53 protein-coding genes and 1 pseudogene (2 of these 54 cut by a window edge) are annotated in these 55,819 nt (G+C 64.6%); 24 read left to right on the top strand and 30 right to left on the bottom strand.

Annotation, left to right across the window (positions count from 1 at the left end):
* The 5 genes from gshA to tauD form a co-directional block, all read left to right on the top strand.
* Positions 1–369 carry the 3' portion of a glutamate--cysteine ligase gene (gene gshA / locus AC3WK8_RS12260; protein ID WP_022644204.1) on the top strand. It extends 1,215 nt beyond the left edge of the window, so the window shows 369 of its 1,584 coding nt (coding positions 1,216–1,584); the start codon falls outside the window, past its left edge; its stop codon occupies positions 367–369.
* A gap of 230 nt (positions 370–599) precedes the next feature.
* Positions 600–1,577: a taurine ABC transporter substrate-binding protein gene (tauA, locus tag AC3WK8_RS12255; RefSeq protein WP_022644203.1), complete on the top strand. Its 978-nt coding sequence runs from the start codon at positions 600–602 to the stop codon at positions 1,575–1,577.
* 30 nt (positions 1,578–1,607) lie between these two features.
* A complete protein-coding gene (tauB, locus tag AC3WK8_RS12250) occupies positions 1,608–2,399 on the top strand; it encodes a taurine ABC transporter ATP-binding subunit (protein WP_085598131.1) in 792 nt (263 codons plus the stop codon).
* Complete coding sequence (gene tauC, locus AC3WK8_RS12245; protein ID WP_103324761.1) at positions 2,396–3,232, top strand: taurine ABC transporter permease TauC; 837 nt, start codon at positions 2,396–2,398, stop codon at positions 3,230–3,232. Before tauB ends, tauC begins: the two co-directional genes overlap by 4 nt.
* A 139-nt stretch (positions 3,233–3,371) precedes the next feature.
* Positions 3,372–4,211 (top strand): taurine dioxygenase, encoded by an 840-nt coding sequence (tauD, locus tag AC3WK8_RS12240; protein WP_085598129.1) that lies wholly within the window; start codon positions 3,372–3,374, stop codon positions 4,209–4,211.
* Between the two features lie 58 nt (positions 4,212–4,269).
* Here tauD and lpdA read toward each other — a convergent pair whose 3' ends face one another.
* Genes lpdA through AC3WK8_RS12200 form a run of 8 tightly spaced genes read right to left on the bottom strand, consistent with a single transcriptional unit; the run spans position 4,270 to position 12,997 of the window.
* The gene (gene lpdA, locus AC3WK8_RS12235) at positions 4,270–5,724 is read right to left on the bottom strand and encodes a dihydrolipoyl dehydrogenase (protein WP_085598128.1); all 1,455 of its coding nucleotides are present in this window, start codon (positions 5,722–5,724) and stop codon (positions 4,270–4,272) included.
* The gene (locus AC3WK8_RS12230; RefSeq protein WP_177409170.1) at positions 5,721–6,647 is read right to left on the bottom strand and encodes an alpha/beta hydrolase; all 927 of its coding nucleotides are present in this window, start codon (positions 6,645–6,647) and stop codon (positions 5,721–5,723) included. Before AC3WK8_RS12230 ends, lpdA begins: the two co-directional genes overlap by 4 nt.
* Before the next feature lie 37 nt (positions 6,648–6,684).
* Positions 6,685–6,882 carry a rubredoxin gene (locus AC3WK8_RS12225; protein ID WP_022644198.1) on the bottom strand — a complete coding sequence of 66 codons (198 nt, stop codon included), beginning with the start codon at positions 6,880–6,882 and terminating at the stop codon, positions 6,685–6,687.
* Positions 6,883–6,889: 7 nt separating this feature from the next.
* On the bottom strand, positions 6,890–8,854 hold the full coding sequence (locus AC3WK8_RS12220; protein WP_085598127.1) for an alpha/beta fold hydrolase: 1,965 nt from the start codon (positions 8,852–8,854) through the stop codon (positions 6,890–6,892).
* A gap of 18 nt (positions 8,855–8,872) precedes the next feature.
* Positions 8,873–9,193, bottom strand: coding sequence for an acyl carrier protein (locus tag AC3WK8_RS12215; RefSeq protein WP_022644195.1), 321 nt, complete (start codon positions 9,191–9,193; stop codon positions 8,873–8,875).
* Positions 9,194–9,244: 51 nt separating this feature from the next.
* The gene (locus tag AC3WK8_RS12210) at positions 9,245–10,201 is read right to left on the bottom strand and encodes an acyl-CoA desaturase (RefSeq protein WP_085598126.1); all 957 of its coding nucleotides are present in this window, start codon (positions 10,199–10,201) and stop codon (positions 9,245–9,247) included.
* A 31-nt stretch (positions 10,202–10,232) separates the two neighbouring features.
* On the bottom strand, positions 10,233–11,141 hold the full coding sequence (locus AC3WK8_RS12205) for an acyl-CoA desaturase (RefSeq protein ID WP_103324762.1): 909 nt from the start codon (positions 11,139–11,141) through the stop codon (positions 10,233–10,235).
* Positions 11,138–12,997 carry a fatty acyl-AMP ligase gene (locus AC3WK8_RS12200; RefSeq protein WP_103324763.1) on the bottom strand — a complete coding sequence of 620 codons (1,860 nt, stop codon included), beginning with the start codon at positions 12,995–12,997 and terminating at the stop codon, positions 11,138–11,140. Before AC3WK8_RS12200 ends, AC3WK8_RS12205 begins: the two co-directional genes overlap by 4 nt.
* Before the next feature lie 293 nt (positions 12,998–13,290).
* Between AC3WK8_RS12200 and AC3WK8_RS12195 the strand changes: the two genes are divergently transcribed.
* Positions 13,291–14,337, top strand: coding sequence for a GlxA family transcriptional regulator (locus AC3WK8_RS12195; protein WP_235777385.1), 1,047 nt, complete (start codon positions 13,291–13,293; stop codon positions 14,335–14,337).
* A gap of 6 nt (positions 14,338–14,343) precedes the next feature.
* Here the strand turns inward: AC3WK8_RS12195 and AC3WK8_RS12190 are convergent, their stop codons facing one another.
* Positions 14,344–15,936, bottom strand: a complete 1,593-nt coding sequence (locus tag AC3WK8_RS12190; protein WP_085598123.1) for a DHA2 family efflux MFS transporter permease subunit — start codon at positions 15,934–15,936, stop codon at positions 14,344–14,346.
* A gap of 76 nt (positions 15,937–16,012) precedes the next feature.
* Here AC3WK8_RS12190 and AC3WK8_RS12185 point away from each other — a divergent pair, with 76 nt between their 5' ends.
* The gene (locus tag AC3WK8_RS12185) at positions 16,013–17,200 is read left to right on the top strand and encodes an HlyD family secretion protein (RefSeq protein WP_103324764.1); all 1,188 of its coding nucleotides are present in this window, start codon (positions 16,013–16,015) and stop codon (positions 17,198–17,200) included.
* Positions 17,201–17,277: 77 nt separating this feature from the next.
* Here AC3WK8_RS12185 and mgrA read toward each other — a convergent pair whose 3' ends face one another.
* Both mgrA and AC3WK8_RS12175 read right to left on the bottom strand, forming a co-directional pair.
* Positions 17,278–18,315: an L-glyceraldehyde 3-phosphate reductase gene (gene mgrA, locus AC3WK8_RS12180; RefSeq protein WP_053132700.1), complete on the bottom strand. Its 1,038-nt coding sequence runs from the start codon at positions 18,313–18,315 to the stop codon at positions 17,278–17,280.
* Positions 18,316–19,229: 914 nt separating this feature from the next.
* Positions 19,230–19,517, bottom strand: a pseudogene (locus AC3WK8_RS12175) (LysR substrate-binding domain-containing protein); the annotation flags it as partial.
* A 210-nt stretch (positions 19,518–19,727) separates the two neighbouring features.
* On the opposite strand from AC3WK8_RS12175, the gene AC3WK8_RS12170 reads away from it, so the two are divergent.
* A complete protein-coding gene (locus AC3WK8_RS12170) occupies positions 19,728–19,991 on the top strand; it encodes a hypothetical protein (RefSeq protein ID WP_085598121.1) in 264 nt (87 codons plus the stop codon).
* 45 nt (positions 19,992–20,036) lie between these two features.
* On the opposite strand, the gene betT is transcribed toward AC3WK8_RS12170, so the two are convergent.
* Both betT and epsC read right to left on the bottom strand, forming a co-directional pair.
* Entirely contained in the window at positions 20,037–21,998 is a 1,962-nt protein-coding gene (gene betT / locus AC3WK8_RS12165) for a choline transporter BetT (protein WP_177409171.1), read from the bottom strand.
* A gap of 427 nt (positions 21,999–22,425) precedes the next feature.
* The gene (gene epsC / locus AC3WK8_RS12160; RefSeq protein ID WP_022644182.1) at positions 22,426–23,352 is read right to left on the bottom strand and encodes a serine O-acetyltransferase EpsC; all 927 of its coding nucleotides are present in this window, start codon (positions 23,350–23,352) and stop codon (positions 22,426–22,428) included.
* A 190-nt stretch (positions 23,353–23,542) separates the two neighbouring features.
* Between epsC and AC3WK8_RS12155 the strand changes: the two genes are divergently transcribed.
* The 11 genes from AC3WK8_RS12155 (at position 23,543) to AC3WK8_RS12105 (ending at position 34,800) form a co-directional block, all read left to right on the top strand.
* On the top strand, positions 23,543–24,538 hold the full coding sequence (locus AC3WK8_RS12155) for a D-cysteine desulfhydrase (protein WP_103324765.1): 996 nt from the start codon (positions 23,543–23,545) through the stop codon (positions 24,536–24,538).
* 282 nt (positions 24,539–24,820) lie between these two features.
* Positions 24,821–25,618 (top strand): cystine ABC transporter substrate-binding protein, encoded by a 798-nt coding sequence (tcyJ, locus tag AC3WK8_RS12150; protein WP_103324766.1) that lies wholly within the window; start codon positions 24,821–24,823, stop codon positions 25,616–25,618.
* Positions 25,618–26,283 (top strand): cystine ABC transporter permease, encoded by a 666-nt coding sequence (gene tcyL, locus AC3WK8_RS12145; RefSeq protein ID WP_022644179.1) that lies wholly within the window; start codon positions 25,618–25,620, stop codon positions 26,281–26,283. Before tcyJ ends, tcyL begins: the two co-directional genes overlap by 1 nt.
* 4 nt (positions 26,284–26,287) lie before the next feature.
* Positions 26,288–27,037, top strand: a complete 750-nt coding sequence (gene tcyN, locus AC3WK8_RS12140; RefSeq protein WP_053132714.1) for an L-cystine ABC transporter ATP-binding protein TcyN — start codon at positions 26,288–26,290, stop codon at positions 27,035–27,037.
* A gap of 415 nt (positions 27,038–27,452) precedes the next feature.
* Positions 27,453–28,694 (top strand): SfnB family sulfur acquisition oxidoreductase, encoded by a 1,242-nt coding sequence (locus AC3WK8_RS12135; protein WP_103324767.1) that lies wholly within the window; start codon positions 27,453–27,455, stop codon positions 28,692–28,694.
* Positions 28,695–28,733: 39 nt separating this feature from the next.
* A complete protein-coding gene (locus AC3WK8_RS12130; RefSeq protein ID WP_085598116.1) occupies positions 28,734–29,933 on the top strand; it encodes an SfnB family sulfur acquisition oxidoreductase in 1,200 nt (399 codons plus the stop codon).
* Positions 29,933–31,300 carry an LLM class flavin-dependent oxidoreductase gene (locus AC3WK8_RS12125; RefSeq protein ID WP_103324768.1) on the top strand — a complete coding sequence of 456 codons (1,368 nt, stop codon included), beginning with the start codon at positions 29,933–29,935 and terminating at the stop codon, positions 31,298–31,300. The genes AC3WK8_RS12130 and AC3WK8_RS12125 overlap by 1 nt, the downstream gene beginning before the upstream one ends.
* 125 nt (positions 31,301–31,425) lie before the next feature.
* Positions 31,426–32,235, top strand: coding sequence for a MetQ/NlpA family ABC transporter substrate-binding protein (locus tag AC3WK8_RS12120; protein WP_103324769.1), 810 nt, complete (start codon positions 31,426–31,428; stop codon positions 32,233–32,235).
* Between the two features lies 1 nt (position 32,236).
* Positions 32,237–33,361: a methionine ABC transporter ATP-binding protein gene (locus tag AC3WK8_RS12115; protein WP_103324770.1), complete on the top strand. Its 1,125-nt coding sequence runs from the start codon at positions 32,237–32,239 to the stop codon at positions 33,359–33,361.
* A complete protein-coding gene (locus tag AC3WK8_RS12110) occupies positions 33,351–33,995 on the top strand; it encodes a methionine ABC transporter permease (RefSeq protein WP_103324771.1) in 645 nt (214 codons plus the stop codon). Before AC3WK8_RS12115 ends, AC3WK8_RS12110 begins: the two co-directional genes overlap by 11 nt.
* A gap of 178 nt (positions 33,996–34,173) precedes the next feature.
* A complete protein-coding gene (locus tag AC3WK8_RS12105; RefSeq protein WP_022644171.1) occupies positions 34,174–34,800 on the top strand; it encodes a class I SAM-dependent methyltransferase in 627 nt (208 codons plus the stop codon).
* 100 nt (positions 34,801–34,900) lie between these two features.
* Here AC3WK8_RS12105 and AC3WK8_RS12100 read toward each other — a convergent pair whose 3' ends face one another.
* Genes AC3WK8_RS12100 through AC3WK8_RS12090 form a run of 3 tightly spaced genes read right to left on the bottom strand, consistent with a single transcriptional unit; the run spans position 34,901 to position 40,130 of the window.
* On the bottom strand, positions 34,901–37,972 hold the full coding sequence (locus AC3WK8_RS12100; protein ID WP_103324772.1) for an efflux RND transporter permease subunit: 3,072 nt from the start codon (positions 37,970–37,972) through the stop codon (positions 34,901–34,903).
* Positions 37,969–39,039, bottom strand: a complete 1,071-nt coding sequence (locus tag AC3WK8_RS12095) for an efflux RND transporter periplasmic adaptor subunit (protein ID WP_085598110.1) — start codon at positions 39,037–39,039, stop codon at positions 37,969–37,971. Before AC3WK8_RS12095 ends, AC3WK8_RS12100 begins: the two co-directional genes overlap by 4 nt.
* Positions 39,036–40,130, bottom strand: coding sequence for an efflux RND transporter periplasmic adaptor subunit (locus tag AC3WK8_RS12090; RefSeq protein WP_085598109.1), 1,095 nt, complete (start codon positions 40,128–40,130; stop codon positions 39,036–39,038). Before AC3WK8_RS12090 ends, AC3WK8_RS12095 begins: the two co-directional genes overlap by 4 nt.
* A 249-nt stretch (positions 40,131–40,379) precedes the next feature.
* On the opposite strand from AC3WK8_RS12090, the gene AC3WK8_RS12085 reads away from it, so the two are divergent.
* On the top strand, positions 40,380–41,540 hold the full coding sequence (locus AC3WK8_RS12085; protein ID WP_103324773.1) for an AAA family ATPase: 1,161 nt from the start codon (positions 40,380–40,382) through the stop codon (positions 41,538–41,540).
* Between the two features lie 105 nt (positions 41,541–41,645).
* Here AC3WK8_RS12085 and AC3WK8_RS12080 read toward each other — a convergent pair whose 3' ends face one another.
* The 14 genes from AC3WK8_RS12080 to AC3WK8_RS12015 all read right to left on the bottom strand — a co-directional run bounded on the left by AC3WK8_RS12080 (position 41,646) and on the right by AC3WK8_RS12015 (position 52,853).
* Positions 41,646–42,530, bottom strand: coding sequence for a transporter substrate-binding domain-containing protein (locus AC3WK8_RS12080; protein ID WP_103324774.1), 885 nt, complete (start codon positions 42,528–42,530; stop codon positions 41,646–41,648).
* Positions 42,527–43,309: an amino acid ABC transporter ATP-binding protein gene (locus tag AC3WK8_RS12075; RefSeq protein ID WP_085598105.1), complete on the bottom strand. Its 783-nt coding sequence runs from the start codon at positions 43,307–43,309 to the stop codon at positions 42,527–42,529. The genes AC3WK8_RS12080 and AC3WK8_RS12075 overlap by 4 nt, the downstream gene beginning before the upstream one ends.
* Positions 43,306–43,965, bottom strand: a complete 660-nt coding sequence (locus AC3WK8_RS12070; protein WP_103324775.1) for an amino acid ABC transporter permease — start codon at positions 43,963–43,965, stop codon at positions 43,306–43,308. The genes AC3WK8_RS12075 and AC3WK8_RS12070 overlap by 4 nt, the downstream gene beginning before the upstream one ends.
* On the bottom strand, positions 43,946–44,611 hold the full coding sequence (locus AC3WK8_RS12065) for an amino acid ABC transporter permease (protein ID WP_053132750.1): 666 nt from the start codon (positions 44,609–44,611) through the stop codon (positions 43,946–43,948). The genes AC3WK8_RS12070 and AC3WK8_RS12065 overlap by 20 nt, the downstream gene beginning before the upstream one ends.
* A gap of 446 nt (positions 44,612–45,057) precedes the next feature.
* Complete coding sequence (locus AC3WK8_RS12060; RefSeq protein WP_053132753.1) at positions 45,058–45,840, bottom strand: MetQ/NlpA family ABC transporter substrate-binding protein; 783 nt, start codon at positions 45,838–45,840, stop codon at positions 45,058–45,060.
* Between the two features lie 221 nt (positions 45,841–46,061).
* Positions 46,062–46,703, bottom strand: coding sequence for a hypothetical protein (locus AC3WK8_RS12055; protein ID WP_085598104.1), 642 nt, complete (start codon positions 46,701–46,703; stop codon positions 46,062–46,064).
* The gene (locus AC3WK8_RS12050; protein ID WP_143494741.1) at positions 46,703–47,137 is read right to left on the bottom strand and encodes a hypothetical protein; all 435 of its coding nucleotides are present in this window, start codon (positions 47,135–47,137) and stop codon (positions 46,703–46,705) included. The genes AC3WK8_RS12055 and AC3WK8_RS12050 overlap by 1 nt, the downstream gene beginning before the upstream one ends.
* Before the next feature lie 108 nt (positions 47,138–47,245).
* On the bottom strand, positions 47,246–48,184 hold the full coding sequence (locus AC3WK8_RS12045) for a sigma 54-interacting transcriptional regulator (RefSeq protein ID WP_085598103.1): 939 nt from the start codon (positions 48,182–48,184) through the stop codon (positions 47,246–47,248).
* A gap of 58 nt (positions 48,185–48,242) precedes the next feature.
* Entirely contained in the window at positions 48,243–48,824 is a 582-nt protein-coding gene (locus AC3WK8_RS12040; protein ID WP_085598102.1) for an alpha/beta hydrolase, read from the bottom strand.
* 295 nt (positions 48,825–49,119) lie between these two features.
* Positions 49,120–49,521, bottom strand: coding sequence for an ExbD/TolR family protein (locus tag AC3WK8_RS12035; RefSeq protein WP_053132759.1), 402 nt, complete (start codon positions 49,519–49,521; stop codon positions 49,120–49,122).
* Position 49,522: 1 nt separating this feature from the next.
* The gene (locus AC3WK8_RS12030; protein ID WP_053132762.1) at positions 49,523–50,248 is read right to left on the bottom strand and encodes a MotA/TolQ/ExbB proton channel family protein; all 726 of its coding nucleotides are present in this window, start codon (positions 50,246–50,248) and stop codon (positions 49,523–49,525) included.
* Positions 50,249–50,289: 41 nt separating this feature from the next.
* The gene (locus AC3WK8_RS12025; protein ID WP_103324777.1) at positions 50,290–51,105 is read right to left on the bottom strand and encodes an energy transducer TonB; all 816 of its coding nucleotides are present in this window, start codon (positions 51,103–51,105) and stop codon (positions 50,290–50,292) included.
* Between the two features lie 397 nt (positions 51,106–51,502).
* On the bottom strand, positions 51,503–51,826 hold the full coding sequence (locus AC3WK8_RS12020; protein WP_103324778.1) for a hypothetical protein: 324 nt from the start codon (positions 51,824–51,826) through the stop codon (positions 51,503–51,505).
* A 178-nt stretch (positions 51,827–52,004) separates the two neighbouring features.
* A complete protein-coding gene (locus tag AC3WK8_RS12015; protein WP_085598100.1) occupies positions 52,005–52,853 on the bottom strand; it encodes a LysR substrate-binding domain-containing protein in 849 nt (282 codons plus the stop codon).
* A 106-nt stretch (positions 52,854–52,959) separates the two neighbouring features.
* Here AC3WK8_RS12015 and AC3WK8_RS12010 point away from each other — a divergent pair, with 106 nt between their 5' ends.
* The 4 genes from AC3WK8_RS12010 to AC3WK8_RS11995 all read left to right on the top strand — a co-directional run.
* A complete protein-coding gene (locus AC3WK8_RS12010) occupies positions 52,960–53,622 on the top strand; it encodes an ankyrin repeat domain-containing protein (protein ID WP_103324779.1) in 663 nt (220 codons plus the stop codon).
* A 28-nt stretch (positions 53,623–53,650) separates the two neighbouring features.
* Positions 53,651–54,112, top strand: a complete 462-nt coding sequence (locus tag AC3WK8_RS12005) for a nucleoside deaminase (RefSeq protein WP_103324780.1) — start codon at positions 53,651–53,653, stop codon at positions 54,110–54,112.
* A complete protein-coding gene (locus tag AC3WK8_RS12000; RefSeq protein ID WP_103324781.1) occupies positions 54,099–55,304 on the top strand; it encodes a CynX/NimT family MFS transporter in 1,206 nt (401 codons plus the stop codon). Before AC3WK8_RS12005 ends, AC3WK8_RS12000 begins: the two co-directional genes overlap by 14 nt.
* A gap of 295 nt (positions 55,305–55,599) precedes the next feature.
* Positions 55,600–55,819: the start of a hypothetical protein gene (locus AC3WK8_RS11995; RefSeq protein ID WP_022643916.1), read on the top strand. The gene runs 359 nt beyond the window's last position; only the first 220 of its 579 coding nucleotides appear in the window; its start codon is at positions 55,600–55,602; the stop codon falls past the right edge of the window.

Here is a 55,819-nt window from a genome sequence, read left to right as displayed (position 1 = left end):
GCCGAGCTGCTGGAGAACATCGCCCCGCTGGCCGCCCTGCTGGACCAGAGCCACGGTAGCGATGAGCACAGCAAGGCGCTGGACGCCCAGCTGGCCAAGGTCAAGGATTCGTCCCTGACGCCATCGGCCCAGGTCCTGGCGGCCATGACCGAGCACAAGGAGAGCTTCAGCCAGTTCTCCCTGCGCCAGAGCCTGGCCCACGCCGAGCATTTCCGTAGCCAGGCCCTGGCCAAGGAAGAGCAGGCGGCGTTCGAAGACGCGGCGCGCAAGTCCCTGGAACAGCAGGCCGAACTGGAACAGAACGAAGTGGGGGATTTCGACGTCTTCGTCGGTGCCTACCAGGCCAGCATCCTGGCCATCAGCAACTGATAGATACACCGCGCTGCATGCATCGCGAGCAAGCTTCGCTCCTACACGGCACCGTCCTGTAGGAGCGAGCGGCGGCGATCCGGCTTGCCCGCGATGAAGCGCGACGCGCTTCCCCTCTTCAACTCGTTCTCTCTTTCTAAGCTAATTCTAAAACGTTATTTATTTTATAATTCTTAGATCATTTAGGCTCCTCCCACGCCGATCAACGGCCGCCTATGAGGAGCTTCATCGTGAAACTGCATTTCCCCCTTCGCCTCCTGGCGGCCGCCTCCCTGGCCGCAGCGAGCTTCCTTGCCCAGGCGGCCGATTTCACCGTCGCCTACCAGACCACCGTCGATCCGGCCAAGGTCGCCCAAGCCGACGGCAGCTACGAAAAAGCCACCAAAGCCAGCATCGACTGGCGCAAGTTCGACAACGGCGCCGACATCATTGCCGCCATCGCCTCCGGTGACGTGCAGATCGGCTACCTGGGCTCCAGCCCCCTGACCGCAGCCGTCACCCGCAAGGTGCCGGTGGAAACCTTCCTGATCGCCACCCAGATCGGCGCCGCCGAGGCCCTGGTGGCCCGCGACGGCTCCGGGATCAACACCCCCCAGGACCTGGTGGGCAAGAAGATTGCCGTGCCCTTCGTCTCCACCGGCCACTACAGCCTGCTGGCGGCGCTCAAGCACTGGAACATCGACCCGGCCAAGGTCCAGGTACTCAACCTGGCACCGCCGGCGATCATCGCCGCCTGGAAGCGCGGCGACATCGACGCCACCTACGTCTGGGACCCGGCCCTGGGCGTGGCCAAGGAAAACGGCAAGGTGCTGATCACCTCGGGCGAGCTGGCCAAATCCGGCGCGCCGACCTTCGACGCCTGGATCGTGCGCAAGGATTTCGCCCAGAAGCACCCGGAAATCGTCAGCGCTTTCGCCAAGGTGACCCTGGATGCCTACGCCGACTACCGCAAGGACCCGCAGGCCTGGCTGGCCAACCAGGGCAACGTCGACAAGCTGGTGAAGCTTTCCGGAGCCAAGGCCGGCGACATCCCCCTGCTGCTGCAAGGCAACGTCTACCCGCTGGCCGCCGACCAGGTCGCAAGCCTCGGCGCGCCGACCACCAAGGCCATCACCGACACTGCGGTATTCCTCAAGGAACAAGGCAAGGTCGAAGCCGTGCTGCCGGACTACGCCCCCTACGTCAGCGCCCGGTTCATCAGCAACTAAGGCTGCGCGTTCGCAAAGGAGACAGCCGTCATGGCTTTGCTACAACTGGAGCGCATCAGCGCACAGTACCCCGGCGCCGCCGAACCGGTGCTGGCCGATATCTCCCTGACCCTGGGGCCACAGCAACTGCTGGTCGCCCTGGGGCCCTCCGGCAGCGGCAAGACTTCGCTGCTCAACCTGATCGCCGGTTTCGTCGAGCCCAGCGCCGGGCGCATCAGCCTCGATGGCGTACCGGTGCAAGGCCCTGGCGCCGAGCGTGGCGTGGTGTTCCAGGACGATGCCCTGCTGCCCTGGCAGGACGTACTGGCCAACGTCGCCTTCGGCCTGGAGCTGGCTGGCGTGCCGCGTGGGAAGCGCGAAGCCCGGGCCCGGGAAATGCTCGCCCTGGTGGACCTGGCCGGTTTCGACAAGCGGCGCATCTGGCAGCTCTCCGGGGGTCAGAAGCAACGTGTCGGCCTGGCTCGCGCCCTGGCCGCCGATCCACGGCTGCTGCTGATGGACGAGCCTTTCGGCGCCCTGGACGCCTTCACTCGCGAGCAGATGCAGGAACTGTTGCTGCAAGTCTGGCGACGCACCGCCAAGCCGGTGTTCCTCATCACCCACGACATCGAGGAAGCGGTGTTCTTGGCCACCGACCTGATTCTCCTGGCGCCCAACCCGGGCCAGATCGTCGAGCGCCTGCACCTGGACTTCGGCCAGCGATATGCCGCCGGCGAGTCGGCCCGGGCGATCAAGTCCGATCCACGCTTCATCGAAACCCGCGAGCACGTGCTGGCGCGGGTGTTCTCCCAACGCAGCAGCCAGCAGCAGGAGCGCCCATGAGCAGCTACGAAATTCCCGCCACCGCCAGCCACGAGGCCCATTCCAGGCCGTTGCCGGCGCGGCGCAGCCTGAGCACCCGCTGGATCAGCGTGCTGACGCTGGTCGGCCTGCTGGCGCTGTGGTGGGCGGTCACCGCCAGCGGCCTGGTGGAACCGCTGTTCCTGCCCTCGCCTGGGGCCGTGCTGCAAAAGGGCTGGTTGCTGGCCACCAGCGGCTACATGGACGCCACCTTGTGGCAGCACCTGGCCGCGAGCCTGCAACGTATCGGCCTGGGCCTTAGCCTCGCGGTGCTGACGGCGATCCCGGTGGGCATCGCCATCGGCGCCAACCGCGTCGCCCGGGGCGTGCTGGACCCATTGATCGAGTTCTACCGGCCGATCCCGCCTTTGGCCTACCTGCCCCTGATCGTGATCTGGTGTGGCATTGGCGAGCTGTCCAAGGTGCTGCTGATCTACCTGGCGATCTTCGCCCCGATCGCCATCGCCACCGCCACCGGCGTGCGCACCGTCGACCCGGCCAAGCTGCGGGCGGCGCAGTCCCTGGGGGCGACCCGTACCCAGCTGATCCGCCATGTGATCCTGCCCAGCGCCTTGCCGGACATCCTCACCGGAATCCGCATCGGCCTCGGCGTGGGCTGGTCGACCCTGGTGGCCGCCGAACTGATCGCCGCCACCAGCGGCCTTGGGTTCATGGTGCAGTCCGCCGCGCAGTTCCTGGTCACCGATGTAGTAGTGCTGGGGATCCTGGTGATCGCGGTGATCGCCTTCGCCATGGAGATGGGCTTGCGGGCCCTGCAGCGCAAGCTGGTGCCCTGGCATGGCCAGAGCCATTGACTGGCGCCTGCCTTGCGTCGACTGCGTTACTTGCTGCGTCGGCTGTCTGTAGCCCATGCAAGCCAGCAACATTCAGATCGATACAGATAGAACCGAATCCGACCACGCCGACCGTTCGGCGCCGCACACGAGAACCCGCATGAGCCTGACCATCACCCCCTTGAGTTCCGCCCTTGGCGCGCAGATCGACGGCATCGATATCAGCCAGCCCCTGGACGACAAGCAGCGCGACGCCATCGAGCAGGCCCTGCTCGAGCATCAGGTACTGTTCTTTCGCAACCAGCCGGTCACCCCGCAGCAGCAGGCGCGTTTTGCCGCCAACTTCGGTGACCTGCATATCCACCCGATCTACCCCAACGTACCGGAACAGCCGGAAGTACTGATCCTCGACACCGCCGAGACCGATGTGCGCGACAACGCCATCTGGCACACCGATGTCACCTTCCTGCCGACCCCGGCACTGGGCGCGGTGCTCAGCGCCAAGCTGCTGCCCAAGTTCGGCGGCGACACCCTGTGGGCCAGCGGCATCGCTGCCTACGAGGCGCTGTCGGAACCGATGAAGAACCTGCTGCAAGGCCTGACCGCCACCCACGAGTTCATCAAGTCCTTCCCCCTGGAGCGCTTCGGCAATACCCCCGAAGACCTGGCGCGCTGGGAAGAGACCCGGCGCAAGAACCCACCGCTGTCGCACCCGGTGATCCGCACCCACCCGGTGAGCGGGCGCAAGTCGCTGTTCGTCAACGATGGCTTCACCACCCGGATCAACGAACTGTCGGACAGCGAGAGCGAAGCCATTCTCAAGCTGCTGTTCGCCCACGCCACGCGCCCGGAATTCACCATTCGCTGGCGTTGGCAGGAAAACGACGTGGCGTTCTGGGACAACCGCGTGACCCAGCACTACGCCGTGGACGACTATCGTCCACAGCGCCGGGTAATGCAGCGCGCGACCATTCTCGGGGATGCGCCGTTCTTCCGCTGAAACGCGGCGGCGCTGACAGGTCCCGGCCCCGCTGAATCACGGGGCCGGGCACGGCTCGCTAGTTGACGCTGGCGGCCGGTTTCTTCTTGCGGTTGCCGATGTGGATGGCGTGGCCATTCACCGACAACGCCGCCTCATGCAGTGCCTCGGACAGGGTCGGATGGGAGAACACCATCATCCCCAGGTCTTCGGCGCTGGTGCCGAACTCCATGCCGATGGCGCCTTCCTGGACCAGCTCTGCGGCGCCGGGCCCGATCACATGCACGCCCAGCACCCGGTCGGTGCCAGCATCGGCGATCACCTTGACCAGCCCCGCAGTGTCGTTGGCCGCCATGGCCCGGCTGCTGGCGGAGAAGGGGAAGGTGCCGATGTTCAGCTCGACGCCCGCGGCCTTGAGCGCCTGCTCGGTCTGGCCGACCCAGGCGATTTCCGGGTGGGTGTAGATCACCGAGGGAATCAGCTCGTAGTTGAGCGGATGCGAATGCCCGGCAAGGCTTTCGGCGACCATCACGCCCTCTTCCGAAGCCTTGTGCGCCAGCATCGGCCCGCGCACCACGTCACCGATGGCATACACCCCGGGAACGCTGGTCAGGCACTGGCCGTCGACATGGATGAAACCCCGCTCGTCCAGTTGCACGCCGCTGTCGGCGGCCAGCAGGTCGGTGGTCAAGGGACGCCGGCCAACGGCAACGATCAACCGGTCGAAGGTCTGCTGCTTGTCCTCGCCAGCCTCGGTCAGGCTGACCTTGACGCTATCGCCTTGCACCTCGGAAGCGGTCACCCGGGCGCCGAGGCGGATATCCAGGCCCTGCTTGCCGAGGATCTTCTGCGCTTCCTTGGCGATCTGCGCATCCACCGCCGGCAGGAAGCTGTCGAGGGCTTCGAGTACCGTCACCTCGGCTCCCAGGCGGGCCCAGACCGAACCCAGCTCCAGGCCGATGACCCCGGCGCCGATGACCCCGAGGCGCTTGGGCACGCTGGTGAATTCCAGGGCGCCGGTGGAGTCGACGATCACCTCTCCGGTCAGGGGCGCGGCCGGGATGTCGATCGGCTGCGAACCGGGGGCCAGGATGATGTGCTCGGCGCGGATGCGCTGGGTGCTGCCGTCGGCGGCAGTGACCTCCACTTCCTTGTTGGCCAGCAGCTTGCCGTGGCCTTCCAGCACCGCTACGCCATTGGCCTTGAACAGCGAGGCGATGCCGCCGTTGAAGTTGCGTACCACGTTGTCCTTGCGGGCCAGCATCGTCGCCACGTCCATCTGCGGGTTGCTGATGCCGATGCCGTGAATCTCGAAGCCGTGGCGCGCTTCATAGTAGTGATGGGAGCTGTCGAGCAGCGCCTTGGAGGGAATGCAGCCTACGTTAAGGCAGGTACCGCCCAGGGCGGTCTTGCCGTCCTTGCCCTTGTAGCGCTCGATACAGACCGTCTTCAGTCCCAGTTGCGCCGCGCGGATCGCGGCTACATAACCACCGGGGCCCGCGCCGATAACGATCACATCGTAACTTTCACTCATAGGTTGCCGTCCTTTGCACAGACAAAATCGACCACGGCTCCCATGGTCGCCCTGTCCTTGAGAATTTTCAGATGACCAAGCCCGCGGGTCTGCAGGACCTGCCGGTGCCGCAACCCCTGGGCGAAGGATTGCAGGTCGTCTGCCGGAACCTCCTGGTCCTGCTGGTCATGGACCAGCAGCACCGGGATGTCTACCTGTTGGCCGTAACGGCTGACCGCCAGGCTGCCCATGTCTTTCTGATAACGTTGCTCGACCAGGCGTTGCATGCGCTGCCTGACGTCGTCGTTGATCCAGAGGAACGCCGCGAAACGCCGGACGACGTTTTCAATGTCGGCCGGCGCCGCCACCAGCACCGCGCGCTGGAAACCCTTGCCGATGTCGGTGCTCAAAGCGTAGCCCGCTGCGGCGCCACCCAGGGAATGACCGATCACGGTATCGAAGGGGCCCAGCTGCTGCTGGACCTGGTCGAGCATGCTGACGAAGGTCGGCAGCGACGCCTGCCGGCCACCGCTGCCGCCATGGCCGATGCAGTCGAAGGACAAGACTTCGCAGCCTTGCTCCAGCAATAGCGGGATCAAGTACTGCCACTGGGTACTGGCACCACTCCAGCCATGTACCAGTACCACCCGGCGCCGGACCTGCGAAGGCGTCCAGCGGAAGCAGCGCAAGCGCCCGTCCCCGGTTTCCAGGTCCTGCACCGTGGCACTGGGCAGCGTCTGCGGAAAATGCTGGCGCAGCCGCTGTGGCGTGGTGAAGATCTTCAACGCCCGCTGCGCAGCCCGCTGCGGAAGAAGCCGCGACTCAATCCAGAAGCTGCAGCGCAGCGCGCCCAGGACCGTGTTGTAGATGCCCTTGAACAGCACCTTCCTGAAACTGCTGCGCCGGGCCCTGGCCGCCACCGGCGGGTGTTCTTGAGTCGCCATCTTCCTTCCTCATCGACTACAGATTTCAAGCGTCGGGTTACAGCTTCACCATGTTGAAGTCCAGTTTGCCCACGCCGCATTCAGGACAGGTCCAGTCATCGGCGATGTCGTCCCAGGCAGTGCCCGGAGGCACCCCCGAATCCGGATCTCCCAGCCGTTGGTCGTAGATCCAGCCGCAGATCAGGCACATCCACAGGCCGGACTCGGCCACAGCGTTTTCAGCATAGGTCGTCATATCGTTCTCATGCGCTGGCCTGGGCCACTTCGGCCACCTTGATGTTCTGCGCGAGGAACCGCGCCACCTGCTCCAGCACCGCGGCGTCGGAGAGGATCCGCACATGGCCGAGGCCGGATACCGGCTCCAGCTTGGCCCACGGCATCAGCGTGGTGATCTGCTGCGCCTCGCAGAACGGCACGGTCGGGTCCTCCTGGTCGTGCAGCACCAGCATCGGCAGTTGCAGGGCGTTGCCCAGCGCGGGGATGTCCCAGTGCTGGACCGGCACGCCATTGCGCTTCCACAGCTCGCGGTGCATGGCCTGGACGATCTGCGGCTTGAGCTGCAGGTAGCCGTTGGCCCAGCGATCGATCACCACCGGCAGGTTGGCAGGCGAACCCAGGAGGCACATGGCCTTGATCCGATGGGTCTCGGCCAGCTCGGCCAGGGCGCCGGTAGCGGCGATACCGCCCAGGGAATGGGCGACGATGCCCACCACGTCACCCAGGGCGACAATGGCGGCTTTTACCGCGTCCTTGAACTCGGTCATGGTGCTCAGCGAGCCCGGCGAGATGCCGTGGGCCGGCGCATCGAAGGTCGCGACCTTGAAGCCCTGGCGCTGCAGTGCCCGGGTGAAGGAGTACATGCTGCGGCTGTCGGCGCCCCAGCCATGGACCAGCAGGATGGTCTGCTCGCCCGTGCCCCACTGGTAGCCATGGGGAACACCGGGGATGCCCTTGATGTGGAAGCGCTGGGCTCCCAGGGGGCTCATTTCCTTGTCCGGCTGCTTGATGTATTCGCGGGTGTAGCCGAACAGGTCGGTGGCCCGGGCACCGGCGCGATCGGGGGCCAGCGAGCCCAGCACGCTCATGTAGCTGCGCAGGGCCTGCTGCTTCATGGTCAACGGGCCGCTGTAGCCGGTGCGGGTGTCGCCGGCTGCCGGCGACCGATCGAAAGACTCGTAGAAGCCATTGACCGGATCGTACAGGTGGCAATGGCGCGCCACATGCCAGACGTCCTGCACGGTCAGGGGTTTTTCCCGGACCATCCCGGGGAAGGCGGACTTCAGCGCGGCCTGGGCCTCGGGCAGGTTGTAGTGGGGAATGATCGGCGCCACGTGGTGGGCGGTGTGCACCGAGATGTAGTGGGTCAGGAACAGCAGCCACTTCGGATACATGTAGTCGGTGGTCAGCAACAGGCGACTGCTGTTGAAGCTCCAGTGCTCCTTGGTCAGGAACGGAGTCTCGTCACTGATGTGATGCATCATGGTGGTCAGGCTGAACCAGGCGTGGATCGCCAGCCACGGGGCGACGAAATACAGGAACAGCCCGGTGAAACCGGTGAAGTACACCAGGGTCGGCAGGTAGATCACCGCGGCCACGGCCATGAACAGGATCGAACGACGCACTTCGTTGCGCGCCTCGAGCTTGGGGAACATCTCCGGCCGGAACCCCGAGTGCCGCTGGTAGTTCACCGTCCCCAGCCAGAACAGCCAGGTGCGGGTGCTGCTGTAGACCAGCTTGTCCCACCAGGGCATGGCGTCATATTGCACGCGCAGCACCGGGCGCCAGTCGACGTCCATCTCCAGGTTGTTGGTGTTGGCGTGGTGCATGTTGTGCATGTGGCGCCAGCCGTGGAACGGGTACAGCAGGGGCAGCAAGGCGATGTGCCCCAGGATGTGGTTGAAGCTGCGGTTGCGGGAAAACGAGTTGTGGCCGCAATCGTGGGCCACGCAGAACAGGCCCCAGCCCCCCAGGCCGGCAATCAGCCACAGCGGCAGGTAGAAGGCCCAGTGCACATGGGCGACCGCCACCACCGCGCCGATATAGAGCGCATAGCTGACGACGAAGCTGAGCATCCCGCGCCAGACGCGGGGCGTATACAGGTGCTTGGGAATGGCGTCGGTCAGACGCAGGCCCTCGATCTCCTGTGAACGTCGGAGCAGCTCGTTGAATTTGTCCGTTTTTTGCGTGGGCATCTGTACAAAGGCCATGGCCTAGCTCCTGCGAAGTCAAACTTCGGATGTGGTCAGTTCACTGGCCAGGTATTTGGACAGGTCATCGATGCTGGAGTATTCGAACAACAACGCCGGCGACAGGCGTTGTTCCATGAATTTCTCCAGGTCGCCCGCCACCTTCACCGCCACCAGCGAATCCAGGCCATAGGCCTCGAAGGTGCGCGCGGTATCGACCTGCGACGGCTCGATCTTCAGCAGGGTCGCCATGCGCTGCACCAGCCAGTGCTTGATGTTTTCCTCGTTGAGTTCCACCGGAGCCTGTTTCTTCTCCGAAAAACTCAAGGTGCTCAGCAAATTGGAAATGAAGTTGGACATAGGTTTCTTCCTTGATGAGTGGGGTGTTGTACGACCTGGGAATCCCGCTGTTCAGGATGAGGCCTGACGCTTACGGACCTTGTCGATCATTGCCTGGGATGGTGAACGCAGGTCTGAGACCAGTCTCAGCTTGCCCATTAACGCCAGTGTCCAGCCCGACAGGTCGGGCTCCCACCAATGCACGCCATGCCGGTACCAGGCAGGAAATGCGTGGTGATTGTTTTGCAGCCCCTCGCCGAAGGTGAGGAACGCGATGAACCAGTTGTTGGTGCTCTGGTCGTGGGTCACGAACGGCCGGCTGCCATAGCGATGGCAGACCGAGCCCACGCACCAGGCAGCCTGGTTGGCGATGAACAGCCGGGCCAGGCCACCGAAGATCAGGCCGCTCCAGGCGCCCTCCCAGCTCTGGGTGGCCAGGCCGCCGATCGCACCGGGCAGCAGCACGCCCAGGACCACCCAGAGCAGGTAGGTCTGGTTGTAGAAGAACAGCCGCCGGTCACGCAGGATGTCGGGGGCGAAGTAGTTCCAGCTGGAGATGTCCGGGGTCAGCATCCACGGCATGTGCGCATGCCACAGGCCCTTGGCCCGGCCCCAGCGGTCCTCGCCCAGCAGGTTGGGCGAATGCGGGTCGCCCTGCTGGTCGCTGTAGGTGTGGTGGCGCCGATGGGTGGTGACCCAGAACAGGATCGGCCCCTGGGCCGCCATCGAGCCGGCGATCAGCATCAAGCCGCTCATCAACCGCGAGGTCTTGAAGGCCCGGTGCGCCAGGTAACGGTGGTAACCCATGGAAACCCCGAACATCTGCACCGCGTAGAACACCCCGAAGAGGATGAAGTCCAGGGCATGGGCCTGGCCGGTGACCCACAGGCGGATGGCCTCGAAGGTCCCGAACAGCGGCACCAGCATCACGGCCAGGGCGATGCGCGCCTTGGTTTTCGCCGCCTGGGGGCTCAGTTGGGCAACCCCGCCGATCTCGGGAGTAGCCGTGGTTGAAAGTATTTCGTCCATGAATGGCTTCCTGTGAGGTGAGTACCGACTATCAGCTTTCTGAAGGTTCCGCCGCCGCGCTCGGGCCAGGGCGCTTCACGTCCCAGACCAGCCCGCACAGCGCCAGCGTCTCGATGAACAGCCCACCGATATCCAGCTGCCAGGGCTTGAGGCCGGCATGGGCCAGTGCCGGGAAGGCATGGTGGTTGTTGTGCCAGCCGCCCCCGACGGTGGGGATCGCCAGCCAGAACACGTTGCGGCTGGTGTCCCGGGTCTTGTGATCGCGGCCGCCGACCTTGTGGGCGAAGGAGTTGATGCACCAGGTGGCGTGGTCCACCAGGAAGATCCGTACGAAGCCACCCCACAGCAGGCCGCTCAGGGCGCCTTCCCAGCTACGGGTGATCAGCCCGCAGACCAGGGTCGGCAGCAATAGGCCGAGGATGATCCACAGGTAGTAGCGCTGGTTGATCTGCATGACCAGGCGATCGCGCAGCAGGTCGGGGACGAACTGGCTCCAGTTCTGCTTGCGCAGGCTGAACAACCAGCCCAGGTGGGCATGCCACCACCCCTGGAGGCTGCCGGCCAGGCCTTCCTTGAGGGCGCGCGGTGAGTGCGGGTCGCCCTCCTTGTCGGTGAACGCATGGTGCTGGCGATGGGTCGCGGCCCAGAACAGGATCGGCCCCTGGGCCGCCATCGACCCGGCGATCCCGAAGAACGCGGTGACCACCGGGCCGGCCTTGAACGCGTGGTGGGAGAAGAAGCGGTGCATCCCCACCTCCACCCCCAGGGCAGTCAGCAGGTACATGCTGGCCAGGGCGCCGACTTCCAGCCAGCTGATCCCCTGGTGCCAGGCCAGGACCAGGGCGACCACGGTGCCGAGCGCCGGTACGCCGACAGTCAGCCAAGCCAGTTGGCGCTCGCGCTGGCCAGTACGATCGACAGGAGGATTCATCGCGGTCATGACAGGGCATCCGTAGCAGTTTTGAGAGGTTGTGCCGCCGCACGTCCGGTGCCGTACCGCGCCAGGCTGCCGTCGAGCAGGGCCTTGCGGGTGGCCTGGCGCTGGACCTTGCCGCTGGTGGTCAGCGGAATGCCGCCCATGGGCGCCAGGTGAATCCGCGCCGGAGCCACGCCGAACTGGCTGACCAGGGCGCTGGTGAGCACCTGGCGCAGTTGTTCCTGCTGGGCCTCGTCGAGCTTCTCGCTGCGCTTGATCTCGGCCACGATCGCCAATTGCTCTTGCTGGCCGTTATCCAGGCCCACCGCCACGCAGCCATTGCTGCGAATGCGCGGGTCGGCGCTCTCCACCGCCAGCTCCAGGTCCTGTGGATAAAGATTGCGCCCGGCGATGATGATCAGGTCCTTGAGGCGCCCGGTGACGAACAGCTCGCCCAGGTGCAACGCGCCCAGGTCGCCGGTGCGCATGAAGTGCCCCTCGACACCCGGCAGGCGAGCGCGGAACACCTGCTCGCTCAGTACTTCCTTGCCCCAGTAGCCGGCGCCGACATTGCCGCCCTGGACCCAGATCTCGCCGACCTGGCCGTCCGCCACGGGTAGCAGGCTGACCGGGTCGACGATCGCCAGGTGCAGGCCCGGCGCCACCCGGCCACTGCTGACCAGCGGCAGGGCCAGGGCATGACCGGCCTCGACCACCGCCAGGGTGCCGGTGGCCAGTTGGTCGCGGTCGACCTGGACGCCGAACGCCGGTTCGTCATGGGGCTTGCCCGAGACCAGTACCGTCGATTCGGCCAAGCCATAGCAAGGCCCCAGGGCCGCCGGATCGAAACCGGCGGCGGCGAAACGCTCGGCGAAACGCGCCAGGGTGCCTTGCCGGACCGGTTCGGCCCCGCAATAGATGGCCTTGAGCTTGCTCAGGTCGAGCGCGGCCAGCTCGGCATCGCTGATGTTGTCCACGCACAAATCGAAGGCGAAGTTCGGCGCGATGGTCACGCTGGCGCCGAAGCGCGACACCGCATCCAGCCAGCGCAACGGCCGTTGGACGAAATGCCCGGGGCTGATGAGCACAGTCGGGAAAGCGTCGTAGATCGGTTGCAGGATCCCGCCCATCAGGCCCATGTCGTGGTAGGGCGGCAACCAGCTGCAACCCACCCGCTGCTGCGCCGGGCCCATCCACTGACTGGCACTGCGGCAATTACTGTAGAGATTGGCGTGGGTCAGCATCACGCCCTTGGGTGCCGAGGTGGAACCCGAGGTGTACTGCAGCAGCGCCAACTGGCCGGGAGGGATGTCCCGGGCGCTCCAGGCCGAATCCGTGGCGGCCAGTTGCTCCGGGTCGACCCATTGCGGCGCCGGCAGCTCGCCGCTGAGCAAGGCGTTCACCCGTTCCTGGGAACGCATGAAGCGCGCGCTGGTGAGCACGATCTGCGGATGCGCATCGGCACAGATCAGCGCCAGCCGCTCCAGCCCCCGGGTGCCCACTGGCGGGAACGCCGGGATCGCCACGGCGCCGGCCAGGAACAGGCCGAACAGGGAAACGATGTAGTCGATGCCGGTTTCGAACAGCATCAGCACCCGCTTGCCCCGGGGTTCGAAGATCTGCAGCGCACCCGCCAGTTGTTGACTACGCTTCCAGAGTTCCGCATAGCTGATGGCGACCTGCTCCTGCTCGCCGTCGAGCAGGTGGATGAAGGCTATCGCCTCGGGTTGGCGCCAGGCGCGGTAGGCCAGCACTTCGGTAACCGAACTTAAACATTCGATACCCAGGTTTGCAGCCAGCGACTGATCATCGGCTGCTAGTTGTGCTGAGAAGGTCTGATTGACATCGATTAGATAGTCACTAGGCACGGCGTAGTTCATTCAAAATCCTTTTTAAATGGAGAGCCTTATATCGACCTGATGGTCACTTATTATTTTCAGCACTAAGGAACCGAACAAACACCCCCCTCAACGACAGGGAGCTATTACAGAGGCAGTAGTTAAGATGTCATTTTGCTGACAGAACAACGCAATCACTTGGTGACTGCATATTTTTATGTCCCGCGACAACTAACGCGGGCAGAGATAGTGAAACCTGGATGCGTTGTGAAGTCTGCCACCGGCTTGTATATTTTGCTAATGCGCAAATGGACAGTTACAGGGAGAAAATGGACATGGATGTGCTCACTCTTATCGCACTGGAAGGAGCTATGGGGTCGAGTGTCGCGATCACGCTGGACGTGTTGCGCACCGCCAATCAGGTCGCCGAAGTCATGGGGCGGCCCACCATCACCTGGCAAATCATCGGCAGCAGCGAATCGGTAAGAATGAGGAACGGCATGCGCCTGGATGCGCAGCCCCTGGAGCGCGTCCAGGCCATCGAAGGCAGCATGCTGGTCATCCCCGGGCTGGGCCTGGAGAACACCCAGGAGCTGAATCTGTTCGGTTGCCGCACCGAAAAGCGCCAGCCAGGCCTGAGCCTGTCCACGGAGCTCCTCTCCCGGCTCGACCATGGCGACATCCACAAGCTGAGCAAGCTGGTCCGCGAACACCACCTGCGCGGGCAGCAGACCGCAGCCTCCTGCTCGGCGGTTTTCGTCCTCGGCGAAGCGGGCATCCTGCAGGACCGGACCGTCACTACCCACTGGCAACTGTATGACACTTTCAAGCAGCGTTATCCCGAGGCGATACTCGATACCAAACGCATGCTTATTCATGACGGAAATATGATTACCGCCGGGGCCGGCATGTCGCAAATGGACTTGATGCTATATATCCTGCGCAACAAGATGGGCAATCAAGTTGCTGAGTTGACCATGCGCTACTTGCTGATAGATGGGCGCCCGGCACAATACCACTACATGGCTTTATCGAACTTGCAGACAGAAAATCGCGAAGTCCTGATGCTGGAAAAGTTTATCGAAGACTGCCTACCAAACGTTCCCCCGCTGAGCACTATCGCCGAACATCTGCGAATCACCGAGAAAACCTTGTCCCGCAGGATTCGCAGCGCCACAGGTAAACCGCCCATGGCTTTCATTCAGAAAGTTCGCCTGCAACATGTCCAGAGCTTATTGGAAACAACCAATATGAGTATTGAAGAAGTTGCTTTCAAAGTGGGCTATGCCGATTCCACCGCACTGCGCCGGCTGATGTGGAAAAACATGGGCTGCACCCCCAGCCAGCTGCGCAAGGCCAGGTCCGGCCCGCCCATCATGTAGCCCTGCTCACCGTTCCTCCTCGGCCTCAGCGGCGGCCGGGGGCACCTTGCACAGCGGCACCAGCAGCAGCGCCACCACGAACATCATGGCCATCAGCCGGAACACGTCGCCAAAGGCCAGGGTCAGGGCTTCGCGCCCCACCAGCCGGCCGAGAATGCCCTGGGCCATGAGGAAGCCATGGCTGGGGTCCGGGGTGTCGGCGGCGATCTTCAGCGCCAGCTCGCTCATCAGTTCCTGGGCCGCCACCGCCTTGGCGCCAAGGGACTCCGACAGGTGCAGGACCTGGGTCCGCGCATCGTCCTGCAGCCAGGTGTTGACCGTGGCGATACCGATGGCCCCGCCCAGGTTGCGCATCAGGTTGAACAGGCCGGACGCCTGGCGCAGCTCCACCCCCTGGAACGAACTCAAGGCCATGTTGACGCTGGGCACGATGCACAGCATCAGGAACAGGCCACGCGCCACCTGGGGCACCAGCAATTCGTCGAAACCCCAGTTGGAAGTGATCCGCGAGGTCAACCACAGGCTCAGGGCCAGGCCCAGGAACCCCACCGAGATGATCAGGCGCCGGTCGACCTTCTCCGAGGCCCGGGCAGCGATGATGGTGCTGAACAGTTGCCCGATGCCCACGACGAACACCGTGGTGCCGATCTCCAGGCTGTCGAAGCCGCGCACCCGGCCCAGGAACACCGGCACCAGGTAGGTCGAGGAGTACAGGCCGAAGCCGATCACCAGGTTGAGCAGGCAGGCGATGGAAAAGGTCCGATCGCGAAACGGTCGCAACGACACGATGGGGTTGTCCGAATACAAGGACCGCTCGATGAACAGCCCGAAGGACACCAGGGACACCCAGGCCGAGATGACGATCCCGGTATCGCTGAACCAGTCCTTGCGCGGCCCCTCCTCCAGCACGTATTCCAGGCAGCCCAGGGCCAGGGCCATGGCTGCGAAATGCAGCCAGTCGATGCGCCGCAGCATGGGCAGGTCGGGACGGTCGACATCGATCAACAACGCCGCGCCAATGCAGATCACCAGGCCCGGCAGCACGTTGATGAAGAAGATCCAGCGCCAGTCCAGGTAGAAGGTCACCAGGCCGCCCACGGTGGGCCCGAGGGTCGGCGCCAGGACCGCGGTCATGCCGAGGATGGCCGGGACCATCGCCCGCTGCTTGCCCTCGAACAACACGAAGCCGACGGCGAACACCGTCGGCACCATGGCCCCGCCAGTGAAGCCCTGCAGCGCCCGCAACACGATCATCGACTCGATGTTCCAGGCCATGCCGCAACCGACGCTGAACAAGGTGAAGAGCGCCGCGCTGGTCGCGAACAGCCAGCGGGTGGAAATCGCCTGGGCGAGGAAGGCCGAGAAGGGAATCATGATCAGTTCGGCGATCAGGTAGGCGGTCTGCACCCAGCTCACTTCATCGGGACCGGCGCTCAAGCCGGCCTGCACGTCGTTGAGCGAAGCGGCCACGATCTGGATGTCGATCAGGGCCATGAACATGCCGAAGGCCATGATGGTGAAGACCAGGAACTTGCGTCGCAGGGTCGCTTGAGCCGGCTGCTCGCCCGCGCCAGGGAGGTCGGATGCGCTTGTCGTCACGTGGTTACTTCCCTGTAGTATTGCGGTCGTCATGTGAATATTATGATCGTAATTCAAAACCGCATGGAGCTTCAACATGGAGCAGAGCACCCAGACCCAGAACGCTATCCTGCAAGCCGCCCAGGACACGGAGAAGCCGCGCAAGCGCTCCAAGCGGCCGCTGATTGCCGGCGCCGTCGCCCTGACCCTGGTGGCGGTTGGAGTGGGTTGGGTGCTGATGGCGCCGTCCACCGAATCCACGGACGATGCCTATATCGCCGCCGACGCCACCTCGGTCGCGCCACGGGTCCACGGCCTGGTGACCGAGGTGCTGGTCAAGGACCACCAGAGCGTCACCGCCGGCCAGCCCCTGGTGCGCATCAACAGCGAAGAGTTCGACAGCCGGGTGACCCTGGCCGAAGGCGACCTGGCCGATAGCCTGGCCCAAGTCGCCCTGGCCCAGGCGGCGCTGACCATCCAGGACGCCGAGCAGCGCCTGGCCAACACCCGGGTACTCGCGGCCCGCACCTCGATCCGCACCACCCAGGCCGAATCCAAGCGCGCCGGGGACGAGCGCAACCGCTTCAACACCCTGGTCAGCACCGGCGCCGTGGCGCGCAACGAAGTGGAGAAATACAGCACCCAGGCGATCTCCGCCGAGCAGAACCACGCCCATGCCCAGGCCATGCTGCAAGTGGCCGAGAACGACCAGGCCGTGACTTCAGCCCAGCGCGAACGCCTGCAGGCGCAATTGCAGATGGCCAAGGCCAAGGTGGTGACCGCCAAGGCCCGGCTGGAGCTGGCGCAGCAGGACCAGAGCCACGCCACCATCTATGCCCCCATGGACGGCACCGTGGGCAATCGCCAGGTCCAGGTGGGCGACTACGTACAGCCGGGCTCGCGCCTGCTGACCCTGGTCCCGCTGCACGAGCTCTACGTCCTGGCCAACTTCAAGGAAACCCAGACCCAGCACATGCTTCCAGGCCAGCCGACGCGCATCAAGATCGACGCCCTGCCGGGAGTCAGCATTACCGGCACCGTGGAAAGCCTGGCCCCGGGCTCGGGCTCGACCTTCGCCCTGCTGCCCTTCGAGCCGGGCACCGGCAACTTCACCAAGATCGTCCAGCGGGTGCCGGTGCGCATCCGCTTCGATGCCGACCAGCCAGGCCTGGAACGGCTGCGTCCGGGCCTGTCGGTGATCGCCAAGGTCGACCTGGACGAACCCCAGCAGCGCAACGCAGGCGGTACCCACTCCGAGCTCAAGGTCAGCGCCAACAGCCAGTGAAGCTCACGCCCACTGCCGGTCGCCATGCTCCAGGCGGCCGGCAGGCGCCAGGCCCATGGCCCTGGCGGCGGTACACACTACTCGGCGGTGGAAGGTTTTTCCCACAGGTTGATCCGCCCTTCCCGGGCGAAATGATCGATTTCCGCCAGCTCCTCCACGCTGAAGCCCAGGTTCTGCAAGGCCCCGACGTTCTCGACGATCTGCTCCGGCCGGCTGGCGCCGATCAGGGCCGAGGTCACCCGCGGATCCCGCAGGGTCCAGGCCAGGGCCAACTGGGCCAGGCTCTGCCCACGGTTCCGGGCAATATCGTTGAGGGCCCGCACATGGGCGATGTTGGTCTCGGACAAGTGGGAGGCCTGCAATGATCCGCCGCCAGGACGGTTGACCCGCGCATCCTCGGGAATGCCGTCCAGGTACTTGTCGGTGAGCAATCCCTGGGCCAGCGGGGTGAAGGCGATCACTCCCACGCCGAGCTCCTCGGTGGTCTCCAGCAGGTCCCTTTCCACCCAGCGATTGAGCATGTTGTAGGCCGGTTGGTGGATCAGCAGCGGCACCTTCCACTCCTTGAGCAAGGCGACCATCTCCCGGGTCTTCGCTCCGGAGTAGGAAGAGATACCGATGTACAGCGCCTTGCCCTGCTGCACCGCGCTGGCCAGGGCGCTGGCGGTTTCCTCCAGGGGCGTGTCCGGGTCGAAGCGATGGGAATAGAAGATATCCACATAGTCCAGGCCCATGCGCTGCAGGCTCTGGTCGAGGCTGGCCAGCACGTACTTGCGCGAGCCGCCGCCCTGGCCGTAGGGCCCGGGCCACATGTCCCAACCGGCCTTGCTGGAAATGATCAGCTCATCGCGATAGGCCTGGAAATCCTCGCGCAGCAGACGGCCGAAATTGATCTCGGCGCTGCCATAGGGCGGGCCGTAGTTGTTGGCCAGGTCGAAATGGTTGATGCCCAGGTCGAAGGCCGTGCGCAGCAAGGCACGCTGGGTATCGATCGGCGTGCTGTCGCCGAAGTTGTGCCACAACCCCAGGGACAGGGCCGGCAGCACCAGGCCACTGCGGCCGACGCGGCGATAGGGCATGGAGTCGTAGCGATGTTCAGCAGCTGAATAAGTCATCGAATCCTCATCTGGACTGGGGCCACCTCTGGATGGCCGGTTCCGGCATGGCGGCTGGCGCAACGGCCAGCCTCCTCCTGTTGTTGTGAACTACCTCGTTCAAGGCAGTTCCGCAAAACCGCAACGATATGAGATGCCGTATTTCATACCGAATTCATACTTAATTTCGTACTATAAAATCGCTGGAAAACAAACTTTTGCTCAGTTTTCAGCCAAAAAATTGCTTGCCCACAGGGCATCAGGCCCCAGGCTTCCTACAGCAGCGAGAAGCCCCGTATTTACTGGGTTAAACCCCGTGAATGGCATTGAACGAGGCGTAACGACTGGCGCTTCGTACCACGAAGCCCAGACCATGCGACCTTGAAATCGACGGATCGAAGAATCGCGCCGAAAAGCACGACATGAAATACTTTACGTACCACGTAGCACAATACGAAATCATCCTTAGTAGCTAATGGCAATTTGCCTTTTCAGCCCCTGGACGATGCTCAAAAGTAGCCACACCGGCCCCTGAGGCAAAAACCGCCGCCAACACCGGTCCTGGAGAAATACCCAGGGCTCGCAGTCGCTGACACTCACCTGCAACGCGCAAAAAATTCGCCGAAAGCCATACGCCAGCCAGTCAAGCGAGTTGAGCTCCTGAAGGAGCAGCCGGTCGATGCTCGATTGCTCGCGATGGTCGTTAACGGTTGCGCGTATTGACTGGAAAACGCAGCGTCCTGGCCTTCACCGCGGGCAAGCCGCGCTCCTGACATTGCCTTGACCGATCGGCATCAGGCAGGCCGCATCCATTGTTTATAGACGGCAAAAACCACTCCTGCCCGGGCCGTGGCAGCCACCGTCGGCAGGAAAAAACAGCCCGTGACTGGCCTGTGGAAAGGGGCGCTCCAGGCGCCCGGAAGCGCGGGAGTGGGTCAGCCGGCTTCGGCGAAGACCTGGGCCAGCCAGTCGACGAACACCCGCACCCGTGGCGCAAGCTGGCGGTTGTAGGGGTAGACCACCGATACCGGCATCGGCGGTGGCGGGGTGTCGGCGAGGATCTCGCGCATCAATCCTCGGGCCAGGGAGTCGGCCAGGTGGTAGCGCGGACATTGGATGATGCCCAGCCCGGCCAGGGCCGCGGCGCCGTAGACCTGGGCACCGGATACCGAGAGCGCGCCATCGATGGCCAATTCACGCCGCTCGCCAGCCACCATGAATTCGACCAGGAGGCCTCGCGGCTGGTGGTGCAGTTGCGCCAGGCCGGCCACCAGACCATCGCCGCCAGCGTCGCCTCCCTGGCCAGCCCCGCGGCCGGCTGGATCAACGGCCAGGTGCTGCGGGCCAACGGCGGGCTGGTTTGAGACCTATGCTGGATAACAGGGCCGCCGGACTCTTTCCGGCCTGTCGGCTGGCGCCAGGAGATGCCCCTCATGCACACCACCATCGTCATTGCCTTCGGCCTGCTCCTGCTGGCCCTGGTGCTGTATATCGGTGAACGGCTGGGCTTCGGCCAACAGACCCTGGGCTATGTCTTTTGCGGGCTATGGCTGGCGTTGAGCGTGCTCAACGGTGCGGTGGGAGTGGTCAGCGCCAAGCAGCCCCTGGGTTCGGAACTGCTGGTCGGCTGCCTGGTGTTCGCCCTGCCGGTGGCCGCCCTGGGGCTGTACCTGGCCATGGGCGGAGCGAAGGCTTGAGCCGCCGGCCAGGGGCAGCAGCGCCCCCGGCCGCGAGGCTCTGGATCAACGCACCAGATGCAGGAACTGCATGTGGCGTTCGTACTGGTCGAGGATATCGTTGATGATCTGCTCCTTGCTGTAGCCCATCAGGTCGTAGTCCTGGCTACCCTCGGACAGATGCACCTCGGCACGGTAGTAACGGCGGTTGCGCAGCTCTTTCGGGCCCATGCCGCCCCGGGCGAAGGACGGGGTGAAGTAACCGCGCATCTGCACCTGGTAGACGAACGGATGCTGGTCGCCGTGGCCGATTTCCAGGCTGACGCTGTCGTTGGCCGGATCGGGCTGGGTGATCACGTTCAGGCCCTTCTCGACGAATACCGCCGTCACCTCCTCGATGGCCGGGCGCACGGTCTGGTCGAGGAAGCGATACACCTCGTCCCGCGACGGGAAATGCACCGCCTGGCTCAAGCGCTGGCGCCAACCACCCCGGCCCCGGCGCGAGGCCGATACCGGCGCCAGGGAATGCAGCTGGGCGATGCGCTTCTGCGACTCCATGTAGAACGCCTTGTGCAGGCCCCACATCATCAACAGCAGGATCAGCGAGAACGGCAGCGAGGTCAGGACCACCGCCGACTTCAGCGAATCGACGCTACCGGCGAACAGCAACCCGCTGGTGACCAGGGCGGTCATCGCGCCCCAGAACACCCGCAGCCATTTCGGGCCGTCTTCGTCCGCGCTGCCGCCCCGCGCCGACAGGGTGGAGAGCACCACGGTGCCGGAGTCCGCCGAGGTGACGAAGAACACGAAGCTGATGAACACCGTGACCGCGATCACGGTCTTGCTCCAGGGGTAGGTCTCCAGCAACAGGTAGAGGGTCATCGACGGATTGTCGATGGCCGACATGCCCAGGGCGCTCATGCCATGGTTGAGCACCTGGTCGATGGCGCTGTTGCCGAAGATCGACATCCACGCCAGGGTGAAGCCCAGGGGAATCAGCAGCACGCCGAAGACGAATTCACGGATAGTCCGGCCCCGGGAAATCCGCGCGATGAACAGCCCCACGAACGGCGACCAGGCAATCCACCAGGCCCAGTAGAACACCGTCCAGCCACCCAGCCAGTCGCTGGGCTTGTCGTAGGCGTAGACGTCGAAGCTCTTGGCCGGCAGCGCGCCCAGGTAGTCACCCAGGTTCTGGATCAGGGTATTGAGCAGATGCTGGGTCGGGCCGGCGAACAGCACGAACAGCAGCAGCGCCACCGCCAGCAGCATGTTGATGTCGGACATCACCCGCACACCCTTGTCGACCCCGGATACCGCCACGGTGATCGCCGCGCCCATCATCAAGGTGATCAACAAGACCTGGATCCATTGGGTATGGGCGATGCCGAACAGGTAGTCGAGGCCGGAGTTCAGGTGCAACACGCCAAACCCCATGTCGGCGCCCAGGCCGAACACCGTGGCGATGATGCCGAAGCCATCCACCGCATAGCCGATGGGGCCATTGATGCGCTTGCCGATCAACGGATATAGCGCCGAACGCAGGGCCAGCGGCAGGTTATGCCGGTAGGCGAAATACGCCAGGGCCATGCCGACGAAGGCGAACACGCCCCAGCCATGCAGGCCCCAGTGCAGGAATAGCAACTGCATGCCCTGGCGCGCCGCCTCCACCGTGCCCGCCTCGCCCTTGGGCGGCTGGAGCATGTGGGTCAGGGGTTCGGAAACGCAGAAAAAGAACAGGGTGATGCTGATCCCGGCGGCGAACAGCATGCCGGCCCAGGACAGGTAGCTGAACTCGGGTTCGTCGTGGTCGGCACCGAGCTTGATCTTGCCGTAGCCGGACAGGGCGGTGACCACCACGAAGACCAGGTACAGGGTCATGGCCAGCATGTAGTACCAGCCGACCGTATTGGCCGCCCAGTTCTGCGCGGCCAGCAGCCAGGCACCGGCCTGTTCCGGCAGGCCGATCACCACCACGCCGAAGATCAGGATGAAGCTGGCGGCGAAGTAGAACACCGGGGGATTCATGCGAACCAGGCTGTTCGCGGGGGTGGATGATGCACTCATCAATGGCGCACCTCGAAGGGGTGAAACATGGCTGAAATGTACGGACTCAGCAAAGGCAAGCCTCCTGTTGTGAGCGGGCAGCGAACCACCGGTTTAACTTGAACAAGCGTTCAAGTTAAACATGGATAAGGGGTTCAGGACCAATTGCAGGGCTCAGCGGTACTGTCAGTACGCTAGCTCAAGGAAGGGTATGACGTATGCCGGGCGCAATCGTTCAGCGCTGCGACCGCACCGGATGCGAGAAAGCCCGGCCGGCCCCGGAAGGCCCTGCCGGGCATGCGCAGCCGCTTCGTGTAGCCGCTGTCGCAGGCTGCGCACGGGCGCGCAGCGGCGGCAAATTGGGGATGGCAGGGCCAGCGGGCCATGCAAGCCCGCCAGCGGCCACAGGTTACTTCTGCGAACCGTCGTCGTGCTGCAGGTTGGCCTGGGTCAGGTTGCAGCCCGCCGGCACGCTGCGGGTCAGCCAGACGTTGCCGCCGATGGTCGAGCCCTTGCCGATGGTGATGCGTCCGAGAATGGTCGCGCCGGCGTAGATCACCACGTCGTCCTCGACGATCGGGTGGCGCGGATGGCCCTTCTGCAACTGGCCGTCCTCGTCCGCCGGGAAGCGCTTGGCCCCTAGGGTCACCGCCTGGTAGATGCGCACCCGCTCGCCGATGATCGCGGTCTCGCCGATCACCACGCCGGTACCGTGGTCGATGAAGAAGCTCTTGCCGATCTGCGCCCCCGGGTGGATGTCGATACCGGTGGCCGAGTGGGCGATTTCCGAGCTGATCCGCGCCAGCAGCGGCAGCCCGGCACCATACAAGTGGTGCGCCAGGCGATGGTGGATCACCGCCAGGATGCCCGGGTAGCACAACAGCACTTCGTCGACGCTGCGGGCCGCCGGATCGCCGTGGTAAGCGGCCAGCACATCGGTATCCAGCAATACGCGCAGGCCGGGCAAGGCCAGGGCGAAATCCTGGATCAGGCGAATCGCCCGGGCATTGACGTCGGTATCGCTTTCACCGTTCTGCCGGGCCACGTAGCGCAGTTCCAGGCGCGCCTGGGCCAACAAGGCGTTGAGCGCCGCGTCCAGGGTGTGGCCGACGTAGAAATCCTCGCTCTCCTCGCGCAGGTCCACCGGTCCCAGGCGCATGGGGAACAACGCACCGCACAGGGCCTCGAGGATCTCCGCCATGGCCGCCCGCGACGGCAGCTCGCGGCCACCCTGCTCGCCGCTGACCCGACCGTTGCGGCTACGCCACTGATCACGGGCATCGCGCAGTTGACCGACGATGGTCTGCAATTGCCAATGGCTGGAACGCTCGCTCACGATAAGACTCCTAGACTCGGGCGGCCGGACTGTCAGGCCGCGCAAACGGCGATCACTTTACGCCCGGTCACGGCCACCCTTAAGAACTAATTGTGCGCACATATGCATTTTTTGGCATAAGCGATCGGCGGTTGCCCGGCCAAATATCGCTGCCTATAGTCGTTGCACCTTCCCTGTTCCGTGCGGACTCATGATCAAACAACAGCTCGCCCGTTTCGACCGCCTCGACCTGCTCGGCCACGCCACCGCCCTGGAAAAGCTCCAACGCCTGTCGGCCTGGACCGGCCGCGACATCTACATCAAGCGCGATGACACCACGCCCCTGGCCATGGGCGGCAACAAGCTGCGCAAGCTCGAATACCTGGCGGCCGATGCCCTGGCCCAGGGTGCCGACACCCTGGTCACCGCCGGGGCCATCCAGTCCAACCACGTACGCCAGACCGCGGCCCTGGCCGCCCAACTGGGCCTGGGTTGCGTCGCCCTGCTGGAAAACCCCACCGGCACCGACGATGCCAACTACCTGGGCAACGGCAACCGCCTGCTGCTGGAACTGTTCGATGCCAAGGTCGAGCTGGTGGACAACCTCGACCAGGCCGACGAGCAGCTCCAGGCCCTGGCCGCGCGCCTGCGCAGCAACGGCAAGAAGCCCTACCTGGTGCCCATCGGCGGTTCCAATGCCCTGGGCGCCCTGGGCTACGTGCGCGCCGGCCTGGAGCTGGCGCAACAGATCGAGGACAGCGGCCTGCGCTTTGCCGCCGTGGTCCTGGCCTCCGGCAGCGCCGGCACCCACAGCGGCCTGGCCCTGGGCCTGAGCGAAGCCTTGCCGCAACTGCCGGTGATCGGCGTTACCGTCTCGCGCACCGAGGAAGACCAGCGCCCCAAGGTCCAGGGGCTGGCCGAGCGCACCGCCGAACTACTGGGCGTGCCGTTGCCGCAGAGTTTCAACGTGCAGCTGTGGGATGAGTATTTCGCCCCGCGCTATGGCGAGCCCAATGCCGGCACCCTGGCCGCAGTCAAGCTCCTGGCCAGCCAGGAGGGCTTGCTGCTGGACCCGGTCTACACCGGCAAGGCCATGGCCGGGTTGCTGGACGGCATCGGTCGCCAGCGATTCGACGAGGGCCCGATCCTGTTCCTGCACACCGGCGGAGCCCCGGCGCTGTTCGCTTATGCCGGGGCCTTCAGCTGAAGATCAGAGCAAGGAAATACATCGGCAAAGGCGAACGCCTTGCGCTCGTGCGCAGCCGGCGGCAGCGACTGCGAAAGACGGATCAAATATTCCCCACAGGAATATAAGTGTGAATTTATATTATTTTTACATCTATAAAAGAGCACCTATAGTCGCGCCGCAGGCGAATTTGCCGGGAGACGCATACGCTGCATTTAGGGCAGGATGAAACCTGCATTCCGGCTCACCGTTCGACCCGCACCACCCATTCGCATCGTGCATAAGAAACCACAGGGGCTTGTCATGAATCTTTCCGTACTGCGTCGCAATCTGCTGATTGGCACACTGGGCCTGGCCCTCGGTGCCGGACTGATGGGGCAAGCGGTTGCCGGCGAGCAACTGCAGAAGATCAAGGACGCGGGCGTGATCAACGTCGGCCTGGAAGGCACCTACCCACCGTTCAGCTACGTCGACGAAAACGGCAAGCTGACCGGCTTCGAAGTGGAATTCTCCGAAGCCTTGGCCAACAAGCTCGGGGTCAAGGTCAAGTTGCAGCCGACCAAGTGGGACGGCATCCTCGCGGCCCTGGAATCCAAGCGCCTGGACGCCGTGGTCAACCAGGTGACCATTTCCGAGGAGCGCAAGAAGAAATACGACTTTTCCACTCCCTACACCGTCTCCGGCATCCAGGCCCTGACCCAGAAGAAGGACGAGGGCAAGTTCAAGACCGCCGCCGACCTGGCCGGGCACAAGGTCGGGGTGGGCCTGGGCACCAACTACGAGCAATGGCTGAAGGACAACGTGCCCAACGCCATCATCAAGACCTACGACGACGATCCGACCAAGTACCAGGACCTGCGTGTAGGCCGTATCGAAGCCATCCTGGTGGACCGCCTGGCGGCCTTCGAGCTGATCAAGAAAACCAAGGACACCCTGGTGGTCTCCGGCGACCCCTTCTCCCGCCAGGAATCCGGCGTGGCCCTGCGCAAGGGCGAACCGGAGCTGCTGGCCGCAGTGAACAAGGCGATCGAGGAGCTGCGGGCCGATGGCACGCTGAAGAAACTCTCGGAAAAATACTTCAACGCTGACGTCACCCAATAATGGAAGCAGGCCTGCAACTGGCGCTGGACTCGGCGCCATTCCTGCTCAAGGGCGCGTACTACACGGTGATCCTGAGCCTGGGCGGCATGTTCTTCGGACTGCTGCTGGGCTTCGGCCTGGCCTTGATGCGCTTGTCGCGCTTCGCGCTGGTGAGCTGGATCGCCCGGATCTACGTGTCGTTCTTTCGCGGCACGCCGCTCTTGGTGCAGCTCTTCGTGATCTACTACGGCCTGCCGCAACTGGGACTGGAGCTGGACCCGCTGCCTGCGGCGCTGATCGGCTTCTCCCTGAACATGGCGGCCTACGCCTGTGAAATCCTCAGGGCCGCCATCGGCTCCATAGAGCGTGGCCAGTGGGAGGCCGCCGCCAGCATCGGCATGACCCGGGCCCAGACCCTGCGCCGGGCGATCCTGCCGCAAGCCATGCGCACCGCCCTGCCGCCTCTGGGCAACAGCTTCATCTCGCTGGTCAAGGACACCGCCCTGGCCGCCACCATCCAGGTCCCGGAACTGTTCCGCCAGGCGCAGCTGATCACCGCCCGGACCTTCGAAATCTTCACCATGTATCTTGCCGCCGCTCTGATCTACTGGGTCCTGGCCAGTGTGCTCGCGCACCTGCAGCACCGTCTGGAAGAGCGGGTCAATCGGCACGACCAGGAGTCTTGAACCCATGATCGTGGTGGAAAAACTGACCAAGCAGTTCAAGGGCCAGACGGTGCTCAATGGCATCGACCTGGAGGTCAAGGAAGGCGAAGTGGTGGCCATCATCGGCCCCAGTGGCTCGGGCAAGACCACCTTCCTGCGTTGCCTGAACTTCCTCGAACAGCCCACCAGCGGCCGGGTCCGCATCGGCGACATCGCCATCGACAGCAATGTCCCGCTGAGCCAGCAGCAAGGGCGGATCCGCCAACTGCGCCAGCAAGTGGGTTTCGTGTTCCAGAACTTCAACCTGTTCCCCCACCGCACCGCCCTGGAGAACGTCGTCGAGGGCCCGCTGGTGGTGAAGAAGACCCCACGCGAGCAGGCCCTGGCCCTGGGCCGCAAGCTCCTGGCCAAGGTCGGCCTGGCGGGCAAGGAAGACGCCTACCCCAGGCGCCTGTCCGGTGGCCAGCAGCAGCGGGTGGCGATCGCCCGGGCCCTGGCCATGGAACCCAAGGTGATCCTGTTCGACGAACCCACCTCGGCCCTGGACCCGGAATTGGTGGGCGAAGTGCTGGCGACCATCCGCGGCCTGGCCGAGGAGAAACGCACCATGGTCATCGTCACCCACGAGATGAGCTTCGCCCGCGACGTGGCCAACCGGGTGATCTTCTTCGACAAGGGGGTGATCGTCGAACAGGGCGAAGCCAAGGCCCTGTTCGCCCACCCCCGGGAAGAACGCACCCGGCAGTTCCTCAGCAAGTTCCTCACCTCGGCCTGACCCTCCAAACCCCAAGGCCGCTACGCAACCTGCGGCAGCGGCCAAGCCAAACGCCACCCTCGCCTGTAGTCGTTGCCGAGCTGCGCCAAGGCCCGCAGGGCCTTCAAACCCCAAAACCCACAGCCGCTGCGCACCCATGCGCAGCCTGCGGCAGCGGCTGCACAAGCCCCGATACCCACACGCCCAATGCCCCGCCTGACGTATACGTAACCCTCTTCTATGCATATTCCTAAAAGTTAGTTTATTTAATTTTTATCCACGTTTAGGGTATATGCCACCGGACCACCGGACATTCTTGATCCTGATTTCGCCGCATGACGCGGCCTATCCAAAGATGTGAGGTAGGTATGGTTCGGAACACAATCACCCCAGTGCAGATCGCCAGGGCATTGCGTGCAGCCAAGGAGTGGCACTGATGTCCAGTCTGGTAGAAGCACAGGTCCAGAGCGACCTGGACATTGCCCCCTTGTTGTTGCCCGCACAGGTATTGCTCAACGACGCCGAGGCCCTGCAAGCCGCCCATGAACTGGCCGATGCGGCACGCCAGCAGGCCGCCCAGCGCGACCGCCAGCGCAAGCTGCCCTGGGCGCTGGTCGAGCAGTTCACCCGCAGCGGCCTGGGCAGTATCGCCATTCCCCGGGCCTATGGCGGGCCCCAGGTGTCCTACGTGACCGTGGCCGAGGTCTTCGCGATCATTTCCGCGGCGGACCCGGCCCTCGGGCAGATCCCGCAGAACCAGTTCGGGATCCTCAACCTGATTCTCGGTTGCGGCACCGAGCGCCAGAAGAAACAACTGCTGCAAAGCGTCCTGGAAGGCTGGCGCATCGGCAATGCCGGCCCGGAACGCGGCACCAAGAACACCCTGGAGCTCAAGGCGCGGATCAGCGCCGACGCCGACGGCCATGTGCTCAATGGCCAGAAGTTCTATTCCACCGGTGCGCTGTTCGCCCACTGGGTGGCGGTCAAGGCGCTCAACGACGACGGTCGCCAGGTCCTGGCCTTCGTCCGCCGTGGCACTCCGGGGCTGCGCATCATCGATGACTGGTCGGGCTTCGGCCAGCGCACCACCGCCAGCGGCACCATCTTGCTGAACAACGTGCGGGTGGACTCCGAGCTGGTGCTGGACAACTGGAAGATCAACGAGACCCCGAACATCCAGGGCGCCGCCTCGCAACTGATCCAGGCCGCCATCGACGCCGGGATCGCCCGTGAAGCCCTGGCCGATGCCATTGGCTTCGTCCGTGAACGCTCGCGGCCGTGGATCGACGCCAACGTCGAACGGGCCAGCGACGACCTCTATGTGATCGCCGACATCGGCAAGCTGCAGATCGAACTGCACGCCGCCGAGGCCCTGCTGCGCAAGGCCGGCCAAGTGCTGGACCAGGTCAGCGCGGCACCGGTCACCGTCGAGTCCGCGGCCCGCGCCTCCATCGCCGTGGCCGAAGCCAAGGTGCTGACCACCGAGATCTCCCTGCAAGCCAGCGAGAAACTGTTCGAGCTGGCCGGCAGCCGCGCCACCCTCGCCGAATTCAACCTTGACCGTCACTGGCGCAACGCCCGGGTGCACACCCTGCACGACCCGGTGCGCTGGAAGTACCACGCCGTGGGCGCCTATCACCTGAACGGCACGCTGCCGGCCCGTCATTCCTGGATTTAACCGCCCAGAACGCTTTTGACCAGATCTCTGGAGAAACACATGTCTCTTTCTCAACACGTCGCGGTCATCACCAGCGACGAGCAAGCCCTGATTGTCGCCAGCGACCTGGCGGAAGATTTCAAGCGCGACAGCGCCCTGCGCGATCGCGAGCGGCGCCTGCCGCACCCCGAGCTGGAAGCCTTCAGCCGCTCCGGCCTGTGGGGTATCAGCGTACCCAAGGAATACGGCGGCGCTGGCGTCTCCAACGTCACCCTGGCCAAGGTCACAGCGCTGATCGCCGAGGCCGACGCCTCCCTGGGCCAGATCCCGCAAAACCATTTCTATGCCCTCGAAGTGCTGCGGGTGAACGGCAGCGAGCAGCAGAAGCAACGGCTGTACGCCGAGGTCCTGGCCGGCCGACGCTTCGGCAACGCCCTGGCCGAGCTGGGTACCAAGACCGCCCACGACCGCACCACCCGCCTGAGCCGCGACCGCAGCGGCCAGGGCTACCGCATCGACGGGCGCAAGTTCTACGCCACCGGCGCCATCTACGCCCAGCGCATCCCTACCTCGGTGGTGGATGAGGACGGCATCCAGCAACTGGCCTTCGTCCCCGCCGACAGCCAGGGCCTGAACGTGATCGACGACTGGAGCGGCTTCGGCCAGCGCACCACCGGCAGTGGCTCGGTGGTCTTCGAAAGCGTGGCGGTGGACGCCGCCGACGTGGTGCCGTTCCAGAGCGCCTTCGAGCGTCCGACCCCGGTCGGCCCCCTGGCGCAGATTCTCCACGCCGCCATCGACACCGGCATCGCCCGCGCCGCCTACGAAGACGCCCTGCGCTTCGTACGGACCAAGAGCCGGCCGTGGATCGATTCCGGCCACGACAAGGCCACCGACGACCCGCTGACCATCAAGAGCTTCGGCCACCTGAGCATTCGCCTGCACGCCACCGAGGCCCTGCTGGAACGGGCCGGGGAATTCCTCGACCGCGCCCAGGCCCAGACCAACGCCGAGACCGTGGCGGCCGCCTCCATCGCCGTGGCCGAGGCCCGGGCCCTGAGCACGGAGATTTCCCTGGCCGCCGGCAGCACCCTGTTCGAACTGGCCGGCAGCCAGGCGACCCTGGCCGAGTACGGCCTGGACCGCCACTGGCGCAATGCCCGGGTGCACACCCTGCACGACCCGGTGCGCTGGAAGTACCACGCCGTGGGCAACTACTACCTCAACCAGCAGAACCCGCCACTGCGGGGGACCATCTGATGAGCGCCCTCGCCCCCACCAAGAAGAAGATCCTGCTCAACGCCTTCAACATGAACTGCGTCGGGCACATCAACCACGGCCTGTGGACCCACCCACGGGACAACTCCACCCAGTACCAGAGCCTCGAGTACTGGACCGAGCTGGCCCAGTTGCTGGAGCGCGGGCTGTTCGACGGGCTGTTCATCGCCGACATCGTCGGGGTCTACGACGTCTACCAGGACTCGGTGGACGTGACGCTCAAGGAGTCGATCCAGCTGCCGGTCAACGACCCGCTGCTGCTGGTCTCGGCCATGGCCGCGGTCACCCGCAACCTGGGGTTCGGCCTCACCGCCAACCTCACCTACGAGGCGCCCTACCTGTTCGCCCGCAGGCTTTCCACCCTCGACCACCTGAGCCGTGGCCGGGTCGGCTGGAACATCGTCACCGGCTACCTGGACAGCGCCGCCCAGGCCATGGGCCTCAAGGAGCAGATCGAGCACGACCGCCGCTACGACCAGGCCGATGAATACCTGGAGGTGCTGTACAAGCTCTGGGAAGGCAGCTGGGAGGACGACGCCGTGGTCAACGACCGTGAGCAGCGCATCTATGCCCGGCCGGACAAGGTGCACAAGGTCGAGCACCAGGGCGAGTTCTACCAGGTCAGCGGTTATCACCTGTGCGAGCCCTCGCCCCAGCGCACCCCGGTGCTGTTCCAGGCCGGCAGCTCGGAGCGCGGCCTGGTGTTCGCCGGACGCCACGCCGAATGCGTGTTCATCAGCGGGCAGAACAAGGCCGCGACCAAGGCCCAGGTGGACAAGGTCCGCGCCAGTGCCGTGGCCGCCGGGCGCAATCCCGAGGACATCAAGATCTTCATGGGCCTGAACGTGATCGTCGGGGCCACCGAGGAGCTGGCCTGGAAGAAGCACGCCGAGTACCGCAGCCATGCCAGCGCCGAGGCCGGGGTCGCGCATTTTTCCGCCTCCACCGGCATCGACTTCGCCCAGTACGAGCTCGACGAACCTATCCAGTACGTGAAGAACAACGCCATCCAGTCGGCCACCAAGCACCTGCAGAACAACGACTGGACCCGGCGCAAGCTCCTGGAGCAGCACGCCCTGGGCGGACGCTATTTCACCGTGGTCGGTTCACCGCAGCAGGTGGCCGACGACCTGGAATCCTGGATCGCCGAGACCGGCCTGGACGGCTTCAACCTGACCCGCATCGTCACCCCGGAAAGCTATGTCGACTTCATCGACCTGGTGATCCCGGAGCTGCAACGACGCGGGTCCTACAAGACCGCCTACGAGACCGGGACCCTGCGCGAAAAGCTCTTTCACCAGGACCGCAAGCTGCCCGCTCGCCACACCGGTGCGGCCTACCGCCGCTAACGGCATGCGGGCAAGCCGGATCGCCGCCCGCTCGCTCCTGCAGATGCATGCGCAGGAGCGAGGCTTGCCCGGGATAAGACCGTAATACCCCAAAAACCTCGATGCACTGACTGGAATCCAAGACCATGAACACCAAGCTCCCGCGCCATCCGGTCAAAGCACTGGCCCTCGCCCTCGGGCTCTTCGCCAGCAGCGTCTTCGCCGCCGAACCGCCACTCAAGGTCGGCACCACCGCCGCCTTCGCCATTCCCCTGGAGGCCGCCGTCGCCGAAGCCGGCAAGCAAGGCCTGAAAGTGGAACTGGTGGAGTTCAGCGACTGGATCGCGCCCAACGTCAGCCTGGCCGCCGGCGACATCGACGTGAACTACTTCCAGCACATCCCGTTCCTGGAAAACGCCAAGGCCGCCGCCGGTTTCGACCTGGTGCCCTTCGCCCCGGGGATCATCAACAACGTCGGCTTGTACTCGAAGAAGTACAAAAGCTTCGACGAACTGCCCCAAGGCGCCAGCGTGGCCATCGCCAACGACCCGATCAACAGCGGTCGCGGCCTGCAACTGCTGGCCAAGGCCGGGCTGATCGAGCTCAAGCCCGGGGTCGGCTACAAGGCCACCGAGGACGACATCATCGCCAACCCGAAGAAGATCAAGATCCTCCAGGTCGAGGCCGTGCAACTGGTGCGCGCCTACGACGACGCCGACCTGGTCCAGGGCTACCCGGCCTACATCCGCCTGGCCAAGACCTTCGATGCCGGCTCGGCGCTGCTGTTCGACGGCCTGGACCACAAGGAGTACGTGATCCAGTTCGTGATCCAGCCCAAGAGCAAGAACGACCCGCGGCTGATCAAGTTCGTCGATATCTACCAGCATTCGCCCGCCGTGCGCGCCGCCCTGGACCAGGCCCACGGCAAGCTCTACCAGGCCGGTTGGGAAGGTTGAGATGACAGTCGCCACACATAAGCTTGCGCTCCCCGAACCCGAACCCCAGAGCGCCGAACGGACCGAGCTGCATCCGGACCTGAACCGCGCCCAGGTGCGCTTCATCGGCCTGGGCAAGACCTACCAGGGCCAGCAGGGTCCGGTCCAGGCCCTGCACGGCATCGACCTGGCGATCCAGCGCGGCGAGGTGTTCGGCATCATCGGCCGCAGCGGCGCCGGCAAGTCGTCGCTGATCCGCACCATCAACCGCCTGGAACGCCCCAGCAGCGGCCGGGTGCTGATCGACCAGGTGGACATCGGCGAATACGACGAAGACCGCCTGGTGGCGCTGCGCCGACGCATCGGCATGATCTTCCAGCACTTCAACCTGATGTCGGCCAAGACCGTGTGGCACAACGTCGAGCTGCCGCTGAAGGTGGCCGGGGTGCCCAAGGCCCAGCGCCAGCGCAAGGTCCGCGAACTGCTGGAACTGGTGGGCCTGAAGGACAAGCACCAGGCCTACCCGGCGCAGCTGTCCGGCGGACAGAAGCAGCGGGTGGGAATCGCCCGGGCCCTGGTCCACGACCCCGAGATCCTGCTGTGCGACGAGGCCACCTCGGCCCTGGACCCGGAGACCACCCAGTCGATCCTCGGCCTGTTGCAAGAGATCAACCAGCGCCTGGGCCTGACCATCATCCTGATTACCCACGAGATGGCGGTGATCCGCGATATCTGCCACCGGGTGGTGGTCCTGGAGCGTGGGGGGATCGTCGAGCAGGGGCCGGTGTGGAAGGTCTTCGGCGACCCGCAGCACGAGGTCAGCAAGACCCTGCTGGCGCCCTTGCAACATGAACTTCCCGAAGAGTTGCGCCAACGCCTGCGCAGCCATCCCGAGAGCGCCGCAGCGGCCGTGGTACTGAGCCTGCGCTTTACCGGCACGCAGCGTGACGAACCAGACCTGGCGGCGCTGTTCAACGCCTTGGGCGGGCGCGTGCGGCTGCTGCAAGGCGGGGTCGAGCGCATCCAGGGCCATGCCCTGGGCCAACTGCTGCTGGCGGTGCAGGGCTCGTCCCTGGGCGCCGAAGAACTGCGCCAGCGCGCCAGGCAATGGGCACAACAGGTAGAGGTGCTGGGTTATGTGGCTTGAACGTTTGCTCCAGGGCGTCCTGGATACCCTGCTGATGGTCGGCGTGTCGTCATTGATCGCCCTGCTGGCGGGGATTCCCCTGGCAGTGATCCTGGTCACCAGCGGCAAGGGCGGGATCTACCAGGCCCCGGCGCTGAACCGGGCGCTGGGGGCCTTCGTCAACCTGTTCCGCTCGATCCCGTTCCTGATCCTGATGGTGGCGCTGATCCCCTTCACCCGGCTGATCGTCGGCACCACCTACGGGGTATGGGCGGCCGTGGTGCCGCTGACCATTGCCGCCACGCCGTTCTTCGCGCGGATCGCCGAAGTCAGCCTGCGCGAGGTCGACCACGGGCTGATCGAAGCGGCCCAGGCCATGGGCTGCCGACGCTGGCACATTGTCTGGCACGTGCTCTTGCCCGAGGCGCTGCCGGGCATAGTCGGCGGCTTCACCATCACCCTGGTGACCATGATCAACTCCTCGGCCATGGCCGGGGCCATCGGGGCCGGCGGGCTGGGAGACATCGCCTACCGCTACGGCTACCAGCGCTTCGACAGCCAGATCATGCTCACGGTGATCGTGTTGCTGGTGCTCCTGGTGGCGGTGATCCAGCTCGGCGGCGACCGCCTGGCCCGGCGCCTCAACAAGCGCTGAGCCGCTTCGCGCACTTGAAGGCCCGGCGGCCTTGGCACAGCCTCGCAGGCCCGGCAGCGGCTCCAAGCGCGTACCCACAAGACCCGCTTCGTGTAGCCGCTGCCGCAGGCAGCGCCCGCCAACCTTGCCTTTGCACAGGTGTATATTGAGCCGGTCCCCATCACGCCGTCCTGCCGCCATGAAACTTGCCCCCGACGATCTCGACACCATCACCGCCACCACCCTGGGCCACTACAACCAGGTGGCCGAAGGCTTTCGCGAAGGCACCCGCGACCACGACGTCAGCCAGAACATCGACGCCCTGCTGCGGCATATCCAGGGCACCGCGCCCTTCACCCTGCTGGACTTCGGCTGCGGCCCGGGGCGCGACCTGCGCACCTTCACCCGCCTGGGCCATGTGGCCGTCGGCCTGGACGGCAGCCAGGAGTTCGCCCGGATGGCCCGGCAAGACAGCGGCTGCGAAGTCTGGCAGCAAGACTTCCTCAAGCTCGACCTGCCAGCGGCACGCTTCGACGGGATCTTCGCCAACGCCGTGCTGTTCCACGTCCCCGGCCAGGAACTGCCCCGGGTACTCAAGCAACTGCATGGCACCTTGAAGCCCGGCGGGGTGCTGTTCAGCTCCAACCCCAGGGGCGACAACCAGGAAGGCTGGAACGGCGCCCGCTACGGCGCCTACCACGACCTCGCGGCCTGGCAGGCACTGCTCACCGCCGCAGGTTTCATCGAACTGGAGCACTATTACCGCCCCGCCGGCCTGCCCCGGGAACAACAACCCTGGCTGGCCAGCGTCTGGCGCAAGGCCTGAGCCGCCCTCTGCGTAGGAGCGAGCAGGCGGCGATCCGACTTGCCCGCGTTAGCGAGGCGCCTGATACACCGCCATCGCGAACACGCTTCGCGCCTACGAATCAGCGGCTGTCCTGGTCCGGCTTGGGCTCCTTGATCCGGTACCAGGCCACGTACAGCGCCGGCAGGAACAGCAGGGTCAGCAAGGTGGCGACGATGATGCCGCCGATCATGGCGTAGGCCATCGGCCCCCAGAACACTTCCCGGGCGATGGGGATCATCCCCAGGCTGGCCGCCGCGGCGGTCAGCAGGATCGGCCGCCGTCGGTGGTGGGTGGCTTCCAGTACCGCATCCCAGGGCTCGTAGCCGTCCTGCTCGTACTCATCGATCTGGGTCACCAGGATCACCGAGTTGCGGATGATGATGCCGATCAGCGCCAGGATCCCGAGGATCGCCACGAAGCCCATGGGCGTCCCCGTCGGCACCAGGGCCAGGACCACGCCGATCAACCCCAGCGGCGCGACACTGGCCACCAGGAACATCTTCTGCACGCTGTGCAGCTGGATCATCAGGAAGGTCGCCATCAGGAACAGCATCAGCGGCACCACCTTGGCGATCGGCCCCTGGGCCTTGCCGCTCTCCTCCACGGTGCCGCCGGTGGCCACCGAATAGCCGGCCGGCAGCCCGGAAGCGAACCTGTCGATGGTCGGCTTGAGCTGCTTGACCAGGTCGGTGGGCTGGATCTGGTCGCGCACCGCCGCCTTGATGGTGATGGTCGGCTTGCGATCGCGGCGCCACACCAGGGGCTGCTCCAGTTCGTAGCGCACGCTGGCAAAAGCCAGCACCGGGATCGAGGTGCCGCTGGGGGTGACGATCTGCAGGTTCTGCAAGGTATCCGGCGAACCGCGCTCGCTGTCGTCGGCGCGGCCGACCACCTTGATCAGGTAGATGTCGTCATGCACCTGGGTCACGGTGGAACCGCTGACGATGCTGTTCATCAGTTGCGCCACGTCTTCCGAAGACAGGCCCAGCTGCCGCGCCTTGTCCTGGGCGATGTCGATGCGCAGCACTTTGCCCGGCTCGTTCCAGTCGTAGATGATCTCGCCGATGTGCGAATTCTTGTCCAGCTCGGCGGCCAGCTCGATGGCGTGCTTGCGTACCTGGTCGATATCCTTGCCGCTGACCCGGTACTGGATCGGCCGGCCCACCGGCGGTCCCATCTCCAGGGCCTGGACATAGCTGCCGATGCCGACGAAGTCCTGGCGCAGGCGCTTCTGCAGGCGCTCGGTCAGTGCGGTGCGCTGCTCCAGGCCCTTGCTGACGATCACCAGCTGGGCGTAGTAGGGGTTCTGCAGTTGCTGGTCCAGCGGCAGGTAGAAGCGGATCGCCCCTTCGCCGATGTAGGTACTCCAGCGCTCGATGTCCGGATCGTCCTTGAGGGTCGCCTCCAGGCGATCCACCGCCTTGCGAGTCTCGTTGATCGAGGCATTCTGCGGCAGGTTCAGGTCCACCAGGATCTCCGGCCGGTCCGAGGACGGGAAGAACTGGTTCTGCACCAGGCCCATGCCGAACACCGAGGCGACGAACAACAACACGGTGATGCCGATGGCCCACCAGCGGTTGCGCATGGCCCATAGCAGGCCGCCATTGAAGGCCCGGCCGACCCGCCCCGGCTCCTCGGAGTGAGGTTTGACGTTGGTGCTCAGGATATGCACGCCAATCACCGGGGCGAACAACACCGCGACGATCCACGACACCAGCATCGCCACCGCGATCACCGCGAACAGAGTGAAGGTGTACTCCCCGGCCGAGCTGGCATTGAGGCCGATGGGCACGAAGCCGGCGACAGTCACCAAGGTCCCGGTGAGCATCGGGAAGGCCGTGGAAGTGTAGGCGTAGGTCGCCGCCTGCTCCTTGCTTTCACCTTTTTCCAGGCGCGTGACCATCATCTCCACGGTGATCATCGCGTCGTCCACCAGCAAGCCCAGGGCGATGATCAGCGCTCCCAGGGAAATACGCTGCATGGTGATGCCGCTGTACTCCATGAACAGGAAGACCATGGCCAGCACCAGCGGGATCGAACAGGCCACCACCAACCCGGCCCGGACCCCGAGGCTGATGAAACTCACCACCAGGACGATCACCACCGCCTCGAACAATGCGCTGGTGAAGCCACCCACCGCCTCCTCCACCACCTCGGCCTGATCGGAGACCTTGTGCACGCCGACGCCCACCGGCAGGTCGGCGGTCAGCTGGTCCATGCGCGCGTGCAGGGCCTTGCCGAAGTCCTGGATATTGCCGCCCTTCTTCATGGCGATGGCCAGGCCAATGGCCGGCTGGCCGTTGAAGCGGAACATCGGCGTCGCCGGATCGACATAGCCACGGCTGACCTGGGCGATATCCGCCAGGCGATAGAAACGGTCGTTGAGCCGCAGGTTCACCGTGGCCAGGTCCTTCTCCGAGGCGAACTGCCCCGAAGTGCGCACCGAGATCCGCTCCGGCCCGGCCTCGATCACCCCGGCCGGAGTCACCGCGTTCTGCGACTGCAGGCTTTGCAGCACCTGGCGCTGGTCGATCCCCAGGGCCGCCAGCTTGCGGGTGGAGAAGTTCAGGTAGATCACCTCGTCCTGCTCGCCGACCATCTCTACCTTGCCCAGGTTCGGCACCTCGCGGATCTGCGCCCGCACCTGCTCCACGTAGTCGCGCAGCTGGCGCATGCTCAGGCCATCGGCGGTGAAGGCGTAGATGGAGCCGAACACATCGCCGAACTCGTCGTTGAACCCTGGCCCCTGCAAGCCCTGGGGAAACTCGCCCCGGATGTCGTTGATCTTCTTGCGCACCTGGTACCAGATGTCGGGGATGTCCTTGCCGTTGGTGGTGTCGCGCAGGTAGACGAACACCGTCGACTCGCCGGGGCGGGTGTAGCTCTTCACGTAGTCCAGGGAGTCGAGTTCCTCGAGCTTCTTCTCGATGCGGTCGGTGACCTGCTTGAGGGTTTCTTCCTGGGTCGCGCCGGGCCAGCGGGTCTGGATGACCATGGTCTTGATGGTGAAGGACGGATCTTCCTCGCGCCCCAGGTTCATATAGGAGAACACGCCCATCAACAGCGCCACGAACATCAGGTACCAGACGAAGGATTGATGCCTGATCGCCCACTCGGACAGGTTGAAGCTCCCTTTGTTGGCGGGCGTCATTGTGCGCGGTCCTCATCGATTTTGACTTTCTGCCCCGGCTTGAGGCTGTTGACGCCGGCGCTGACGATCCGCTCGCCGGGCTGCACGCCCTGGCTGATCAGGATCGAATCATCATCGCGGCTCAGTACCGTCACCTCACGGGGCGAGACGGTATGGGTCTTGGGGTCGATGACCCAGATCCGGCTCTTGCCATCCACCTGTTGCAACGCGGTCAACGGCAGCTCGGTGCGCGGCGCGATGGCCGAGCTCAGGGTCACGCTGATGGCGGTACCCAGGCGGAATGCCTCGGGGGTGTCCTTGAGGGTCAGGCGGGCCCGGCGGGTGCGGGTCGCGCTCTGGGCCTGGGGTTCGATCTCGCGCACCGTGGCGCTGGTGCCGATGCTCGGGTCCAGTTGCGCCGCGACCTGGAACACCACGTCCGCCGGCAGCTGGTCCACCAGGTTCGCCGGCAGGTCGATCACCGCTTCCTTGACTTCCGGCCGGGCCAGGGTCACCACCTGCTGTCCGGCGCTCACCACCTGCCCGGCCTCGGCCTTCCAGGCGGTGACCACGCCGCCGTGGTCGGTGTGCAGCTCGCTGTAGCCGAGCTGGTCCCGGGCCTGCTGCACCGAGGCCTGGGCCTGGTCGAGGGAGGCGCGGGTGGTCTTCATGTCGGTCTGGGCCAGGTCCAGCTGGGCCTGGGCCCCGACCCCACGGTCGAACAGTTCCTGCTGGCGCCGGGCGTTGGCCTGGGCATTGATCCACTGCGCCTGGACCCGGGCCAGGTCGCCCTGGGCCGCCCGCAACTGGTTCTGCTGGTCGGTGGGGTCCAGGGTCGCCAGCAAGTCCCCGGGGGCCACCTCGGCCCCGACGTCGACATTGCGCTTGGCGATGCGTCCCGGCACCCGGAAGCCCAGGTTGGTCTCATAGCGGGCCTGGATGTTGCCGGCAAAGCGCCCCAGGCTTTCCTCGGACTGCGGCGTCACCTGGATCCACAGCACCGGACGCACCGGTTCCGGCGGTGCGTCGTGCTTGGAGCAGGCAGGCAGCAGCACAACGGCGCACCACAACAAGGCCAGGCGCTTCATGGCTGTTGCTCCTGGCCGGTGGTCTGGCCGGCGATCTCCACCGGTACTCCCGGATACAGCAACTGCCCGCCGGCCACCACCACCTGCTCGCCGCCCTCGAGGCCTTCGCTGATGATCACCTTGCCGGTCAGGTAGCGCCCGACCTTGACCTTGTGCAGTTGCGCCCTGCCGTCAGTGTCCACCAGCCATACCGCCGGCTCGCGCAGGTCCTTGGTCAGCGCCGCCCAGGGCAGCAACACGCTGGCCTTGGCATTGGCGCGAGCGGTGGCGCTGACCACCGAACCCAACTCCATGCCCGCCGGCAAAGAGTCGAGCTTGACCTTGACCTGCACCGTGCCGCTCTGGGCCGAGACCACCGGGGTCACTTCGCGGACCTTGCCGGTGGTGGTCACCTTGGGATTGTCCAACAGGGCGATGTGGATGGTTTCCTGCCCCGGTGGCTGCATCACCAAAGACTCATAGACGTTGAATACCGCATCGCGCTCGCCGTCCTGGGCCAGGCTGAAGATCGGCTGCGTCGCCTGCATCACCTGGCCGACCTCGGCCTGGCGGGCGGTGATCACCCCCGGGACTTCGGCCACCAGTGCGGTGTAGCCCAGTTGCTCGCGGGCGTTGGCCAACTGGGCCTGGGCCGCGCTCAAGGCGCTCTGGCTGCTGTGCAGGGCGGCCTTGGCCGAGTCGTATTCGCTCTGGCTGGTGTAGCCCTTGGGCAAGAGTTTCTGCTGGCGGACGAACGCGGCGCTGGTCTGCTTGACCCGCGCCTGCTCGGCGAACACCGCGGCATTGGCCGAGTCGACGTTGGTCTGCAGGTCCTTGGGGTCGAGCCTGGCCAGCACCTGGCGAGCCGCGACCCGGTCGCCAACATCCACCATGCGCTGGATGATCTTGCCGCCAACGCGAAACGACAGATCGGTCTGGACCCGTGCCTGCACATCGCCGGTAAGGGTCACCGACGCCGCGAACTCGCTGCTCTGCACTTGCTGGACCCGCACCCGCGGATGATTCTTTTCCGTGGGCTGCTCCGCCCCGCAACCAGCGAGCAAGGCCAACAGGCAAAACCCCACTACCCACTTCGTATCGAGACCAGCCATGCAGGCTCCTTTTGCTTGATCGATGCGCCGTGACGTTTACGACTGTGAGCTTAGAACAGGGTTCCACCCTTGTACTGCCCGCCGCAGCCCAGGGTCTGGAGATCGTCCACTTGAAGGCCCTGCGGGCCTTGGCGCAGCCTCGCAAGCTCGACAGCGGCTTCAGGTTCGCCCCGTGTCGCCGCCGCAGGGATGGCGCGACAAGAGCCATGGGGATTGGGCACACTGCGCGGCACGCAAAGGAGATCCGGCATGCTCAAGACCCTGGCGGTGGCCAATTACCGCTCCATCAACAAACTGGTGATTCCCCTCGCTCGGCTGAACCTGATCACCGGCGCCAACGGCAGCGGCAAATCCAATCTCTACCGCGCCCTGCGCCTGCTGGCGGAAACTGCCCAGGGCGGGGTGGTCAACGCCCTGGCCCGGGAGGGCGGGCTGGACTCGACCTTCTGGGCCGGGCCGGAAACCATCAGCCGACGCATGCGCAAGGGCGAGGTGCCGATCGAGGCTGGCGTGCGCTCCTCCAGCAAGCGCCTGCGCCTGGGATTCTCCGGCGAGGACTTCGGCTATGCCATTGCCCTGGGCCTGCCGGAACCCAGCCGCTCGGCATTTGCCCTGGACCCGCAGATCAAGAAGGAATGCATCTGGTCCGGGCCTTTCTATCGCCCCGCCAGCCTGCTGGTAGACCGTGACGGCCCGTTGATCCGGGCTCGCCAAGGCCGGGCCTGGGACGTACTGGCCCAGCACACGCCGGAGTTCGACAGCCTGTTCGACCAGGTGGGCAGCCTGCGCACTTCGCCCGAGGTGCTGCACCTGCGCGAGTCCATTCGCCGCTGGCGCTTCTACGATCATTTTCGCTGCGACAGCGAAGCCCCGGCGCGCCAACCGCAACTGGGCACCCGCACCCCGATACTGCACCACGACGGCCGCGATCTGGCAGCCGCCTTGCAGACCATCCGCGAGATCGGCGATCCCCAGGCCCTGCAAGCGGCCATCAGCGATGCCTTCCCCGGAGCCCGCCTGGAGATCGACGCGCAACCGGGCGGGCGCTTCGCCATCGAGTTCTATCAAGAAGGCTTGTTGCGCCCACTGTCGGCGGCGGAGCTGTCGGACGGCACCCTGCGCTACCTGCTGCTGGTGGCGGCCCTGCTGACCCCGAGACCGCCAACGCTGATGGTGCTCAACGAACCGGAAACCAGCCTGCACCCCGACCTGCTGCCGGCGCTGGCGCGCCTGATCATCCGTGCCTCGGAGCAGTGCCAGGTGTGGGTGGTGTCCCACGCCCGGCGCCTGATCGCGGCCCTGCAGGAAGACCCGGAATGCAACTGCATCGTGCTGGAAAAGGAACTGGGCCAGACGGGCATCGTCGGCCAGCGACAGCTCGACGAGCCCGCCTGGTACTGGCCCGATTGAGCAGCCTCAAAAGCATCGCGGGCAAGCCTCTCTCCTAAGGTCTGCGTAGGAGCGAGGCTTGCCCGCGATGGCGTACTCAAGAGCGCTTCAAGCGCCCGGGGCGGATCACCCCTGCCACTTGCCGCCTTCGACGATCACGCTGTCGGGGTTGGTGTCGTCGCTCAGTTCCTTGCGCACGTACTGGTCGTACAGCTTGAGCAGGTACTTCTGCTCGCCCAGCTTGGCCAGCTCGGCGTTGACCCAGTCACGCAGCTCGGTGTTGCCCTTCTTCACCGCCGGGGCGATCGGCGCCTGCTCGCCCAGGGTCTGGGGCAGTACGCGGTAGCCCGGGTTCTGCTTGGACCAGCTGAGCAGGATCAGGTTGTCCTGGGCGTAGGCATCGCCACGGCCATTGGCCAGGGCCTGCAGGGACTCGGTGTTCTTCTCGAACTTGAGCAGCTTCCAGTCCGGGTGGTTCTGGGTCAGCCAGATATCCGCGGTGGTGCCGGTGGTGACGATGGTGGTGCGGCTCGCCAGGTCATCCAGGCTCTGCACCGGGCTGCCCTCGGGCACCAGGGCCTGGACCGCGACCTTGAGGTTGGGGTTGGTGAATTCCACCGCTTCCTTGCGCTCGGGGGTCACGGTCATGTTGGCCAGGATCAGGTCGACCTTGTCGCTTTGCAGGAACGGAATGCGGCTGGCCGGCTCCACGGCGACGAACTCCACCTTGTTCTCGTCGCCCAGCAGGTCCTTGGCGAACTGCCGGCCGATGTCGGTATCGAAGCCCACGTAGCGGCCGGCCTCATCGACGAAACCGAACGGCGGCTTGTCGGTGAACACGCCGACGATCAGCTTGTCCCGGGCCTTGATCTTGTCCAGGTAGCTGGCCGCCGGCGCAGCGCTGGCGGCACTGGCCGCAGGCTTGGGGGCCTCGGAGGATTTATCGCAGCCGGCCAGCAGGGCCAGGCCGAACAACGGCAGCAACAACAGTGAAGACTTGACGGTTTTCATAAGAGCTCCAGTTCCTTTCTAGGGGCTTTCTTGGGTAATGCTTCGACGAACGAGAACTTCTCCAGGAACTGCTGCGCGCGAACGGTCTGCGGGTTCGTGAAGAAAGCCTCGGGGGTGTTCTGCTCGAGGATGCGGCCAGCGTCCATGAACACGATGCGGTCGGCCACGGCCCGGGCGAAGGCCATTTCATGGGTGACGATCAGCAGCGTCATGCCGTCCCGGGCCAGGCCCTGGATCACCTGCAGCACTTCCTTGACCATCTCCGGGTCCAGCGCCGCGGTGACCTCGTCGAACAGCATCACCTGGGGGTTCATGCACAGCGAGCGGACGATGGCGATGCGTTGCTGCTGGCCGCCGGACAGCTGCCGGGGAAACGCCTGGCGCTTGTCCGCCAGGCCGACCCGCTCCAGCAGCGCCTCGGCCTGGGCCTGGGCCTCGCGGCGCTGGCGCTTCTGCACCTTGAGCGGGCCGAGGAGGATGTTGTCCAGCACGTTCATGTGGGGAAACAGGTGATAGCTCTGGAACACCATGCCGATCTGCTGGCGTACCTGGCGCCAGTCGGTGGCCGGGTCCAGCAGCTCGCGGCCGGCAAAGCGCAGGTGGCCGCCCTGGGCGCTTTCCAGGCCGTTGAGGCAGCGCAGCAGGGTACTCTTGCCGCAGCCGCTGGGACCGAGGATGACGATCACCTCGCCCGACGCCACGCTCAGGTCGATGTCGCGCAGCACCTGCTGCGAACCGAAGAACTTGGTGAAACCCTGGAACTCGATCAATGCGCTCATGCTTGCGTCCAGCGCCGCTCCAGCACGCGGGAGGCGGCCGATAGCGGGTAGCAGATGAAAAAGAAGAACAGGAACAGGACGCCGTAGATCAACACCGATTCGTAGGTGCGCTCGATGATCTGCTGGCCGACCTTGATCACGTCCACCACGCCGATCAGCACCGCCAGGGAGCTGGTCTTGATGATCCGCGTGTAGACGTTGATGGTCGGCGGCGTCATGCGCTTGAGAGCCTGGGGCAGCAGCACGTGGCCATATAGCTGTAACGTCGACAGGCCGATGGACAGCCCCGCCTCGCGCTGGCCCCGGGGCAACGAACGCAGCGCCCCGCGCACCACCTCGCCGACCTCGCTGGCGCCCCACAGCGACAGCACCAGCACCGCACAGGTGAAGCTGGGAATGCTGATACCGAAGAAGATCGGGAAGCCGAAGAACAGCAAGTACAGCCAGACCAGCGCCGGGATCGCCCGGAACAGCTCCAGGTAGATGCGCAGCGGTACATCCAGCACTCGCCGCTGCAGGCTGCGCAGCACGCCATAGAGCACGCCGCCCAGGGTGCTGAAGAGGATGCTCAGCAAGGAGATCGACAAGGTCTGCTCGGCGCCCCGGGCCAGTTGCGGCAGGGACACCAGCAGCAGCTCAAGACCCGAACTGGCCATGTTGCAGCCTCCTTTCCAGGTAGCCGAGCAACAGCGACAGTGGCAAGAACAGCAGCACGCAGATCAGCGTCAACACCGCCAGCATCTCGTAGGTCTTGTAGTACAGGGCGATGTAGCTCTTGGTGGTGTAGAGGATCTCCGGCACCGCCACCGCCGAGACCACGGTGGTCTCCTTGAGCAGGAAGATGAAGTTGGCGAACAGCGACGGCAGGCTGAGGATGCCCGCCTGGGGCAGGATCACGTAGCGCAACAGCTGCCAGCGCGACAGGCCGATGGAACGCCCCGATTCCAGCTGGGCCAGCGGCACCGCCTCGACCCCGGCGCGCAGCACCTCGGTGAGATAGGCACCGCCGAGGAAGGTCATGGTGATGATCGCCGCGGTGAAGCCGGAGACCTTGATCCCCAGGGCCGGCAGGGCGAAGTAGACGAAGAACAGCTGGATCAGCAACGGCGTGTTGCGCGCCAGCTCCACGTACAGGCCGATCAGGCGGTGCACATAGGGCGTACGGAACACCAGGAAGGCAGCGTTGATCAGCGCCACCAGCAGGGAAGTGCCGATGGCGATCAGGCCGACCTGCAGGGTCACCCCCACGGCCTTGAGGAACGCCGGCAGGGTGCTGAGGATGAAAGCGTAGTCGAGGGTCATTGAACGTCCTGGACGTCGCCGGGATACGGCGACGGTGATGCAGTCCATGGGGCGATGGGTAATCGCCCGGCTGAGCGCGACTCTAAAGCTATAAAAAGCAGAATTTAAATACCGTTAAGGCATATTGATATCACCCAAAAACCTAACCCGCGGATTTGCCGGGCTGGCGTCGAGCGACTACCTTTTTGCCTGCCTGCCGGGTTCATGAGGACCGGGGCATTTCCCAGGACGCGCAGCTTCACAAGGACGATGACCATGGCCAATGAAAAGACTCCGCAACCGCTCGATCCCCATGACTTGCTCAAATGGCTCATGGCCTTGCGCCGGGCCATGCAGCCGGCAGGCTGACGCTGGCCAAAGATCGCGGGCAATAAAAAACGCCGACGCTGGCCTAGCCGTCGGCGTTCGAACCTTGAAGGGGTTGGTCCGGTGGACAGCCTAGCCCATCAGAAGGCCGGCAATACCGCGCCGCTGTATTTCTTCTCGATGAAAGCCTTCACTTCCGGGCTGGTCAGGGCCTTGGCCAGCTTCTGGATGGCCGGGCTGTCCTTGTTGTCCGGACGGGCCACCAGGAAGTTCACGTAGGGCGAGTCGGCGCCTTCGATCACCAGCGCATCCTTGGCCGGGTTCAGGCCGGCTTCCAGGGCGTAGTTGGTGTTGATCATGTCCAGGTCAACCTGGTCCAGGACCCGTGGCAGCATGGCCGATTCCAGTTCCCTGAACTTGAAGTTGTGCGGGTTCTTGGCGATGTCCTTCGGAGTGGACACGGCGTTCTTCGGATCCTTGAGTTCGATCAGGCCGGCCTTGTGCAGCAGGATCAGCGCACGCCCGCTGTTGCTGCCTTCGTTGGGGATGGCGATGCTGGCGCCGTCCTTCAGTTCGGCCAGGCTCTTGACCTTCTTCGAGTAGCCGCCGAAAGGCTCGACATGCACGCCAATCACGGTCTCCAGGTGGGTGCCCTTGCCTTCGTTGAAGTTCTTCAGGTACGGCAGGGTCTGGAAGTAGTTGGCGTCCAGGCGCTTCTGGTCCACTTGCACGTTGGGCTGCACGTAGTCGGTGAAGACCTTCACTTCCAGGTCCACGCCTTCCTTGGCCAGGGTCGGCTTGATCAGCTCGAGGATCTCGGCGTGGGGCACCGGGGTCGCGGCGACCACCAGCTTCTCGCCGGCCTGGGCGATACCGGCGCCCAGGGCTGCCGCCAGTGCGGTGAACAACAGAACTTTTTTCATGCGATGTCCTTAGATGTCGGGGTCCGACGACGGCTTCAAATAGGGAGTGGATCGGGATACTGGTGAAGTGCCACTGCTGGCGTGAACCGGACAATACCGAGATTTTTTATTCCCTAACAATATCTTTTTGGCAAGTACTTATGCCTTTTTTATTGGTAGTGAAAGGACAACTGCCTAGCCTGCCGGTACGCCTGGTTGCTCCATTACACAACGCCTGCGATCTATCGCTTACCGATTTCAATGGCAACCTTGGTAATGACCGACATCAGTGCCTTCTCCAGCGCACCATCACCTTCCAGGCTGGCGTAAATGTCATACCTCACTTCATGCTTGGAATTCATCCAGCGCAACCCGGTCTTCCTGACCCCGCCCACTACTTTTTCCGACGTTTTCACCAAGGGCTTGCCGGGGTCTTGAGGCTTGGCGTAATCATCGTCGTAAACAACTACACGCTGTGCCAGCTCAGGTTCATAGTGGGTCTCGTAGGTGACAACATAATCATCGCCGCACGAGTAAAGAGACATGACACCGTTCAAACCGCCTTCCTTCATCTCGACACCGGAGGGGGCTTCTTTGGAAAATTGACATCTCAACTTTTCAATTGCCGCTCTCGACTCAGATTTGAACCTGACGGCTTGAGATAGCCTTTTATCGGTCATCTGAGCGAGTGTGACCATCGAACTAAATTGTTCGAAGCTTGGAAAAGCCGATTTTCTCTCCGCCTCCCTCCTGGGTGAGGCAGTTCCTTTATCAAGGATCTTTTGAATATGTGTATTACTACTTAGAGGGCGAATCTCCAACTCGGCATCTGCCGAGAATGGAACGAGCAGCATGCTTATGCAAACCATCGACAAGCGCATCATTACCACTCCGTCAGATTGCAAGAGGTGGTGTAGGTTTCGAGGCAGGGCGAGCCATCAGCCACACTTGGCGACCAGCCAGCAGTACAGACATTGACAAGAAGATGATCCTGCTGGGCCTTGTAGTCAGGGTCGCCATACTTCCCGTCCGCATAATGGAAACCGTAGACTTCCCAATCCATGCCACACAATCCACAACCTGCATAAGAGCGCCAGGTACTGTCGGATTTATCGTAAAACTCCCTGTAACTGCCATCCACCGTATTGTATTGCACAGACGATGTTTCTAATTTCCATGTATGTATCGTGTCCCAACTGACCGATTCGTTGAAACCGAAACAGTTGGCACGCGAAAACATCGCTAGTTCAGTGAGATACGCATAGGCGTTGGGGGCCAGGGCAGATAGAAAAAGCACCGCGCAAGATACTTTTCTCATAAAGACTCCTTCAATGCTTGAAGCAGATCTTCTTTTCGAGAAAGGCTAATGCAAATCATTTGCAAGAACAAGGATTGCTTTCGCAACAATTCGGGTGTTCGCTCCTCTCTACCCCCCCAACCGCTGCGCAACCTTCTCCAGCACGGCCTTCAATCCGCTGCGCTCACTCTCACTTCCCCGCAGCAACACCTCTACTTGCCGCTCCAACTCACTTAGCGGTGACACTGTTTCCGGCAGGTTGAGGTGCTCCGGAAGGATTTCCCCACCATCGCTGACCAGCAGGGCAAAGTGCACCACGTTCTCCAGCTCGCGGGTATTGCCTGGCCAGCTGTGGCGCTCCAGGACCTGTTGCGCGGCTTCGCTGATCAGCGGCACCGGCAGGTCCAGGCGCTGGCTGTAGATCCCCAGGAAGTATTCGGCCAACGATTCGATATCCCCCACCCGCTCACGCAGGGCCGGGAGCTCCAGCTGGCCCTCGCCCAGGTAGCGGTACAGGCGCTCGTGGAACTTGCCCGCCGCCACCGCCTGGGCCAGGTCGATGCTGGTGGCCGCCACCAGGCGCACATCCACCGGGCTTGGCTGCTGCGCACCGACCCGGGTCACTTCGTGGTTCTCCAGGGCCGCCAGCAGCTTGGTCTGGATCGGCAGCGGCAGGTCGCCGATCTCGTCCAGGTACAGGGTCCCGCCATTGGCCGAGCCGAACCAGCCGGCCCGGCTGCTGGCCGAGCCGCTGAAGCTGCCCGCGGCGTAACCGAACAGCTCGGCATCGGCATAGGTCGGGCTGATGGCCCCGCAGTTGACCGAGACGAACAACCCACCACGATCGCTGGCGCGGTGGATATGCCGGGCCAGCAGCTCCTTGCCGGTGCCGGTCTCGCCACGGATCAGTACCGAGGTCGAACGCGGCGCCAGTTGCTCAAGCTCCTCACGCAGCTGGCGCGAACGCGGATCGACGAACACCAGCGCCTTGGCGCGGATGCTCAGGGGGCTTTTCTCGGCATCGGGAAAGGTCAGCAGCGGCTGGCCGAAGGGGGTATGCGAACTCATGGCTGGCTCCCGCCCCAAGGCGCCTGGAGGCGGGGGCGTTTAAACGAAAGAAGAAAATTCAGGCACGACGCAGGGCGTGCTGTTCCATGCGGTTTTGCAGGCGGTAGAGATAGGCGAAACCCTGTTCCCAGCGATGGTGGCCGGACTTGACGTTGATATGCCCGGCACCGGCCAGGATCCCGGCCTCGGCGCCCCAGTCCCGGGCCAGCTCCAGGGCTCGCGCCGCGCTGACCGCGCTGTCGTTGTCCGAGCTGACCACCTGGCTGGGGAACGGCAGCAGGCCCCGGGGGATCGGGGCAAAATTGCGCAGCGCCGGGGCACAGGCCGGACGTTCCACATCCGCCGGCGCCACCAGCAGCGCGCCACGTACCTGGCGCAGGGCGGCCAACGGCGCCCGGGCTGCCCAATGGGCCACGGTGACGCAACCCAGGCTGTGGGCGATCAGGATCACCGGGGTGTCATCGGCGGCAATGGCCTCGGCCAGCGCGGCTACCCAGTCTTCCCGGCGCGGCGTCAGCCAATCGGCCTGCTCCACTCGCGCACTGTTGGGCAGGCTGCGCTGCCAGTGGCTTTGCCAATGATCTTCTGGCGATCCTTGCCAGCCCGGCACAATCAAGTAGCGAATGGATTCGTTGCGCATGGGGAACTCTCCTGCTGCGTGTCTGTTCCCGAACGAGTATAGGGAGGGGATTTATATTGGTTAAGGAATAAGAAGCTATTTATTAAGACTCATAAAGAATATAAACCCGCCCTGCTCCGCCTTGTGCAATCGCTGCCGCAGGCGCGCAGCGACCGCCAGGGAGCCCGTTCGACCGTACAGTTGAAGTGCCCTGCGGGCCTCGCTGCGCTCGACAGCAGCTACAGCGCCACAACAAAAAAAAGGCCGCACCCTGCCAAGGAGACGGCCTGAAAAGTCGTGGCTTTGTTGCTCGGTATCAGCGGGCGGTGATCACCGACAGCTTGGTGATGCCCGCACGCTCGATGGACGCCATGGCCCGGGCCACCTCGCCGTAGTTGACGCCATCGTCGGCCTGCAGCTGGACGCGGACTTCCGGGTCCTTCTGCTTGGCCGCTTGCAGGTTGGTTTCCAGGAGATCCGGCTGGATCTCGTCCTTGTTGATAAACAGCTTGCCGGTGCCATCGATGCTCACCACCAGCGGGTCCTTCTGCTCCACCGGGGCCACGGCCTCGGTCTTGGGCAGGTTGATGGGAATGGCGTTGGTCAAGAGCGGCGCGGTGACGATGAACACCACCAGCAGCACCAGCATCACGTCCACCAGCGGAGTGACGTTGATCTCGCTCAGCACTTCATCGCTGTCTTGGGTGGAGAAGGCCATGTCAGGAGGCCTCCTTCACTTTGTGGCCGGAGCCCTGGGCCGCGACCTTGTGCGCGGCCGGGTGGATCAGCACACGGAACGAACTCTTCTGCGCCAGGCTGTAGAAGTCATGGGCGAAGTCATCGAGATCGGCGGCGGTCAGCTTCAGGCGCCGCAGGAAGTAGTTGTAGACCAGCACCGCCGGCACGGCGACGGCGATCCCCACGCCAGTGGCCACCAGCGCCGCGCCAATAGGCCCAGCCACGGTTTCCAGGCTGGCCGAACCAGCGGCGCTGATGCCCTTGAGCGCTTCCATGATCCCCCACACGGTGCCGAACAGACCGATGAAGGGCGAGGTGCTACCGATACTCGCCACCACCGCCAGGCCCGTCTCAAGGGAGCGGCGCTCACGCACGATCTGCTGGCGCAGGGCGCGCTCGAGCCGGTCCTGGTGGTTGATCGCCTGGCTCAGGTCGGCGGCGTGGGAGGCATCGCCCACCTGGATCGCCGCGTAGCCGGCCTGGGCCACTCGCGCCGCCGCACCGGGCTGGGTTTCGCTCAGGGGCGCGGCGGAGTCCAGGCTCGATGCCGCCCAGAACTGATTGTGGAACTTGCGATCCTGGGCCTTGAGGCGGGCGAACTGCACGCCCTTGACCAGGGCCAGGCCCCAGGTAGCGACGGAGAAGACCACCAGCAGCCAGATCACCGCGCTTTCGATGGATTCCAGTGGAGATGCCAGTAACGTCATGATGTGTTCCCTCTATAAGCGTGTGGATCGGGCCTTGCGGCTCAATGGATCTTGAAATCGATAGGTACGCTGACCCAGCCGTCCTGGGCCACGTCGCCCTGCTTGGCCGGGACGAAGCTCCAGCGCTTGACCGCGGCCAGGGCCGCATCGTCGAGTTGCTGGCGCCCACTGCTCTTCTGGACCTGGATCTCTCCCGGCTTGCCGCTGGCCAGCACGTGCACCCGAAGCAGCACCGTGCCTTCCCAACCCCGCCGCTGGGCCAGGGACGGATACTCCGGCGCCGGGTTCTTCAGGTACGCAGCGCTGGCCGAAGCCGGCGTCACCGGAGCGGGAGCCGGTGGCGCGGGTGGGGCCGGGGCAGCGACCGGCGCAACCGGTTGCGGCGCTGCCGGAGCCTGCTGCACTGGTTTGGGCGCGGGCTTGGGTTCGGGCTTGGGCAGCGGTTTTGGCTTGGGTTTGGGCACCGGCTTGGGTGGTGGCGGCTTCACCGCCAGTTCGTCCTCCACCGGCGGCGGTGGCTCCACTACCGGCTGGACCGGCTGCGGAGGCGGCGGCTCGACCACCGGTGGCGCCGGATGCGAGAACTCGATGGTCATGGGCGGGATCTCCGGCGGCACGATGGGCAGCACCGGAGTGGGCTTCTGGCTCAGCCAGTAGATCACCGCGCCGTGCAACACCAGGGCCGCCACTCCCAGGAGAATCGCCTCGCGCCGGCGCAGCACCCGCTTGGGTGTGCGTTGCAGCCGAGCCTGGCCCAGCGGCAAGCGATGCGGCCGGCCAAGATCGACCAACTCGCCGCTCGGTGCCTGGCGCCACGGCACCTCCTGCGCGCTGGCGACGGTCTGGACATTGCCCATTGATTCACTCCCTACGATCTTCTGCGGATAACCGGCACCAGCGCTCTGACTCCCCCACGCAACGGTGCCGTGGGGTCCATGATCCGCGCCCCTCGCTTATCTCTTAAAGTAATCTTTCAAGTTATATATAGACCCACATGGAATATACAAAACTCCTGAAACCCTGCAGGCCGCGTGAATCAAGGGCTGCAGCCACAACAGCGAAAGCCCATGCCTTGCCGGCATGAAAAATATTCCCGAAAGGCATCGAAAACACCTGGATACCCGCCTCGATACAACTAACCAGAAACACCGGCCCACAACTAAACTCAAACTACAGGCACGACAAAGCCGCTGGAAAATCACGCAAGTTTCTATCAACTAACGGATATCCAGCGGCTGTCAGTTATCGAACTCGTTACTGCTTGAGGAATTCACCACTCAAGCCGACCACATCACCGCTGAAGTTGCTGCGGGCTCCGGAAGCGCGCAACCGAGCGTAGTTGTGATCGGCGGAAAACAGCGCCCAAGCCTGGTAGCCATAGCCATCGTTGTAGCCGGAAACGTTGATGATGGTGGACTGGCCGGTGCTGTTCTGGAAGTGGTAATGTCCGGCGACGCTGTACTTGACCCCGGCCTGGGTCAACTCTCCGCTGAACGAACCGTTGGAATCGTTGCCGTCGGTCACGACCAGGCGGGCGTCGGCGTTGGAGTTTACATAGGTGCCATTGATGCTCGACATAGTGCTGGTTTCCTTATGCAGTTAAAGGTTTCTTCCAATGAGGCAAGTTCAAGAAGAACTCACGAAACCAGCATGGCCGGCACCCGGAAAGTTGTCCAAGACAAACTTGACTTAAAACTAATCAAATAGCTATAGAGTCCAGCACGGCCCATATAAGCTATATCCACGCCAAGGCAACTTATAACTTTCCGGCCGCCAGCACTCGCAACTGCTCCTGCAATGCCTTGCCTGCCCGGCTCAAGCCGCTGCCGGCATACAGGGCCAGGCGCACGCCCTGGATATCCGGCAGGCCGCTGTCGGCATCGAGGATGCGGTGCTGCTTGCCCAGCACCCGCACCGGCAGCAGGCTGATCCCCAAGCCTGCGCCCACCGCCGAACAGACACTGGCCAGGCTGGCGCTGGAATAGGCGATGCGCCAGGGCCAACCGCCCACCTCCAGGTGATGGAGCATTTCCTGGCGGTACAAGCCCCCCACCGCAAAGGCCACCAAGGGCAGCGGTTCGCGACCGAAGGCCGGTTGCCGGAGGCTGTCGGCCCAACACAGCGGCTCGGGCCAGGAGTCCAGGCAGTCCTCGCCATGGCCCATCTGCTTGACCAGCAACAGGTCGAACTCGCCACGCCGGTATTGGCGCAGCAACTCCGGCCCCAGGCCGCAAGTGACCTCCAGGCGCACCGCCGGGTAGTCGCGGCCAAACCGTGACAGCAACGGCATCAGGCGCTCGGCGGCATAGTCTTCCGGCACCCCCAGGCGCAGCACCTCTTCGCTGCGCTGGTTGATCAGCACGTCGCTGGCCTCTTCGTGCAGCGCCAGGATGCGCCGCGCATAGGCCAAAAGCCGCTCGCCCTCGACCGTGGCCGCCACCCGGCGCTGGTCGCGGTCCAGCAACTGGCAGCCCAGGCTCTCCTCCAGGCGCCGCACCTGCTGGCTCACGGTGGACTGGGTCAGGTGCAGGCGCTCGGCGGCGCGGGTGAAGTTCTGGCAGTCGGCGACCGCCACGAAACTGCGCAACAACACGGGATCGAACATCGCCAAACCATTCTCATAGCCACTGATTAGCATGATTATATTTAATTTCAGAATACCCGGGGCCTTGCCCATACTCGTCGCTCATCAGTCGGAACGGGAGGTTTGCATGGGGTTCAACCTGTCCTTCAAACGCGGCCTGTTGGCCGCCGGTCTGCTCACGGCGGGAGTGGTAATGGCCAGCGACAATGCATTGCTCGAAGCGGTACGCAACGGACAGTTGCAGCAAGTACGCGAGCTCATCGCCCAGGGCGCGCCGCTCGACGACCGGGGCCTGGATGGCAGCAGCCCGCTGCTGCTGGCCACCCGCGGCAACCAGGTGGAGATCGCCCGGGCGCTGATCGAGGCCGGCGCCGACGTCAACCGCAAGAACCTGATGCAAGACAGCCCCTACCTGCTGGCCGGGGCCAGCGGCCACGACGAGATCCTCAAGCTGACCCTGGCCCATGGCGCCGACCTCAAGAGCACCAATCGCTACGGCGGCACGGCGCTGATCCCGGCCTGCGAGCGCGGCCACGAGACCAGCGTGGAGTTGCTGATCGCCGCCGGGGTCGATGTGGACCACGTCAACCGCCTGGGCTGGACCTGCCTGCTGGAGGCGATCCTGCTCTCCGATGGCGGCCCGGCGCACCAGCGCATCGTCAGCCGGCTGATCGCCGCCGGCGCCGACCTGAACCTGCCGGACCGCGCCGGGATCAGCCCCCTGCGCCATGCCGAACAACGCGGCCAGGAGGCCACTGCCCAACTGCTGCGCGAGGCCGGGGCCTCCTGAACTCGCGCGGCGCACGCCGGAGATTTGCATGCATAACGATCAACACTTCCTCGAACGAGCCGTGGCCCTGGCCCGGCGCAACGTCGAGCAGGGCGGCCGGCCCTTCGGCGCCTTGCTGGTACGCGACGGCCAGGTACTGGCCGAGGCGGTCAACGAAATCCACCTCAGCCAGGACCCCACCGCCCACGCCGAACTGCTGGCGATCCGCAGCGCCAGCCAGCAACTGGGCCCGCGCCTGGGCGGCTGCGTGATCTACGCCAGCGGCCAGCCCTGCCCGATGTGCCTGGCCGCCATGTACTTGTGCGGCGTATCCCGGGCAGTGTTCGCCGCCAGCAACCAGCAGGCGGCGCCGTTCGGGCTGTCCACCGCGGCGATCTACGAACAACTGGGCCAGCCCCTGGCGACCCAGAAGCTGCCTGTGCAGCACCTGCCGCAGGCGGCGATGAATGCTATCTACCAGGATTGGCAGGACCGTCATGCCGCGCACTGAATCGGCGTTCAAGACCTTCGCCGGCTGGGCCTTGCTGGTGTGCCTGGGGCTCAACCTGCGGCCGATCCTCAGCTCGGTCAGCCCGCTGCTGGGGCAGATCCGCGAAGCCACCGGCATGAGTTTCCAGAGCAGCGCCTGGCTCACCAGCCTGCCGGTGATCTGCATGGGCCTAGTGGCACTGCTGGGCGTACGCATCGAAGCGCGCCTGGGAGAGCGCCACGGGGTTTCCCTGGGCCTGCTGCTGGTGCTTTTGGCCTGCCTGGCGCGCCTGTACTTCGGCCAGGCGCCAGCCCTGCTGGCTTCCGCCCTGCTGGGCGGTGCCGGCGTCGCGCTGATCCAGGCCCTGGTGCCGGCGCTGATCAAGCGCCAGTTCCAGCATCGAGTGGCCCTGGCGATGGGGGTGTATTCGGCCTCGCTGATGGGTGGCGGCGGGCTCGCCGCGCTGCTCAGCCCACAGGTGGCGCTGCACTTCGCCAACTGGCAGGTGGGCCTGGGGGTCTGGCTGCTGCCGGCCATGGCGGCCCTGATGCTGTGGACCTGCCTGCCCCTGGGCGCCGCCCGCCGCCAAGGCTCCCGAAGCGAGAGCGACAGCCTGTGGAACAACCGCCGGGCCTGGCTGCTGGCGTTGTACTTCGGCCTGGTGAACTGCGGCTACATGAGCATGGTGGCCTGGCTGCCGGCCTACTACCTGCAGATGGGCTGGAGCGCCACGCTGAGCGGTTCGCTGCTGGCGTTCATGACCGTGTTCCAGGTCATCGCCGCGCTGTTGATGCCGGCCCTGGCCCAACGCAGCGTCGACCGCCGGCCCCTGCTGGGCATCAGCCTCGCCGCCCAGGCCCTGGGCTTTCTCGGCCTGGTGTTGTGGCCACTGCAAGCACCGCACCTGTGGGTGGCGCTGATCGGCTTCGGCCTGGGCGCCTGCTTCGGCCTGAGCCTGATCCTCACCCTCGACCACCGCCGCGACCCCCGGGAAGCCGGGCAACTGGCGGCCTTCGTCCAGGGCGTGGGGTTCTTGCTCAACGCTGTCTCGCCCTGGCTCACCGGCTGGCTGCGCCAGGTCACCGGCGAGTTCACCAGCGCCTGGTGGGTGCTGGTCGCCGGTGCCGTAGCGATGCTGCTCCTGACCCGCATCTTCAGCCCGTCCAGCTACCAGCCCAGGGCCAGTTTCGACACCGCCGCACAAGCTGCATGAGCCTGGGGCCGGGTCCAGCAGGCGACTCGTGCCGAGCAGGGCGCCAGCGGTTACACAGAACCCTGTAGCCGCTGTCGAGCGGCGCGAGGCTGCGACCGAGCCCACAGCGCCCGCAACACCCAGCGCCGCGGTACGACAGGCAAACCCTGGATAGCGGCCACAGGCCGGGACCCGAAGGAGGGGACCAAAGCAATAGACGTTGGGGGTCGGGGAATTATTAGTGAAATAAATTATTGTAATTCGATAATTATTTATAAATAATCCGCCACCCCCACAGCTTTGCAAGGAATACCCGATGCCCCTCCAAAACAATGGTTCTGCCCAATACCGGTTACGCCGGGTCGGCATGCTGGCCGCGATCCTGGCCTGGGTCATGGGCATCGTGGAAATCGGCGGCAACGCCGGGCTCTGGATCTACAGCAAGGACCAGGTCCTGGGCGCCCTGCTCGGGGTCTTCGCCGAACACTGGCCACGCCTGCTGGAAGCCGACTTCAAGCCCTCCACCCTGAGCTTCA

The organism is Pseudomonas sp. FW507-12TSA, from assembly GCF_058781435.1.
This window is presented reverse-complemented; position numbering and strand designations above follow the sequence as displayed.

What these genes read in the sequence shown, in the direction of transcription:
- AC3WK8_RS12130 (WP_085598116.1), top strand. Translation starts at nt 28,734, where the DNA reads ATGTCTCTTTCTCAACACGTCGCGGTCATCACCAGCGACGAGCAAGCC.
- AC3WK8_RS12225 (WP_022644198.1), bottom strand. Translation starts at nt 6,882, where the DNA reads ATGACGACCTATGCTGAAAACGCTGTGGCCGAGTCCGGCCTGTGGATG.
- betT (WP_177409171.1), bottom strand. Translation starts at nt 21,998, where the DNA reads ATGAATCCCCCGGTGTTCTACTTCGCCGCCAGCTTCATCCTGATCTTC.
- AC3WK8_RS12045 (WP_085598103.1), bottom strand. Translation starts at nt 48,184, where the DNA reads ATGAGTTCGCATACCCCCTTCGGCCAGCCGCTGCTGACCTTTCCCGAT.
- AC3WK8_RS12095 (WP_085598110.1), bottom strand. Translation starts at nt 39,039, where the DNA reads ATGAAGCGCCTGGCCTTGTTGTGGTGCGCCGTTGTGCTGCTGCCTGCC.
- AC3WK8_RS12000 (WP_103324781.1), top strand. Translation starts at nt 54,099, where the DNA reads ATGCCGCGCACTGAATCGGCGTTCAAGACCTTCGCCGGCTGGGCCTTG.
- AC3WK8_RS12050 (WP_143494741.1), bottom strand. Translation starts at nt 47,137, where the DNA reads ATGAGAAAAGTATCTTGCGCGGTGCTTTTTCTATCTGCCCTGGCCCCC.
- AC3WK8_RS12020 (WP_103324778.1), bottom strand. Translation starts at nt 51,826, where the DNA reads ATGTCGAGCATCAATGGCACCTATGTAAACTCCAACGCCGACGCCCGC.
- lpdA (WP_085598128.1), bottom strand. Translation starts at nt 5,724, where the DNA reads ATGAGTGAAAGTTACGATGTGATCGTTATCGGCGCGGGCCCCGGTGGT.
- AC3WK8_RS12010 (WP_103324779.1), top strand. Translation starts at nt 52,960, where the DNA reads ATGGGGTTCAACCTGTCCTTCAAACGCGGCCTGTTGGCCGCCGGTCTG.
- tauC (WP_103324761.1), top strand. Translation starts at nt 2,396, where the DNA reads ATGAGCAGCTACGAAATTCCCGCCACCGCCAGCCACGAGGCCCATTCC.
- AC3WK8_RS12005 (WP_103324780.1), top strand. Translation starts at nt 53,651, where the DNA reads ATGCATAACGATCAACACTTCCTCGAACGAGCCGTGGCCCTGGCCCGG.
- tcyJ (WP_103324766.1), top strand. Translation starts at nt 24,821, where the DNA reads ATGAATCTTTCCGTACTGCGTCGCAATCTGCTGATTGGCACACTGGGC.
- AC3WK8_RS12060 (WP_053132753.1), bottom strand. Translation starts at nt 45,840, where the DNA reads ATGAAAAAAGTTCTGTTGTTCACCGCACTGGCGGCAGCCCTGGGCGCC.
- tcyN (WP_053132714.1), top strand. Translation starts at nt 26,288, where the DNA reads ATGATCGTGGTGGAAAAACTGACCAAGCAGTTCAAGGGCCAGACGGTG.
- AC3WK8_RS12090 (WP_085598109.1), bottom strand. Translation starts at nt 40,130, where the DNA reads ATGGCTGGTCTCGATACGAAGTGGGTAGTGGGGTTTTGCCTGTTGGCC.
- AC3WK8_RS12115 (WP_103324770.1), top strand. Translation starts at nt 32,237, where the DNA reads ATGACAGTCGCCACACATAAGCTTGCGCTCCCCGAACCCGAACCCCAG.
- AC3WK8_RS12040 (WP_085598102.1), bottom strand. Translation starts at nt 48,824, where the DNA reads ATGCGCAACGAATCCATTCGCTACTTGATTGTGCCGGGCTGGCAAGGA.
- mgrA (WP_053132700.1), bottom strand. Translation starts at nt 18,315, where the DNA reads ATGACTTATTCAGCTGCTGAACATCGCTACGACTCCATGCCCTATCGC.
- AC3WK8_RS12105 (WP_022644171.1), top strand. Translation starts at nt 34,174, where the DNA reads ATGAAACTTGCCCCCGACGATCTCGACACCATCACCGCCACCACCCTG.
- AC3WK8_RS12035 (WP_053132759.1), bottom strand. Translation starts at nt 49,521, where the DNA reads ATGGCCTTCTCCACCCAAGACAGCGATGAAGTGCTGAGCGAGATCAAC.
- AC3WK8_RS12205 (WP_103324762.1), bottom strand. Translation starts at nt 11,141, where the DNA reads ATGACCGCGATGAATCCTCCTGTCGATCGTACTGGCCAGCGCGAGCGC.
- AC3WK8_RS12215 (WP_022644195.1), bottom strand. Translation starts at nt 9,193, where the DNA reads ATGTCCAACTTCATTTCCAATTTGCTGAGCACCTTGAGTTTTTCGGAG.
- AC3WK8_RS12230 (WP_177409170.1), bottom strand. Translation starts at nt 6,647, where the DNA reads ATGGCGACTCAAGAACACCCGCCGGTGGCGGCCAGGGCCCGGCGCAGC.
- AC3WK8_RS12155 (WP_103324765.1), top strand. Translation starts at nt 23,543, where the DNA reads ATGATCAAACAACAGCTCGCCCGTTTCGACCGCCTCGACCTGCTCGGC.
- tauD (WP_085598129.1), top strand. Translation starts at nt 3,372, where the DNA reads ATGAGCCTGACCATCACCCCCTTGAGTTCCGCCCTTGGCGCGCAGATC.
- tcyL (WP_022644179.1), top strand. Translation starts at nt 25,618, where the DNA reads ATGGAAGCAGGCCTGCAACTGGCGCTGGACTCGGCGCCATTCCTGCTC.
- AC3WK8_RS12080 (WP_103324774.1), bottom strand. Translation starts at nt 42,530, where the DNA reads ATGAAAACCGTCAAGTCTTCACTGTTGTTGCTGCCGTTGTTCGGCCTG.
- AC3WK8_RS12195 (WP_235777385.1), top strand. Translation starts at nt 13,291, where the DNA reads ATGGATGTGCTCACTCTTATCGCACTGGAAGGAGCTATGGGGTCGAGT.
- AC3WK8_RS12200 (WP_103324763.1), bottom strand. Translation starts at nt 12,997, where the DNA reads ATGAACTACGCCGTGCCTAGTGACTATCTAATCGATGTCAATCAGACC.
- AC3WK8_RS12170 (WP_085598121.1), top strand. Translation starts at nt 19,728, where the DNA reads ATGCACACCACCATCGTCATTGCCTTCGGCCTGCTCCTGCTGGCCCTG.
- AC3WK8_RS12210 (WP_085598126.1), bottom strand. Translation starts at nt 10,201, where the DNA reads ATGGACGAAATACTTTCAACCACGGCTACTCCCGAGATCGGCGGGGTT.
- AC3WK8_RS12185 (WP_103324764.1), top strand. Translation starts at nt 16,013, where the DNA reads ATGGAGCAGAGCACCCAGACCCAGAACGCTATCCTGCAAGCCGCCCAG.
- AC3WK8_RS12135 (WP_103324767.1), top strand. Translation starts at nt 27,453, where the DNA reads ATGTCCAGTCTGGTAGAAGCACAGGTCCAGAGCGACCTGGACATTGCC.
- AC3WK8_RS12220 (WP_085598127.1), bottom strand. Translation starts at nt 8,854, where the DNA reads ATGGCCTTTGTACAGATGCCCACGCAAAAAACGGACAAATTCAACGAG.
- AC3WK8_RS12065 (WP_053132750.1), bottom strand. Translation starts at nt 44,611, where the DNA reads ATGACCCTCGACTACGCTTTCATCCTCAGCACCCTGCCGGCGTTCCTC.
- AC3WK8_RS12025 (WP_103324777.1), bottom strand. Translation starts at nt 51,105, where the DNA reads ATGGGCAATGTCCAGACCGTCGCCAGCGCGCAGGAGGTGCCGTGGCGC.
- AC3WK8_RS12055 (WP_085598104.1), bottom strand. Translation starts at nt 46,703, where the DNA reads ATGATGCGCTTGTCGATGGTTTGCATAAGCATGCTGCTCGTTCCATTC.
- AC3WK8_RS12120 (WP_103324769.1), top strand. Translation starts at nt 31,426, where the DNA reads ATGAACACCAAGCTCCCGCGCCATCCGGTCAAAGCACTGGCCCTCGCC.
- AC3WK8_RS12015 (WP_085598100.1), bottom strand. Translation starts at nt 52,853, where the DNA reads ATGTTCGATCCCGTGTTGTTGCGCAGTTTCGTGGCGGTCGCCGACTGC.
- AC3WK8_RS12070 (WP_103324775.1), bottom strand. Translation starts at nt 43,965, where the DNA reads ATGGCCAGTTCGGGTCTTGAGCTGCTGCTGGTGTCCCTGCCGCAACTG.
- AC3WK8_RS12110 (WP_103324771.1), top strand. Translation starts at nt 33,351, where the DNA reads ATGTGGCTTGAACGTTTGCTCCAGGGCGTCCTGGATACCCTGCTGATG.
- AC3WK8_RS12125 (WP_103324768.1), top strand. Translation starts at nt 29,933, where the DNA reads ATGAGCGCCCTCGCCCCCACCAAGAAGAAGATCCTGCTCAACGCCTTC.
- AC3WK8_RS12085 (WP_103324773.1), top strand. Translation starts at nt 40,380, where the DNA reads ATGCTCAAGACCCTGGCGGTGGCCAATTACCGCTCCATCAACAAACTG.
- AC3WK8_RS12100 (WP_103324772.1), bottom strand. Translation starts at nt 37,972, where the DNA reads ATGACGCCCGCCAACAAAGGGAGCTTCAACCTGTCCGAGTGGGCGATC.
- AC3WK8_RS12075 (WP_085598105.1), bottom strand. Translation starts at nt 43,309, where the DNA reads ATGAGCGCATTGATCGAGTTCCAGGGTTTCACCAAGTTCTTCGGTTCG.
- AC3WK8_RS12030 (WP_053132762.1), bottom strand. Translation starts at nt 50,248, where the DNA reads ATGACGTTACTGGCATCTCCACTGGAATCCATCGAAAGCGCGGTGATC.
- tauB (WP_085598131.1), top strand. Translation starts at nt 1,608, where the DNA reads ATGGCTTTGCTACAACTGGAGCGCATCAGCGCACAGTACCCCGGCGCC.